Below are 56,580 nucleotides of genomic sequence, written 5' to 3'. Positions count from 1 at the left end.
GGTCAGCAGCTGCATGTGCTCCAGCTGCTCCATGTCCTGGAGGGACTCGTTGATACGAATCCCGCCCAGGGTGGTGGCCGCGACCACGGGCAGCGTGAGCAGCGCGACCAGGCGCGTGGAGATGCTCCAGTTGCGCAGGGCTATTCGCGAACCTGCTTCCGAAGGCCCCTTGGGCTTCGGCCGGTTCTTGGGTTCGGGCGCCGGAGCGCCGGCGGTGTTCCCGCGCGCCGCGGTGTCGCCCTCGTCCGCCGGACCCTGACCCGGGTTCTGAGCGTGCTGGGGCGAGGAGCCGCGGTCGGTCCCGCCGCGCGGCTCCTGTTCCGCCGCGCTGCTGCCATCCCTCTTGAAACGTCCCTGCACTAGCGTCGCAACCTCTGGACCAGGCGTCCCCCCGCGTGAACGGGACAGGACGGTGTCGGCGTCTTGGGGCACACAGTGCACCCCATGGTGGTCGTCGTCGACCGGCGCAGTTCCCCCTTCCCCGCCGCTCGCTCGGCGCTGTACAGCGCCCCCTGCGCGCCGGTCTCAAACCCGCGGCGGTGCGTGGAATTCCAGCACAGTGCCGGATCTCCAACAAGAGCCGTGTCCGTGGTGTCGAAAGGCATGACAACGCGTGAACATCATGTCACGCGATGTAGAAGATGATCACGGAGGAATCGGACTTTTGCTTACCAAGCGGCGAGTGTTGCCGAGTGTCCCAGTCGCCATGATCAGGAGCGGAATGACTGATTCACGCACGCAATGTCCGTTTCATTGGCCTTGACCAATGGGGTGTAATGCCCGGATTGCCCTGCGAGTGGTGAGCAAACTCACACGTAGATCGTTGCGTCTTCCATGCATTCGAAGGGGATCGAGTGTTTAGCCTGACGCTTTACAAACTCCGCCGCTCTGTAGAGGTCTGACGCCCGCGATGAAGACGACGATGCTCCTGCGCACCACCGCCAACCCCCGCCGCACCACGCTGGCGCACCTGGAGGACGCCGAGCTGCTGGAGCGGGGCGCCCAGCCCGAGCACACCGTCGAACTCCCCACCCAGACCGCGAACCCGCGCCGCACCGTCCTGATGGACGCGCCGGTCGCCGCCGTCGCGGAGTAACCGCCGCCGAGCCCTACCCCTTCCCGCCGGGTAATACGGCGGGCCGTCCCGCTCGCCGCGCTAGCCTGGAGCGTCAGACTCCAGCCAGCTTCAGTGAGGGGCGACAGCACTCGTGCGCATCGCCAGATTCTCCATCGACGGCAATGTCGCCTTCGGCGCCGTCGAGGGCGAGGGCCAGGACGGCCTCGTTCTCGACATCATCAAGGGCATCCCGTACACCGACTTCGAGCTCAGCGGGACGAAGGTCCCCCTCGACAAGGTACGGCTCCTGCCGCCCGTGCTCCCCAACAAGGTCGTGGCCATCGGCCGCAACTACGCGGAGCACGCCGCCGAACTCGGCAACGAGGTCCCCGAGGCGCCGATCACCTTCTTCAAGCCCACCACCTCGGTGATCGGCTCCGGTGACGCCATCGAGTACCCCTCCTTCTCCGACGAGCTGCACCACGAGGCCGAACTGGCCGTGGTCATCGGCCGCATGTGCCGCGAGGTGCCCCGCGAGCGGGTCAAGGACGTCATCTTCGGCTACACCTGTGCCAACGACGTCACCGCCCGCGACGTCCAGAAGCGCGAGAAGCAGTGGGCCCGCGCCAAGGGCTTCGACACCTCCTGCCCGCTGGGCCCCTGGGTGGAGACCGACCTCGACCCCGCCGACGTCACCATCCAGTGCACGGTCAACGGTGAGCAACGCCAGCTGGGTCGGACGAGCGACATGATCCGCTCCATCGAGGACCTGGTCGTCCACATCACCGAGGCCATGACGCTGCTCCCGGGCGACGTCATCCTCACCGGCACCCCCGCCGGGGTCGGCCCCCTCAACGTCGGCGACGAGGTCGCCGTCACCATCGAAGGCATCGGCACTCTCACCAACAAGGTGATCAAGCGTGGCTAACGCGAACATCCGCGTCCGTTTCTGTCCCTCGCCGACCGGCAACCCCCACGTGGGCCTGGTCCGCACCGCCCTGTTCAACTGGGCCTGGGCCCGGCACAACCAGGGCACCATGGTCTTCCGCATCGAGGACACCGACGCGGCCCGCGACTCCGAGGAGTCGTACAACCAGCTGCTCGACTCGCTGCGCTGGCTCGGCCTCGACTGGGACGAGGGCCCGGAGGTCGGCGGCCCGCACGCCCCGTACCGGCAGTCCCAGCGGATGGACATCTACCGGGACGTCGCCGAGAAGCTGCTCGCCGGCGGCTACGCGTACCACTGCTTCTGCACCGCGGTCGAGCTCGAGGCCCGCCGCGACGCGGCCCGCCTGGCCGGCAAGCCCTCCGGCTACGACGGCACCTGCCGCAACCTGAGCGCCGAGCGCATCGAGCGCTACCGCGCCGAGGGCCGCGAGTCGATCGTCCGCTTCAAGATGCCCGACGAGCCGATCACCTTCACCGACCTGGTCCGCGGCGAGCTCACCTTCACCCCGGACAACGTCCCGGACTACGGCATCGTGCGCGCCAACGGCGCCCCGCTGTACACCCTGGTCAACCCGGTCGACGACGCCCTGATGGAGATCACCCACGTCCTGCGCGGCGAGGACCTGCTCTCCTCCACCCCGCGGCAGATCGCGCTCTACAAGGCGCTGATCGAGCTGGGCGTCGCCAAGGAGATCCCGTCCTTCGGCCACCTGCCGTACGTGATGGGCGAGGGCAACAAGAAGCTCTCCAAGCGCGACCCGCAGGCGTCCCTCAACATCTACCGCGAGCGCGGCTTCCTGCCCGAGGGCCTGCTGAACTACCTCTCCCTCCTGGGCTGGTCCTTCTCGGCCGACCAGGACCTCTTCTCGATCGAGGAGATGGTGGCGAAGTTCGACATCGCGGACGTCAACGCCAACCCGGCCCGCTTCGACCTCAAGAAGGCCGAGTCGATCAACGCGGACCACATCCGCCGCCTCGACGTGAAGGCCTTCGCCGAGGCCTGCGAGCCCTGGCTGCAGGCCCCGCACGCGAACTGGGCCCCCGAGGACTTCGACCGCGCGGCCTGGGAGCGGATCGCCCCGTACGCCCAGACCCGCCTCACCGTCCTCTCGGACATCACGGCCAACGTCGACTTCCTCTTCCTGCAGGAGCCGGTCGAGGACGAGGCGTCCTGGCAGAAGGCCATGAAGGAGGGCTCCGACGCCCTGCTGCGCACCGCCCGCGAGAAGCTGGACGCGGCGGACTGGAACGACCCGGAGTCCCTCAAGAACGCGGTCCTGGCCGCCGGCGAGGAGCACGGCCTGAAGCTCGGCAAGGCCCAGGCCCCGGTCCGCGTCGCCGTCACCGGCCGCACCGTCGGCCTGCCGCTCTTCGAGTCCCTGGAGATCCTGGGCAAGGAGAAGACCCTGGCCCGCATCGACGCGGCGCTGGCGAAGCTCGCCGCGTAAGGGCACCCGGTACGAACCGAAGGGGCGCCGGCCATGTGGCCGGCGCCCCTTCGACGTTCCGTCGTTCCCGGGTGGCCCGCGACGGGCGCTCGGCGCGCGTGGACGCCACATCACCCTGCAGTTCCTCGCCGAGTCGGGCGCCCTCGGCGCCCTGGGCGGTCTCGTAGGCACGTCCCTGGGCGTCCTGACCGTGGTGGCGGTCGCGGTGATCCGTGACTGGACCCCGGTGATCCATCCGGCGACGGCGGCCGCGGCCACGGCGATCGGTCTGGTGACCGGTCTGGGCGCGGGCCTCTACCCGGCCTGGCGCGCCGCCCGCATCCAGCCGGCGGAGGCCCTGCGGCGCTGACCGGGTGGCGGGTACGGTCGTCCTATGGCCATCCGCGCGGTCCTGTGGGACATCGACGACACGATCTTCGACTACGCCACGGCCGACCTGACCGGCATGCGCGATCACCTCACGGCCGAGGGCCTGGTGGACGGATTCGGCTCCGTCGGCCAGGCCCTTCGTCGTTGGCAGGAGCTCACCGTGCTGCACTGGCGGCGGTACGAGGCCGAGGGCGGGGACTTCCAGGAGCAGCGGCGCGCGCGGGTGCGGGACTTCCTGGGGGAGCCGGGGATGACCGCGGACGAGGCGGACGCCTGGTTCCGGCGGTACGTCGTGCACTACGAGGCCGCCTGGGAGCTGTTCCCCGACACCGTGCCGGTCCTCGACCTGCTCGCGGGTGACTACCGTCACGCCGTCCTGTCGAACTCCAGCATCCACAACCAGGACCACAAGCTCCGCGTGCTGGGTGTACGGGACCGGTTCGAGGCCGTCCTGTGCGCCGCCGAGCTGGGGGTCGCCAAACCCGCCGCGGAAGCCTTCCACGCCGCCTGCGAGGCCCTGCGGCTGCCTCCGGAGCAGGTCGCGTACGTCGGCGACCAGCCGGACATCGACGCCCGCGGGGCGTCCGACGCGGGGCTCGCCGGCATCTGGCTGGACCGCGCGGACGCCGGCGGCCGGCCCGAGCTGACCCGCATCACCGACCTCCACCAGCTCCCCGCGGTGCTGCGCGGGGATACCCGTTTTGGAGCGCCGGACACCTTCAGGTAATGTTCTTCCTGCGCCGAGGGGAGCAAGCCGAAAGGCCGAAACCCTCCGGAGCACAACCCGAACAAGATCCCCCTCGACGGGGATCGCGTTTTGGTGGCCTATGGTGTAATTGGCAGCACGACTGATTCTGGTTCAGTTAGTCTAGGTTCGAGTCCTGGTAGGCCAGCTCGCAGAGCTCATCTGCACGTACGTGGATCTCATCCACAAAGCCCCCGTTGTGTAGCGGCCTAGCACGCTGCCCTCTCAAGGCAGTAGCGCCGGTTCGAATCCGGTCGGGGGTACAGATCCTTCCCGCGGGATCACCTGGGTCGCACCCGGTGGACCCGATGCAGGATCGCTAGGGCCCCCGTTGTGTAGCGGCCTAGCACGCCGCCCTCTCAAGGCGGTAGCGCCGGTTCGAATCCGGTCGGGGGTACCAACTGGTCTAAACCACCAGTGGCCTATGGTGTAATTGGCAGCACGACTGATTCTGGTTCAGTTAGTCTAGGTTCGAGTCCTGGTAGGCCAGCGCAGTAACATCATGCGACTCCGTCGCGTGGTCAAGATCTTGCCCCCGTTGTGTAGCGGCCTAGCACGCCGCCCTCTCAAGGCGGTAGCGCCGGTTCGAATCCGGTCGGGGGTACCAAACGAAGAAGCCCTTCCCTTCGGGGGAGGGCTTCTTCGCTGTTTGGCTCCGGACGTACAACTCCGGCCCACCGCTGCGGCGTTGGAGCGGTGGGCCGGGAACGAACAGGGGGAGAACTGAACAGCGTCAGCCGTTGCGGCGCAGGGCCTCGGAGAGGCGGGCGGCCGCGTCGATGACCGCCTGGGCGTGCATACGGCCCGGGTGGCGGGTGAGGCGCTCGATCGGCCCGGAGACCGACACGGCGGCCACCACGCGGTTCGAGGGGCCCCGTACCGGCGCCGAGACGGACGCGACGCCCGGCTCGCGCTCACCGATCGACTGGGCCCAGCCGCGGCGCCGTACGCCCGACAGGGCCGTCGCCGTGAAGCGGGCGCCCTGGAGGCCGCGGTGCAGCCGCTCGGGCTCCTCCCAGGCCATCAGGATCTGCGCCGAGGAGCCCGCCTTCATCGTCAGCGTGGAGCCGACCGGGACGGTGTCCCGAAGGCCGGACAGCCGCTCGGCCGCCGCGACGCAGATGCGCATGTCGCCCTGGCGCCGGTAGAGCTGCGCGCTCTCGCCGGTGACGTCGCGCAGATGCGTCAGCACCGGCCCGGCGGTCGCGAGCAGACGGTCCTCGCCGGCCGCGGCGGCGAGCTCCGCCAGCCGCGGTCCGAGGATGAACCGGCCCTGCATGTCACGGGCCACCATCCGGTGGTGTTCAAGTGCCACGGCCAGTCGGTGTGCCGTGGGTCGTGCGAGTCCCGTCGCCGCGACCAGACCTGCGAGGGTGGCCGGACCGGACTCCAGGGCGCTCAGGACAAGGGCTGCCTTGTCGAGAACGCCCACGCCGCTAGAGTTGTCCATGCAACGATATTCGCGTCTCACTCTGTGAAACGCAAGTTCAATTTTCCTGGGAACTTGTCACCCTGGTGAGGCGGCCGCACAACGGCCCGCGAAACGGGTCTCTAGTTGTGCCGGCGTAGACGTCGGCCGGAGGGAAAGCGATGGGTAGGACACTCGCGGAGAAGGTCTGGGACGACCACGTCGTCCGGCGCGCCGAGGGCGAGCCCGACCTCCTCTTCATCGATCTGCACCTGCTGCACGAGGTGACCAGCCCCCAGGCCTTCGACGGTCTGCGCCAGAACGGCCGCCAGGTCCGGCGCCTCGACCTCACCATCGCCACCGAGGACCACAACACCCCGACCCTCGACATCGACAAGCCGATCGCCGACCCGGTCTCCCGAGCCCAGTTGGAGACCCTGCGGAAGAACTGCGCCGAGTTCGGCGTACGGCTGCACCCGCTGGGCGACGTCGAGCAGGGCGTCGTCCACGTGGTGGGACCGCAGCTGGGTCTGACCCAGCCCGGCACCACCGTGGTCTGCGGCGACTCGCACACCTCCACGCACGGCGCGTTCGGCGCGCTGGCCTTCGGCATCGGCACCAGCCAGGTCGAGCACGTGCTGGCCACGCAGACGCTGCCGATGGCCCGGCCGAAGACCATGGCGATCACCGTCAACGGCGAGCTGCCCGAGGACGTCACCGCCAAGGACGTCATCCTCGCGATCATCGCGAAGATCGGCACCGGCGGCGGCCAGGGCTACGTCCTGGAGTACCGCGGCTCCGCCATCGAGAAGCTCTCGATGGAGGCCCGGATGACCATCTGCAACATGTCGATCGAGGCCGGCGCCCGCGCGGGCATGATCGCCCCGGACGAGACCACCTTCGCGTACCTGAAGGGCCGCGCCCACGCCCCCGAGGGCGAGGACTGGGACGCCGCCGTCGCGTACTGGAAGACCCTGAAGACCGACGAGGACGCCGTCTTCGACGCCGAGGTCGTCATCGAGGCCGCCGAGCTGGCGCCGTTCGTCACCTGGGGCACCAACCCCGGCCAGGGCGCGCCGCTTTCGGCGAACGTCCCCGACCCGGCTTCGTACGAAGACGCTTCGGAGCGCCTGGCCGCCGAAAAGGCCCTGGAGTACATGGGGTTGACCGCCGGGCAGCCGCTGCGGGACATCAAGGTCGACACCGTCTTCGTAGGCTCCTGCACCAACGGCCGCATCGAGGACCTGCGCAACGCCGCCGCCCTGCTGGAGGGCCGCCAGGTCGCCGAGGGTGTCCGCATGCTGGTCGTCCCCGGCTCGGTCCGGGTCGCCCTGCAGGCCGTCGAGGAGGGCCTGGACAAGGTCTTCAAGGAGGCCGGCGCCGAATGGCGGCACGCGGGCTGCTCGATGTGTCTGGGCATGAACCCCGACCAACTGGCCCCCGGTGAGCGCTCCGCGTCCACCTCCAACCGCAACTTCGAGGGCCGGCAGGGCAAGGGCGGCCGGACCCACCTGGTCTCGCCCCAGGTCGCCGCCGCCACCGCCGTACTGGGCCACCTGGCCTCCCCGGCCGATCTGTCCGACGTCGCCACCACCGCGGGGGTCTGAGGAACCATGGAAGCTTTCACCACGCACACCGGCCGGGCCGTCCCGCTGCGCCGCAGCAACGTCGACACCGACCAGATCATCCCGGCCCACTGGCTGAAGAAGGTCACCCGCGACGGCTTCGAGGACGGCCTGTTCGAGGCCTGGCGCAAGGACTCCGAGTTCGTCCTCAACCGCCCCGAGCGGCAGGGTGCGACCGTCCTGGTCGCCGGCCCCGACTTCGGCACCGGCTCCTCCCGTGAGCACGCCGTCTGGGCGCTGCAGAACTACGGCTTCAAGACCGTGATCTCGTCCCGGTTCGCCGACATCTTCCGCGGCAACTCGCTGAAGAACGGCCTGCTGACGGTCGTCCTGCCGCAGGAGACCGTGGACGCGCTCTGGGAGCTGACCGAAGCCGACCCGACCGCCGAGATCACCGTCGACCTGGAGCGCCGCAAGGTGCTCGCGGCCGGGATCGACGCCGACTTCGAGCTCGACGAGAACGCCCGCTGGCGTCTCCTGAACGGCCTGGACGACATCAGCCTCACCCTTCAGAACGAAGCCGACATCGCGGCCTACGAGGCCGGTCGACCGGCCTTCAAGCCCCGTACAATTACGGTCTGAGCAGCGCTTTTCCACGACTGCGCCCCCCACCTCCCGGTGGGGGGCGCAGCGCTATGTTGAGCCCCCGTCGGGCGACAACTCGCCCTAGATGGCACAATCGGTGCATGGAAGGTGACAGCCAACTCGAGCTCTACGAGGCAGTCGCCGCCCGATTGAAGGAAGCGCACACGAAAGTGCGCGAACTGCAAGTCCCGGAGGGCGTAAGGATGGCGCTGTCCCGGAAGCTGTTGGTCGTCACGGCCGCGGCGAAGCACGATCTCACGGACGCGGCAGCGCGTCTGGACCGGTTGATGAAGGACCTCGACGAGGGCCGATTCCCTGAAGGCGACTGACCACCGGAACTCCGCAACACCTGCACAGCGTTGCGGCACTAGGGTGATTAGACCGTTTCGTGTTTGATTTGCGGTATATACATGCCTAACGTGCGAAAAAGCTTGAACACTTTCGTTCTGGCAATGTCTCCGAAGGGGAAGACGTGAACAAGGCGCAGCTCGTAGAAGCGATTGCCGACAAGATGGGCGGTCGCCAGCAGGCCGCCGATGCCGTCGACCACGTGCTCGACGCCATCGTGCGTGCCGTGGTCGCCGGAGACCGGGTCTCGGTCACCGGCTTCGGCTCGTTCGAGAAGGTCGACCGTCCGGCCCGCTACGCCCGCAACCCGCAGACGGGTGAGCGCGTCCGGGTCAAGAAGACCTCGGTTCCCCGCTTCCGCGCGGGCCAGGGCTTCAAGGACCTGGTCAGCGGCTCGAAGAAGCTCCCCAAGGGCGGCGAGGTCTCCGTCAAGAAGGCCCCCAAGGGCAGCCTGACCGGCGGCGCTTCCGCCACCGTGAAGAAGGCCGCGGCCAAGAAGACCACCGCCGCCAAGAAGGCCGCCGCGAAGAAGACGGTCGCCAAGAAGGCCGCGGTGAAGAAGACCACCGCCGCCAAGAAGGCCACCGCGAAGACCACCGCGGCCGCCAAGAAGACCACGGCCAAGAAGGCCGCCCCGGCGAAGAAGACCACCGCCGCGGCCAAGAAGACCACGGCCAAGAAGACCGCCCCGGCGAAGAAGGTCGTGGCGAAGAAGGCACCCGCCAAGAAGACGACGGCGCGCAAGACCGCCGCGAAGAAGACCGCGGCCAGGAAGTAAGCGGCACAGCGGCACAGGGTCACTCACGCGCCGGGCCGGGCTCCCTCTCGGGAGCCCGGCCCGCGGCGCGTCCGCCCAGGTCGGCGCCGTTACTCAGAACGTCTGCAGCGTCACCAGCGTGATGCGCAGTCCTGCACCCTCGCCCTCGGTCTCGATCCGGACCCGCTGCCCCGGGCGCAGCAGCCGCAGGCCGCCCGCCTCGAAGGCCGCGGCGTCGAACTCCACCGGGGTGCCGTCGTCGAGCAGCACACTGCCGTTGTGGTGCTCGGAGTCGTACGTGTACGCGGTCGCCTGCATGAAACGCAGCCTAGCCGTTCGCCGTCGCCCAGCGGGCGGCCGTCCGCGGGCCGACCCCCAGGGCCAGCGCCGCCGCCAGATCGTCCCCGGTGTCCACGTCCCGGCGGACCGAATCGACCCCCACGAGCCGGATTTCCGCCGCCCCCGACGACAAATGCCGGCGGCGCGAAGCACCCCCGAAAGCGGGGCGCAATTCGAACCCGGAATCGGCCGAAAGGAAAGTCGTACCGATATCGGCGGCGTCCGCGAGAAATGCCCGCGGAAATTGTTCGGCCGCCGCGAGGACCCGGTCCAGCTCGGCCGGCCGCAGCGCCGGGAGGTCCGCGTTCAGGGTCGCCACCCGGGCCGCCGGCCGCCCCCTCCGCACCACGCGCGCCCCGTGCGCCAGCGCCGCGTTGAGCCCGGCACCGGGGGAGTCCGGCACGATCCGCGCACCGAGCGCGGCCAGTGCCACCGAGGCCACCGGGTCGTCCGTGACGAGCACCACATCCCGCACCCGCGGGCAGGTCAGCGCCGCCGCCACCGTGTCCTGCGCGAACGCCAGCGCCAGCCGGGGCCGCAGCCGCTCGCCGGCGGCCGCGGCGAGCCTGCTCTTCGCCAGCGCAAGGGGCTTCAGGGGCACGACCAGGGACCAGCCGCCGTCCGGATCGGTGTTCATCGCGGCCCATTGTGGCGCGGCGCCCCGGCGACCCGGAGGGCCGGGCCCGGAGGCGGGGCGTACGGTGTTCTCGACAGACCAGGAGCATGGGGCGACACTTGACCCCCTGCAAGCCAGTCCCACAGGAAGGTGTCCGAGTGTCCCGCCGCAGAATCGGCTTCTGGTACCGCCTGGCGGCGGTCATCGTGAAACCGCCGCTGGTGCTTCTGTTCAACCGGGACTGGCGCGGAACGGAACACATGCCGACGGACGGCGGCTTCATCACCGCGGTGAACCACAACTCGTACCTGGACCCGCTCTCCTACGCGCACTATCAGTACAACACCGGCCGGGTGCCTCGTTTCCTCGCCAAGGCGGGCGTCTTCAAGGGCTCGTTCGTCGGCATGATGCTGCGCAACACCGGCCAGATCCCCGTCTACCGCGAGACCACCAACGCGCTGGACGCCTTCCGCGCCGCCGTCGACGCCGTCGAACGCGGCGAGTGCGTCGCCTTCTACCCCGAGGGCACCCTCACCCGCGACCCCGACATGTGGCCGATGGCCGGCAAGACCGGCGCCGCCCGCGTCGCGCTGATCACCAAGGCCCCCGTGATCCCGGTCGCCCAGTGGGGCGCCAACCTCGCGATGCCGCCGTACGCCAAGGAGAACAAGTTCAACCTGTTCCCCCGCAAGACGCTGATCGTGCAGGCCGGACCGCCCGTCGACCTCTCCCGGTTCTACGACCTGGAGCCGACGCCCGAGGTCCTCCGCGAGGCGACCGAGGTCATCATGGCCTCGATCACCGCGCTCCTGGAGGACGTCCGCGGCGAGAAGGCGCCCGCGGAGCTGTACGACCACCGCCAGGCCCGGATGGAACAGCGGCGCAGGGCCGCAGGAGAGGGAAGCAAGTGACTCGTCCCGTCAAGGCGGCTGTCTTCGGTACGGGATCGTGGGGCACGGCCTTCGGCATGGTCCTCGCCGACGCCGGCTGCGAGGTGGTCCTGTGGGGCCGGCGCGCCGAGCTCGTCGACGCGATCAACACCACCCGCGTCAACCCGGACTACCTGCCCGGCATCGAACTCCCGGCGAACCTGCGCGCCACGACCGACCCCGCCGAGGCCGCCCGCGACGCCGACTTCACCGTCCTCGCCGTCCCCTCGCAGACCCTGCGCGGCAACCTCGCCGAGTGGGCTCCCAAGCTCGCCCCGGAAACCGTCCTCGTCTCCCTGATGAAGGGCGTCGAACTCGGCACCGCCGAGCGCATGAGCGAGGTCATCATGGAGGTCGCCGACGTCCCCGCCGAGCGCGTGGCCGTCCTCACCGGCCCCAACCTGGCCAAGGAGATCGCCACCCGGCAGCCCGCCGCCGCCGTCGTCGCCTGCGCCGACGAGTCCGTCGCCGAACGGTTCCAGGCCGCCTGCATGACCCCGTACTTCCGCCCGTACACCAACACCGACGTCGTCGGCTGCGAGCTCGGCGGCGCGGTCAAGAACGTCATCGGGCTCGCCGTCGGCATCGCCAACGGCATGGGACTCGGGGACAACTCCAAGGCCACGCTGATCACCCGCGGCCTCGCCGAGACGACCCGGCTCGGCCTCGCCATGGGCGCGGACCCGCTCACCTTCTCCGGCCTCGCCGGCCTCGGCGACCTGGTGGCCACCTGTTCCTCGCCGCTCTCCCGCAACAACACCTTCGGCACCAACCTGGGCCGCGGGATGACCCTGCAGGAGACCATCGCGGCCACCAAGCAGACCGCCGAGGGCGTCAAGTCCTGCGAGTCCGTGCTCGATCTGGCCCGCCGCCACGGCGTCGACATGCCGATCACCGAGACGGTCGTCTCGATCGTCCACGAGGGCAAGCCTCCGATCGTCGCGCTCAAGGAACTGATGTCCCGCAGCGCGAAGTCCGAACGCCGCTGAGCAGCTGAGCCGCCAGGGAGGGTCCTCGGCAGCGGCGGGGGCGCAGGGTACGCTCATCGCGATATGAGCGAGAACACCCAGAGCCCCCGCAAGCCGCGCGTGGCCGTCGTCTTCGGCGGACGCAGCTCGGAGCACGCCATCTCCGTCGTCACCGCAGGCGCCGTCCTGAGCGCCATCGACCGGGACAAGTACGACGTGCTGCCCATCGGCATCACCACCGACGGGCGCTGGGCGCTGACCGCCGACGCCCCCGAGCGGATGGCCATCGCCGACCGCAAGCTGCCCGACGTCGCCGAACTCGCCGAGTCCGAGCAGGGCGGCGTCGTCCTGTCCGTCGACCCGGCCAACCGCGAGGTCGTGCTCACCGAGCCCGGCGCGGTCCCGAAGGCGCTCGGCGAGGTCGACGTCGTCTTCCCGATGCTGCACGGCCCGTACGGCGAGGACGGCACCCTGCAGGGCCTCCTGGAGCTCTCCGGCGTCCCCTACGTCGGCGCGGGCGTGCTCGCCTCCGCCGTCGGCCAGGACAAGGAGTACATGAAGCGGGTGTTCGTCTCCTTCGGGCTGCCGGTCGGCCCGTACGAGGTGATCCGGCCGCGCGAGTGGGAGCAGAGCCCCGCGGCCGCCCGCAAGAAGATCGTCGAGTTCGCAGCCGAGCACGGCTGGCCGCTCTTCGTGAAGCCGGCCCGCGGCGGCTCCTCCATGGGCATCACCAAGGTCGACGACCTCTCCGGCCTCGACGAGGCGATCGAGGAGGCCCGCCGGCACGACCCGAAGATCATCGTCGAGGCGCTGCTGCGCGGCCGCGAGATCGAGTGCGGCGTCCTGGAGTTCGAGGACGGCCCGCGCGCCAGCGTGCCCGCCGAGATCCCGCCGGTCACCGACCACGACTTCTACGACTTCGAGGCCAAGTACATCGACTCGGCCTCCGGGATCGTCCCCGCGCCGATCGGCGACGAGGCCACCGCCGAGGTCCAGCGCCTCGCCGTCGCCGCGTACGAGGCCGTGTCCTGCGAGGGCCTGGTCCGCGCCGACTTCTTCCTCACCGAGGACGGCGACTTCGTCATCAACGAGATCAACACCATGCCGGGCTTCACGCCGATCTCCATGTACCCGCGCATGTGGCAGGAGAGCGGCGTCTCCTACCCGGAGCTCGTCGACCGGCTCATCCAGGCCGCGCTGACCCGCTCCACCGGCCTGCGCTGACCTTCCCGGCGCCGCGTAGCCGGTCCTCCCGGAGAGCCCTCAGAGGCTCTTCGGGACCGCCCGGGCGACCGGGCCCGCCAGACCCGTCAGCGGGCCCGTGTCGTGCGCGAACCGCTCGTCCAGCGACACCTCGACGTACGCCTTGCGGTACGTCGAGGTGAAGCGGGGTCCGTCCGAGTCCCGGACCTCCAGCATCCAGCCCACGCCGTTGACCTCCAGGCCCTGCGCCTGTGGATCGCTCATCTTTTCGGGCCGGGGGACCCCGCAGCGCAGTACGATCGCCCCGTTCCCCCACCCGGCGGTCAGATCGGACTCCGGTTCCGGATCGTTCCGGTCGAACCCCGACAGGGTCTTCGGAAGCTCCTCGTGCAGCGCACGGCAGAAGGCGGCCTCCTCGGCCGGCGGGCTCGGAACCGGGACCGGCGCGGCCGCGTCCGTGGAGGAGCAGCCCACCACGGCCAGCAGCAGCAGGGCGGCGGCGGGCAGACCGAAGGGCCGGTGGGAAGTCATCACCGGCCAAGGGTAGACGGGGGCTACAGATGCACGATCGGACAGGTCAGGGTACGGGTGATCCCCTCCACCTGCTGGACCTTGGCCACCACCATCCGGCCGAGTTCGTCGACCGTGTCCGCCTGGGCACGGACGATCACGTCGTACGGCCCCGTCACGTCCTCGGCCTGGATCACCCCCGGGATCTCGGAGATGGCTGCGGCGACGAGCGACGCCTTGCCCACCTCGGTCTGGATGAGGATGTACGCCTGTACCACGGAACCTCCAGGGCGGCCACGAGGATCGTTGCGGGGAGCAGAACCCGATGCAAAGGTTCGCCACGGTACCGCGTCGCCGAGCACTGCGGGGAGACCCGCGCGCCGGGAGGGGCCCGCGGTGTGGCGTACGCGGGACAGAAGTTGACGGTCTACTTGACGGTACCCACGGCAGTGACGGCTCGCGACCGCAGCGCGGGCCGGGCGGGCACGGACCCTGGCTCCCGCACGGACCCGGGCACACGCACCGACACGGGCACAACGACACGAGGTGAGACGCGGTGAAGGGCACAGTCGGCGAGTTGGGGGAGTTCGGGCTCATCAAGGAGCTCACCTCCCGGCTCACCGCCACCCCGGCGGTACGGATCGGACCCGGCGACGACGCCGCGGTCGTCTCCGCACCCGACCGGCGCGTGGTGGCCAGCACGGACATCCTGCTCGAAGGACGTCACTTCCGCCGCGACTGGTCGACGGCGTACGACGTGGGCCGCAAGGCCGCGGCGCAGAACCTCGCCGACATCGCCGCGATGGGCGCCGTGCCGACGGCGCTGCTGCTCGGGCTCGTCGTCCCGGCCGAACTGCCGGTGACCTGGCCGGTCGAGCTGATGGACGGGCTGCGGGACGAATGCCAGGTCGCGGGCGCGGCGGTGGTGGGCGGCGACGTCGTACGGGGCGACACGATCACCGTGTCGATCACCGCGCTCGGCGACCTGCGCAACCACGAGCCCGTCACGCGCGGCGGCGCGCAGCCCGGCGACGTCGTCGCGTACACCGGCTGGCTCGGCTGGTCCGCCGCGGGGTACGCGGTGCTCTCGCGGGGCTTCCGGTCGCCGAGGGCCTTCGTCGAGGCCCACCGTCGGCCCGAACCCCCGTACCACGCCGGCCCCGCCGCCGCCGGGCTCGGCGCGACCGCCATGTGCGACGTCAGCGACGGGCTCATCGCCGATCTCGGGCACATCGCCGAGGCCAGCAAGGTCCGGATCGATCTCCGGGCCGGACTGATCGACATCCCCACGCAGATGAACGACATCGGGCAGGCGGTGGGTGTCGACCCGCTGCAGTGGGTGCTCACCGGCGGCGAGGACCACGCCATGGTGGCCACCTTCCCGCCGGACGTGAAGCTGCCGGCGCGGTGGAAGGTGATCGGTGAGGTGCTGAACCCGTCCGCGCTGCCGCAGGTGACGGTGGACGGGGCGCCCTGGCACGCGAAGGGCGGCTGGGACCACTTCGGGGAGACGGAGTGAACGCCCTGCCCTCCCAGCCCGCCCAGGCCGCCCAGCCCTCCCGGCCCCCGCTCGTGCTCACCGTCGCCGGGTCCGACTCCGGCGGCGGGGCCGGGATCCAGGCCGACCTCAAGACCATGCTCGCCCTGGGCGTCCACGGCATGAGCGTGATCACCGCGATCACCGCCCAGAACTCGCTGGGCGTCCAGGGGGCCTGGGAACTGCCCGAGGAGGCCGTACGGGCCCAGTACCGGGCCGTCGTCGACGACATCGGCGTCCAGGCGGTCAAGACCGGCATGCTGGCCTCGGCCGCGCTCGTGGAGACCGTGGCCGAGCTGCTCACGGGCACGCCCGGCGTGCCCGTGGTCGTCGACCCGGTCGGCGTCTCCAAGCACGGCGACCCGCTGCTCGCCGCCTCCGCGCTGGACTCGGTGCGGACGAAGCTGCTGCCCCTCGCCACCGTCGCCACCCCGAACCTCGACGAGGTGACGCAGCTCACGGGGGTGGTGGTGGAGGACGAGGCCGGGATGCGGCGGGCCGCCGAGGCGGTGCTGGAGTACGGGCCGCGCTGGGCGCTGATCAAGGGCGGACATCTGCCCGGCGCGTTCGCGGAGGTCGTGGACCTGCTCACCGACGGCACCGAGGAGCACTGGCTGTACGCGCCCCGCTACGACAATCGGCACACCCACGGGACGGGCTGCACGCTCGCCTCCGCGGTCGCCTCCGGGCTCGCCAAGGGGCTGCCGGTGGTCGAGGCGGTACGGGAGGCCAAGGCATACGTGACCGGCGCCATCGCGGACGGGTTCGCGCTGGGGGCCGGGATCGGGCCGGTCGATCACGGGTGGCGGTTCCGCGGCTAGCGGGTCCGCTTCCGGTGGGTCCGCGGCCGGCGGGTCCGCCCGTCCCGTGGGCTTCCGCGTCCGGGCACGGCAAAAGGCCGGTTCACCTAGGTGAACCGGCCTTTCAAGGCAACCGCAGGGGCTGCGCTACGACGAAACGTCGGCGTTAGCGCGAGACCTTGCCGGCCTTGATGCACGAGGTGCAGACGTTGAGCCGCTTCGGCGTCCGACCGACCACGGCACGCACGCGCTGGATGTTCGGGTTCCAGCGACGAGACGTACGGCGGTGCGAGTGCGAAATGTTGTTGCCGAAGCCCGGCCCCTTGCCGCAGACGTCGCAGTTGGCAGCCACGGGTCACTCCAAAGACTTCAGATTTACAGTGAAATCCGGCGCACCGGAATCAGAGATCTGAAGTGGCTTGCCGGGGAATGGCCCGACTTCTGCCGGGCAACCGAAGCAGCATACAACGGCTGCTCCCGTGGAACGAAACTACCATGTCCACCCCGGGCCCCGCCCCCGGCCCGGGTGCCGCCCGGGGCTACCCTGCGGAACAGCCCGCCGCCCCAAGGCCGTCCAGCAGGAGGATCACCAGGTGCCGCAGACCGCGCAAACCCTCGACGCCGCAGCGGTCCGGAGCTGGTGCTCCCTGTCACTGGCGGCGCTGGGCCGGGAGCGCGAGGCGATCGACGCGATCAACGTCTACCCCGTCGCGGACGGGGACACCGGCACCAATCTGTATCTGACCGTCGAGTCCGCGGCCCGCGCGCTGGACGCGGCCTTCACCGACGGCGCCGCCCCCGATGCCCCCGAGGCGGTACGGCTCATGGCGCACGGCGCGCTGCTCGGAGCGCGCGGGAACTCCGGGACCATCCTGTCGCAGCTGCTGCGGGGTATGACGGCGGTGCTGGCCGCCGGGCGTGACGGGGATCACCTCGCCCGCGCCCTCACCACGGCCGCCGACGCGGCCCGGCAGGCCGTGGCCCATCCCGTCGAGGGCACCATCCTGAGCGTGGCCACGGCCGCGGCCGCCGCGTGCTCGGGCGGCGGGGAGCTCGTACCGGTGGCCAGGAGGGCGTACGAGGGTGCCCGGACGGCCTTGGAGGCGACGCCCGGGCAATTGGCCGTGCTCGAACGCGCGGGCGTCGTGGACGCCGGTGGGCGCGGTCTGGTGATGGTGCTCGGGGCGCTCGTGGAGGCGCTGTCCGGCGAGGCGCCGGCCCCGCTCGCGGCCGCGCACCGGCCGGTCGTGGCCGTCGATGAGGACTGCACGGCGGAGGGCGGGCCGGCCTTCGAGGTGATCTACCTCCTGGAGGCGGAGGACGCGGCGGTCGAGCCGCTCCGGGCCCGGCTCGACGCGCTCGGCGAATCGCTCGTCGTCGTCGGCGGGGACGGGCTGTGGAACGTGCACGTCCACGTCGACGACGCGGGGGCGGCCGTCGAGGCGGGCGTGGAGGCGGGGCGGCCGTACCGGATCCGGATCACGCACTTCGCGGCGGCGGCGGCCGCCGGGGAGGCGGAGCCGGCGCAGCGGGCGGTCGTCGCCGTGCTGCCCGGCGAGGGGCTCGCCGGGCTGTGCGCCGAGGCCGGCGCGACGACGGTCCTGGCGAAGCCGGGGGAGCCGCCGGCGAGCGGGGACCTCGTCGAGGCGATCCGCCGGGCGCACGCCCGCGAGGTCGTACTGCTGCCCAACGACGCCGACCTGCGGCACACGGCGGCCGCGGCGGCCGAGCAGGCCCGGGCCGAGGGCGTCCGGGTCGCGCTCATCCCTACCCGGGCCGCCGTCCAGGGCATCGCGGCGCTCGCCGTCCACGAACCCGACCGGCGGTTCGACGAGGACGTCGTCGCGATGACGGCGGCGGCGGGCGCCACCCGGTACGCCGAACTCGCCGTCGCCGAACGGCAGTCGTTCACGTCGGCGGGTGTGTGCCAGGCCGGGGACGTGCTCGGGCTCATCGAGGGGGATGTGGCCGTCATCGGCCAGGACGTGACGGAGACCGCGCGGACGGTCCTGGACCGGATGCTGTCGGCCGGTGGTGAACTCGTCACGCTGGTCGTGGGGGAGGGGGCTCCGGAGGCGCTCGCGGAGGCCCTGGAATCGCATGTGCGGCGCATGTATCTGGCCGTCGACACCACGGTGTATCCGGCCGGGCCGGGGGCGCCGGCGTTGCTGATCGGGGTCGAGTAGGCGCCGGTGGGGTGCGTGTCGGTGCCGGTCTGTGGTGTCGCGCGGGACGTTCCGGGGTCGCATTCGGGACTGCACGATCTACGGCGCGTGCGAGTTTGCTGCTCGGTGAGCGTTTCGTTCGAAGCGCCACAAATCACGCTTTACGTCCCGAACGCGACCCCCTCCACGTCCCCCGCTCCCGTCCGTGGCACCCCTTGGTTGTCGGTCCTGTGGTGTGGAATGGAACCGTGCCTGCGCTCGACGAACCCCTCAAGAAGGTCCTCGGCCCTCCCACCGCCAAGGTCATGGCCGAGGCCCTCGACCTGCATACGGTCGGGGACCTGCTGCATCACTATCCGCGGCGGTATGCCGAGCGGGGTGAGCTGACCGCCCTGTCCGAGCTGCCGCTCGACGAGCATGTGACCGTGGTCGCGCAGGTCGCCGAGGCCCGTCTGCACACCTTCAACGGGGCCCGGGGGCGGGGGCAGCGGCTCGAGGTGACGATCACGGACGGCAGCGGGCGGGTGCAGCTGGTCTTCTTCGGGAAGGGCGTGCACAAGCCGCACAAGGAGCTGCTGCCGGGGACCCGGGCCATGTTCGCCGGGAAGGTGTCGCTGTTCAACCGGAAGCTGCAGCTCGCTCATCCTGCCTATGAGCTGCTTCGGGGCGATGGTGACGAGGACGTGGACGCCTGGGCCGGGGCGCTCATTCCGATCTATCCCGCCACGACCAAGCTGGAGTCCTGGAAGATCGCCAAGGCCGTCGATGCGGCGTTGCCCAGTGTCGTCGAGGCCGTCGATCCCCTGCCGACCACCTTGCGGGAGGGGCGGGGACTCGCCGAGCTGGCGGATGCGCTGCGGAAGGTTCACCGGCCTCGGACCAAGGCCGACATCGAGGAGGCTCGGGAGCGGCTCAAGTGGGACGAGGCGTTCGTCCTCCAGGTGGCGCTGGCTCGGCGGCGGCATGCGGACGGTCAACTGCCCGCCGTCGCGCGGAGACCGGCCGAGGACGGGTTGCTCTCCGCCTTCGACGCCAAGCTGCCGTTCACGTTGACGGAGGGGCAGCAGAACGTGTCCCGCGAGATCTTCGGTGATCTCGCCACTGAGCATCCGATGCATCGGCTTCTGCAGGGCGAGGTCGGTAGCGGAAAGACCATGGTCGCGCTGCGGGCCATGCTCGCTGTCGTCGATGCCGGGGGGCAGGCCGCGATGTTGGCGCCTACCGAGGTGCTCGCGCAGCAACACCATCGGTCCGTCACCGAGATGATGGGCGAGCTCGCCGAGGGCGGGATGCTCGGCGGGGTCGAGCACGCCACCAAGGTCGTGCTGCTCACCGGGTCCATGGGCGCTGCGGCGCGGCGGCAGGCGCTTCTCGATCTGGTCACCGGTGAGGCCGGGATCGTCATCGGCACTCACGCGCTCATCGAGGACAAGGTCCAGTTCCACGATCTGGGGCTCGTTGTCGTCGATGAGCAGCATCGGTTCGGGGTGGAGCAGCGGGACGCGCTGCGGGGGAAGGGGAAGCAGCCGCCGCATCTGTTGGTGATGACCGCCACTCCCATTCCTCGGACCGTCGCCATGACGGTGTTCGGGGATCTGGAGACGTCCGTTCTCGATCAGTTGCCGGCCGGGCGGTCGCCCATCGCCAGTCATGTGGTGCCCGCGGCGGACAAGCCGCATTTCCTCGCCCGGGCCTGGGAGCGGGTGCGGGAGGAGGTCGAGAGCGGGCATCAGGCCTATGTCGTATGTCCTCGGATCGGTGACGAGGAGGAGCCGAAGCGGAAGCCCTCGGCCGAGGACGAGGCCGAGAAGCGGCCGCCGCTCGCCGTCTTGGAGGTCGCCGAGAAGCTGGCCGCCGGGCCGCTGGCCGGGCTGCGGGTGGAGGTCCTCCACGGGCGTATGCATCCCGATGACAAGGACTCGGTGATGCGGCGGTTCGCCGGCGGCGAAGTCGATGTGCTGGTGGCCACGACGGTCATCGAGGTGGGCGTGAACGTGCCCAATGCCACCGCCATGGTGATCATGGATGCGGATCGCTTCGGGGTCTCCCAGCTTCATCAGTTGCGGGGGCGGGTCGGGCGTGGGGCCGCGGCGGGGTTGTGTCTGTTGGTGACGGAGATGCCCGAGGCCTCGCCGGCCCGGCAGCGGCTGGGTGCTGTCGCTTCGACGTTGGACGGGTTCGAGCTGTCCCGGATCGACCTGGAACAGCGGCGCGAGGGTGATGTGCTGGGGCAGGCGCAGTCGGGGGTGAAGTCCAGTCTGCGGATGCTCGCCGTCATCGACGACGAGGACGTCATCGCGGCGGCCCGCGAGGAGGCCACCGCCGTCGTCGCGGCGGATCCGGAGCTCGCGTCCCATCCGGAGCTGCGCGTCGCTCTGGACGCGCTTCTCGACAAGGAGCGGGAGGAGTTCCTGGAGAAGGGGTGACCGCGGCCTATCGTGGAGGCACAGATCCCCGCCAAGGACAGGACCTCAGATGACCCGCGTGATCGCCGGCACCGCCGGCGGACGCCGCCTCGCCGTGCCGCCGGGCACCGGCACCCGACCCACCTCCGACCGGGCGCGTGAGGGCCTGTTCTCCACCTGGGAGGCACTCCTCGGCACGCTGGAGGGCGTGCGTGTGGCCGATCTGTACGCCGGGTCCGGCGCCGTCGGCCTGGAGGCCCTTTCGCGGGGCGCTGCCCACGCGCTGCTCGTCGAGGCCGACCAGCGGGCCGCTCGGACCGTGCGGGAGAACGTCCGCTCGCTCGGGCTGCCCGGTGCCGACGCCCGTACCGGCAAAGCGGAACAGATCGTGACGGGTCCGCCGCCCGGCGCCCCTTATGACCTGGTCTTCCTCGACCCGCCGTACGCCGTCTCCGACGACGATCTTCGCGAGATACTGCTCACACTCCGCTCGGGGGGCTGGCTCACCGGCGACGCCGTCGTCACCGTGGAGCGCAGCACCAGAGGCGGGGAATTCCTCTGGCCGGCCGGTTTCGAGCCGCTGCGGGCCCGTCGCTACGGCGAGGGAACGTTTTGGTACGGTCGCGCCGCCTCTACGTGCGAAGACGCACGATGACCGGACCGGAGAGCGAGGGACCCAAGTTGCGCCGCGCCGTTTGTCCCGGGTCATTCGACCCCATCACCAACGGACATCTCGACATCATCGCCCGCGCCTCCAAGCTGTACGACGTCGTGCACGTCGCGGTGATGATCAACCAGTCCAAGCAGGGGCTGTTCACCGTCGACGAGCGGATCGAGCTCATCCGCGAGGTCACCGCCGACTTCGGCAACGTCGAGGTGGAGGCCTTCCACGGGCTCCTGGTCGACTTCTGCAAGCAGCGCGACATCCCGGCCATCGTGAAGGGCCTGCGGGCCGTCAGCGACTTCGACTACGAGCTCCAGATGGCGCAGATGAACAACGGCCTGTCCGGGGTCGAGACGCTGTTCGTGCCCACCAACCCGACGTACAGCTTCCTGTCGTCCTCCCTGGTCAAGGAGGTCGCGGCCTGGGGCGGCGACGTCTCCCACCTCGTACCGCCGGCCGTGCTGTCCCGGCTGACCGAGCGGCTCGCGGAGCGCAACGACCGCTGACAGTCCGTCACCCGGTGTCGGAGCGGCGCCGACTGCCCTTACAGTCGTCCCGTCCGTCTCCATCCAGCTGTAGAGAGTGGCGAGCACCAGGTGGACGTGCAGAAGAAGCTCGACGAGATCGTCTCGGCCGTACAGAGCGCCCGCTCCATGCCCATGTCGGCGTCCTGCGTGGTCAACCGCGCCGAACTGCTCGCCATGCTCGAAGAGGTGCGGCAGGCTCTGCCCGGCTCGCTGGCCCAGGCCCAGGAGCTGATCGGCGGCCGGGAGCAGATGGTCGAGCAGGCCCGCCTGGAGGCCGAGCGGATCATCGAGGCCGCCCATGCCGAACGCGGCTCGCTCGTCTCCGACACCCAGGTCGCCCGGCAGTCCCAGGACGAGGCCGACCGGATCCTCACCGACGCCCGCCGGGAGGCGGAAGAGATCCGCGCCGAGGCCGACGACTACGTCGACTCCAAGCTCGCCAACTTCGAGGTCGTCCTCAACAAGACCATCGGCTCCGTCGACCGCGGCCGGGAGAAGCTCCTCGGCCGCGGCCCCGGCCTGGACGAGCACGGCTACGCCGACGAGGACGCCCCGGAGTACACCGCCGACCCGCAGACCCTGATCCAGCGGGCCGACGAGTACGTGGACGCCAAGCTGGGCGCCTTCGAGGCGGTCCTCAGCAAGACCCTGGAGGCCGTCGGCCGCGGTCGGCAGAAGCTGCACGGCCGGATCGCCACCGACGAGCTCGGCGCGCACATGGCCGCCCAGGACGCGGCCGGCGCGGTGCACACCAGCGACGCGGACTACCTGGCCGGCCTCGCCGAGCTGGCCGACCCGGAGCCCCAGCCGGCGCAGATCCCCGCGCAGCAGCCCGATCCGTACGGGTACGCGGCGCAGCAGGCCCCGGCGCAGGACGCGTACTCCGTTGCAGGCAACGGCTCCACCGGAGCGGCTTACGCCGCGCCCTATGCTGCGCAGGATCCGTACGCCTACCAGCAGGCCGATCCTTACTCCGTCGCAGGCGACGGCTCCACCGGAGCGGCTTATGCCGCGCCCTATGCTGCGCAGCACCAGCAGCCCGATCCGTACGGCTACCAACAGCAGCAGCCGCAGCACCAGCCGCAGGCCGGCTCGCTGGACGAGACCAGCTTCTTCGACACCGGCATGATCGACCTGGAGCAGCTGCGCCGCTACGAACAGGGGCAGTAGGCCCGGATTGGGCCCTGAGCGAAGCGTCCAGTATCCTGGCCCTTCGGTCGCGCGTATGCCCGCGATCCGCGCTGCCCGCTTCATGCGAGCGCGGCAGCCCCCACACGATTCCGAAAGCAGGAAGAGCCCTGAGCACGCGCCTCGACCACCGCAACCCCCTCGTGTTCGACACGCACGAGCTGGGGCGGCGTCCTGGTGCCATGCAGCGGATCTCGCGTTCGGTCGAGGCGCCTCGCGACCTCGGTGTCGAAGGGGTCGTCGGGGTGCCGCAGGGCACGCCCGTCGAGCTGCAGCTCCGCCTGGAGTCGGTCATGGAAGGGGTGCTTGTCACAGGCACCGCCCGTGCATCGGCCGAGGGGGAGTGCGTAAGGTGTCTGGAGCCCGTCGAGCTCGACCTCGACGTGGACTTCCAGGAGATGTTCTCGTACCCCGACTCCGACGACCGGGGCCGCTCCAAGGCGGCCGCGGGTGACGAAGCCGAGGACGACGAGGACATGATCCCCCTCGAGGACGGCATGTTCGACCTCGAACCCGTGCTGCGGGATGCGGTGGTGCTCGCACTGCCGATGCAGCCGGTGTGCCGGGAGGACTGTGAAGGTCTGTGTTCCGAGTGCGGAATCAACCTGAACGACAACCCGGACCACCACCACGACGCCGTCGACATCCGTTGGGCGGCACTGCAGGGACTCGCCGGTTCGCTGGGAACCGATGAGAAGGACAACATGAGCGGCAAAGCCTCTGACGGGGACGTCCGAAGCGCCGCCGAGAAGCAGGAGAAGTAGCCGTGGCTGTTCCGAAGCGGAAGATGTCGCGCAGCAACACGCGCCACCGCCGGTCGCAGTGGAAGGCTGCGGTCCCCACCCTGGTTTCGTGTGAGCGTTGCCAGGAGCCGAAGCAGCAGCACATCGCGTGCCCGAGCTGCGGCACCTACAACAAGCGCCAGGTCCTCTCGGTCTGAGTGGCTGGTGAGAGGCACGATGTCTGACCACGTCAACACAGCCTCGTCCCACACGCTTCTGGAAGGGCGGCTCGGGTATCAGCTCGAGTCCGCCCTTCTGGTGCGTGCGCTGACCCACCGCTCGTACGCGTACGAGAACGGCGGCCTGCCCACCAACGAGCGGCTCGAGTTCCTCGGGGACTCCGTGCTCGGCCTGGTGGTCACGGACACGCTGTATCGCACCCACCCCGACCTGCCCGAGGGCCAGCTGGCCAAGCTGCGGGCCGCGGTGGTCAATTCGCGTGCGCTGGCGGAGGTCGGTCGCGGCCTCGAACTCGGCTCCTTCATCCGGCTCGGCCGGGGCGAAGAGGGCACCGGGGGCAGGGACAAGGCGTCCATCCTCGCCGACACCCTCGAAGCGGTGATCGGCGCGGTCTATCTCGACCAGGGTCTCGACGCGGCGTCCGAGCTGGTGCACCGGCTCTTCGACCCGCTGATCGAGAAGTCCTCGAACCTCGGCGCAGGCCTGGACTGGAAGACCAGTCTCCAGGAACTGACCGCGGCCGAGGGTCTCGGTGTCCCGGAGTACCTCGTCAGCGAGGAGGGTCCGGACCACGAGAAGACCTTCACTGCTGCCGCCCGCGTCGGTGGTGTCTCGTACGGCACCGGCACCGGCCGCAGCAAGAAGGAAGCGGAGCAGCAGGCCGCCGAGTCGGCCTGGACGGCCATCAAGGCCGCCGCGACCGAGCGGCAGGCGGCGGCGGCGAAGGCCGCGGCCGACGAGGCCGCAGGGTCCGAGCAGGACGGCGGGGCGCCGAAGCCCGCCGATCTTCCCTCGGCCTGACCCGCTCTTCCTTCGAACATCCCGCCCGTCCCGGATCCCCGGGGCGGGCGGAGCTGTTTTCCGGGGGCCCGCGGGCCGGCGGTAGGCTGCGGGCAGCGAACCCGTCACCCCTTCGGAGGAGTCCCCGTGCCCGAGCTGCCCGAGGTGGAGGTCGTACGCCGGGGTCTTGAGCGATGGGTCGCGGGACGGACCGTCGCCGAGGTCGAGGTGCTGCACCCGCGGGCCGTGCGCCGGCACCCGGCGGGCGGCGTGGACTTCGCGGCCCGGCTGACCGGGCACCGGCTCGGCACGGCGATGCGCCGGGGCAAGTACCTCTGGATCCCGCTCGCCGACACGGACAGCTCGGTCCTCGGGCACCTCGGGATGAGCGGCCAGCTGCTGGTGCAGCCGAGCGACGCGCCCGACGAGAAGCACCTGCGGATCAGGGTGCGGTTCACGGATTCCGACAGCGGCTCCGCCGCGGGCGCGGCCGGGACCGAGCTGCGCTTCGTCGACCAGCGGACCTTCGGCGGCCTGTCGCTGCACGACAACACCCCGGACGGCCTGCCGGACGTCATCGCGCACATCGCCCGCGACCCGCTGGACCCGGCGTTCGACGACGCCGCGTTCCAGGCCGCGCTGCGGCTGCGCCGCACCACCGTCAAGCGCGCGCTGCTCGACCAGTCGCTGATCAGCGGGGTCGGCAACATCTACGCGGACGAGGCGCTGTGGCGGTCCAAGCTGCACTACGAGCGGCCGACCGCGACCCTCACCCGCCCGCGCTCGGCCGAACTCCTCGGCCATGTACGGGACGTGATGAACGCGGCGCTCGCCGCCGGCGGCACCAGCTTCGACAGCCTCTACGTCAACGTGAACGGCGAGTCCGGCTACTTCGACCGGTCCCTGGACGCGTACGGGCGCGAGGACGAGCCCTGCCGCAGGTGCGGGACCCCGATGCGGCGCCGGCCGTGGATGAACCGGTCGAGCTACTTCTGCCCGCGCTGCCAGCGGCCGCCCCGCGCGAGCGCCTAGTCCGCGTGGGCCTCGTCGTAGGTCCGCCTGGCCGCGAGGACCTCCGGCATACGGCCCTCGACCAGCCCGATCAGCGCCGTCAGCCGCTCCGCGACATCCTCGCCGAGCGGCGTCAGCCGGTAGTCGACCCGCGGCGGATTCACCGGCTGCGCCTCCCGGTGCACCAGGCCGTCGCGCTCCAGGGCGTGCAGGGTCTGCGCGAGCATCTTCTCGCTGACGCCGTCGACCCGGCGGCGCAGCTCGTTGAACCGGAACGAGCCCTCGTGCAGCGCGGCCAGCGTGAGCGCCCCCCACCGCCCGGTCGCATGCTCCAGCGTCTCGCGCGAGGTGCACCCCCGCGCGAACACGTCGAATACGAGAGCGTCCGTCATGCTCCCCAGCTTACGACCGCACAGCGCTCACCAGGAGTGAGCGTCCGTTTGGGGATCCGCCCCGGGGACGGCTCCGCGACGCCCGTCGGCTCTCGGGGCCCTTCACCTGCGATTTAGGGGAGTTCGCTACTTTTGTCACAATCGCCCCGAATGGCTTGACATTGCACAGCCGACCTGAGAAGGCTTGATCTTGATCGATGCGACAGTCCGGATCGCTCTGCCGCAAAGCGAGAAACTCCGGAGGCTGAGTCCGTCATGACCGGGATGACATCGAAGAGGGTTGGCGCGGCGATAGCCGCGACGGCCGCAGCGTTCGCACTCGGGGTGGGCGGAGCAAACGTCGCCCAGGCCAAGATCACTCCTACCGACATTTCCTGTACCAACAACGGTGGCCAGCAACCAGGTGGCCAGCAGCCCAGCTGCACCGGTGGCGGTCTGACGCAGGACACCGAGAACCAGAACCCCGCAGGCCACGCCCCTCGCGGACACAACTGACACCCGACCCGAACTCACCGACAAGCGAAAGCCCCCTGGCCTGCATGCACAGGCAGGGGGCTCACGTGCGTCCGGGGTGCCTCGGGGCCGCCCGGCACTGACCTGCGGAAATCTCAGAAGCCGAAGTCCTGGGTCCACCAGGGGCCGCCGTCGGCGAAATGGACGCCGACGCCGAGGGAGGTGTAGTCGCAGTTCAGGATGTTGGCGCGGTGACCGTCGCTGTTCATCCAGGCCTTCATCACCGCGGCCGCGTCGACCTGGCCGCGGGCGATGTTCTCGCCGCCCAGGCCGGTGATGCCCGCCTGCTCGGCGCGGTCCCAGGGGGTGTCGCCGTCGGGGTCGGTGTGGTCGAAGAACGCGCGGTTCGCCATGTCGGCGCTGAACGCGCCCGCCAGCCGGGACAGCGAGGCGCTCGCCTGGACCGGGGTGCAGCCCACCTTGGCGCGCTCGGCGTTGACCAGGCGCAGCACCTCGGCCTCGGCGGCGACGTCGCGGGCCGCCTGGACCGGGACGGTGCGCTCGACGGGCTTCTGCGTCTCCCGCGTCTGCTCGGGCTTCGGCTGAGGCTTCGGCGTCGCGGTCCTCGTCGGCTTCGGGGCCGGCTTGGTCGGCGTCGCGGACGGGGTCGGCTTTGTCGGGGTGGGGGTCGGGGTCGGGGTCGGCTTGGGCTTCGCGCTGGGGGACGTGCTTCCCGCGCCCCGCGTGGCCTGGCTCTCCTGCGACGGCGTCGCGCTCGTGCCGCCCTGCTGGGTCAGCAGCTCCGCCGTGTCCCGCCGCTGTGCCTGAGCCGTGTTGTCCGCGCTGCCCACGTCGAACGTGTCGCCGCCGGGCAGCAGGCCCGAGGCGACCGCGACGGCGCCGACCGCCACCGCGGCGGAGGCGCCGAGCAGCCCGGTGCGCACGGGTATCCCGCGCTTCCGTCGATGGCGTCCCATCCGCTCTGCCTTCCTGTTCTGCCTACCTCGTGATCGCTTGTGTGCGACTGTCAATCGGACACGCCCGAACGGGTGAGCTCCAATGCGTGGGGACTGTACGCCATGACGCGTGGGGGCGGGGTGCTCCGTGTGGAATTGGACGGTTAGCGTGCAGCCATGAACGAAGATGTGCGGCTCACCGCCTGGGTACGCGGCCGAGTACAGGGAGTGGGCTTCCGATGGTTCACCAGGGCAAACGCTCTGGAGATCGGCGGCCTCGTCGGCTTCGCGCTGAACCTCGACGACGGGCGGGTGCAGGTCGTGGCCGAGGGCCCGAGTGAGAATTGCCACCGTCTGCTGGAGTGGCTGCGCTCCGACGACACGCCCGGCCGCGTCGACGGGGTCACTGAGATCTGGGACACCCCGCGCGGCGGCTACGACGGCTTCGCCGTGCGCTGACGATCTTGACGGACGTACTCCGCCCGGCGGGTCCACCACGGCCCTCGGGCGGGTTCGTGCGCCTCCCCGCGCGCCCGCCGCGTGCGCCCCCTGGGACGGAAACGACCTGGTGATTGCCAAGAAACACTTGCCGTGCCAGGCTGCGCGAGGAAGGATGATCTCCACGCCCCCCGGGCACCGAGTTGCGAGGCGCCGCCGCATGTAGTTGCGGCCGCGGACCCCCCGGTCGCCCGTTGATACGGGGCGTGATCGTGTTGACCGTCAAACTTTTTGGTGAGACTCTGGAAGCCCCGCGCACCTTAGCTGTTTGGCAGTAAGAACCGGCACGACAAGATGTACTGCCGAGCACCGCGGGTGCGAATCCCTCACGACCCACACCGCTTCGGTCGGTCACTCAGTGTGGAGGACCATCCATCATGGCAAAGGCGCTTCTCGGTTACGTCGGCGGCTCCGACCCGCGACTCCTCGCCGAGATGCGACGGCTCCAGCAGCGCGTCCAGGACCTCGAATCCGAGCTCGTTCGGATCCAGTCCGAGAACGACGCGCTCAACGCTGCCGCCGCTCAGCTCGACCTCGACGTACCCAAGGCGGAGCCTGCGCTCACCTGATGTACCAGCTGCCCCCTCACCTGGGCGCAGGTGAGAAACACTCACGCTCATCGCATCGCGAGAATATGCAAGGGACGCCCCGGCGTCCCTTCTTTCTTGTCCGAGCCCCCCGACACCCCCGTTCACCGGACGTTCGCCCGGGCTTACCGACTGATCTGCCCTGCACCTTCATGGGTGAAACGCGAGGTGCCAGGTAGAGTCCGGGGGCGTGCATCTCAAGGCCCTGACCCTGCGCGGGTTCAAGTCGTTCGCCTCGGCCACCACGCTGAGGTTCGAACCCGGCATCACGTGCGTCGTCGGGCCGAACGGATCCGGCAAGTCCAACGTGGTGGACGCGCTGTCCTGGGTCATGGGCGAGCAGGGCGCGAAGTCGCTGCGCGGCGGGAAGATGGAGGACGTCATCTTCGCCGGCACGACCGGCCGGCCGCCGCTCGGCCGCGCCGAGGTCTCGCTGACGATCGACAATTCCGACGGCGCGCTGCCCATCGACTACGCCGAGGTCACCATCACCCGGATCATGTTCCGGGGCGGCAGCAGCGAGTACCAGATCAACGGCGACACCTGCCGGCTGCTCGACATCCAGGACCTCCTCTCCGACTCCGGCATCGGCCGCGAGATGCACGTCATCGTCGGCCAGGGCCAGCTGGACTCCGTCCTGCACGCCGACCCGACCGGCCGGCGCGCCTTCATCGAGGAGGCGGCCGGCGTCCTCAAGCACCGCAAGCGGAAAGAGAAGGCGCTGAGGAAGCTCGACGCGATGCAGGCGAACCTCGCGCGCGTCCAGGACCTCACCGACGAACTGCGCCGGCAGCTCAAGCCGCTCGGCCGGCAGGCGGCCGTCGCCCGCCGCGCCGCCGTCATCCAGGCCGACCTGCGCGACGCGCGGCTGCGGCTGCTCGCCGACGACCTCGTCCGGCTCCGCGAGGCGCTCAGCGCCGAGGTCGCCGACGAGGCAGCGCTGCTCGCCCGCAAGGAGAGCGTCGAGGCGGAGCTGCGGGCCGCGCAGTCCCGCGAGGCCGAACTCGAGGACGAGGTGCGGCGGCTCGCGCCTCGTCTCCAGCGCGCCCAGCAGACCTGGTACGAACTCTCCCAGCTCGCCGAGCGGGTACGCGGCACGATCTCGCTGGCCGACGCGCGGGTGAAGAGTGCCACCGCGCAGCCCGCGGAGGAGCGGCGGGGCCGCGACCCGGAGGACATGGAGCGCGAGGCCGCCCGGATCCGCGAGCAGGAGGCGGAGCTCGAGGCCGCGCTGGAGGCGGCGGAACGGGCCCTGGAGGACACCGTCGCCCACCGCGCCGAACTGGAGCGCGAACTCGCGGTCGAGGAACGCCGGCTCAAGGACGCGGCGCGGGCGATCGCCGACCGGCGCGAGGGCCTGGCCCGGCTGCACGGGCAGGTCAACGCGGCCCGTTCACGGGCCGCGTCCGCGCAGGCCGAGATCGACCGGCTCGCCGCGGCGCGCGACGAGGCGGCGGAGCGGGCGGAGGCGGCCCAGGAGGAGTACGAGCAGCTCAAGGCGGAGGTCGACGGGCTCGACGCGGACGACACCGAGCTGGGCGAGCGGCACGAGGCCGCCCGCGGCGCCCTCGCCGACGCCGAGTCCGCGCTGACCGCCGCCCGCGAGGCGACGACCGCGGCCGAACGCCGCCGCGCCGCGACCCAGGCCCGCCACGAGGCCCTCGCGCTCGGCCTGCGCCGCAAGGACGGTACGGGCGCGCTGCTCGCCGCCCGCGACACCCTGACCGGCCTGCTCGGCCCGGCCGCCGAACTCCTGACGGTGACCCCCGGCTTCGAGGTCCCGGTCGCCGCCGCCCTCGGCGCGGCCGCCGACGCCGTCGCGGTCGCGGACCCACGAGCGGCGGCGGAAGCGATCCGCCTCCTGCGCAAACAGGACGGCGGCCGAGCGGCCCTCCTGGTGACAGGCACGGAGTGGCCGGAGCCCGAGCGCGCGGACGGCGAGGCCGCCGGCCGCACGGCAGGGCCGACCGGCGGGCCGGCGCACGATGCCGCCGAGGGCGCTCGGCCCTCGGCGGCCGAGGCCGCGCCAGGATCCGACTCCGTGGCCGGCGACCCGGCCGCCGGTACGCCGGCCGGGTCGGCCGATCGCGGCGAGACCCGCGCGCCCGCGCAGGGCGGCCCGGACGCGTCGGCTGCCGTGCCGGCAGCGCCTGACGCGGCCCCGGCGGGGCAGGCGCACGCCGCCGCCGACGGCGGCCGGCCCTCCGTGGGCGCGGTCGCGCCGGGGTCCGGCTCCGTGGCCGGTGACCCGGCGGCCGGTACGCCGGCCGGATCGGTCGATCGCGGCGAGACCCGCGCGCCCGCGCAGGGCGGGCCGGACGCATCGGCTGCCGTGCCGGCGGGGTCCGGCTCCGTGGCCGGCGGAACGCCTGCCCTCGCCCCCGCGCCCGTCGCCCAGTACGTGCGGGGTCCCGGCGAACTCCTCGGTTCCGTGTGGCGGTTGCTCGATGGGATCGTTGTCGTCGGGACGCTGGAGGAGGCCGAGGAGGTCGTTTACGCGCGGCCCGGGGTCACCGCCGTCACTGCAGAGGGGGATCTGCTCGGGGCGCACTTCGCGCAGGGTGGCTCCGCCGGCGCGCCCAGTCTGCTCGAAGTGCAGGCGTCCGTGGACGAGGCCGCGGCCGAGCTGGCCGAGCTGGCCGTGCGCTGCGCGGAGCTGGCCGAGGCGCAGGAGGCCGCGGTCGAGCGGCGCCGCGCCGCCGCCGGGCTCGTCGAGGAGCTGGGGGAGCGGCGCCGTACCGCCGACCGGGAGAAGTCCGCGGTCGCCCAGCGGCTCGGCCGCCTCGCCGGGCAGGCCCGCGGCGCGGCCGGCGAGGCCGAGCGGGCCGCCGCCGCGGCGACCCGCGCGCAGGAGGCCCTGGACAAGGCCCTCATCGACGCCGAGGAACTGACGGAGCGGCTGCTCGTCGCGGAGGAGTCCCCGGCGGAGGAGGAGCCCGACACCTCCGTCCGCGACCGGCTCGCCGCCGACGGCGCCAACGCCCGCCAGACCGAGATGGAGGCCCGGCTCCAGGTCCGTACCCACGAGGAGCGGGTCAAGGGCCTGGCCGGCCGGGCAGACTCCCTCGACCGCGGCGCCCGCGCCGAGCGCGAGGCCCGGGCCCGCGCCGAACAGCGCCGCGCCCGGCTGCGCCACGAGGCCGAGGTCGCCGCCGCCGTCGCGGCCGGCACCCGTACCCTCCTCGCGCACGTCGAGGTCTCCGTGGTCCGGGCCGAGCAGGAACGGGCCCTCGCCGAGGCCGCGAAGGCGGCCCGCGAGCAGGGGCTCGCCGCCGCCCGCGCCCAGGGCCGCGACCTGAAGGCCGAACTCGACAAGCTGACCGACTCGGTCCACCGGGGCGAGGTCCTCGGCGCCGAGAAGCGGATGCGGATCGAGCAGCTGGAGACCAAGGCCCTGGAGGAACTGGGCGTCGAACCGGCCGGGCTGGTCTCCGAGTACGGCCCCGACCAGCTCGTACCGCCGGCCCCGCCCGCCGAGGGCGAGGAGCTGCCCGAGGACCCCGACCACCCGCGCAACCAGCCCCGCCCGTTCGTCCGCGCGGAGCAGGAGAAGCGGCTCAAGGCGGCCGAACGGGCGTACCAGCAGCTCGGAAAGGTGAATCCGCTCGCCCTGGAGGAGTTCGCGGCGCTGGAGGAACGCCACAAGTTCCTCTCCGAGCAGCTGGAGGACCTGAAGAAGACCCGTACCGACCTCCTTCAGGTGGTGAAGGAGGTCGACGAGCGGGTCGAGCAGGTCTTCACGGAGGCGTACCGGGACACCGCCCGCGAGTTCGAGGGCGTCTTCTCCCGGCTGTTCCCCGGCGGCGAGGGCCGGCTCGTCCTGACCGATCCGGACAACATGCTCACCACCGGTGTCGACGTCGAGGCCCGCCCGCCGGGCAAGAAGGTCAAGCGGCTGTCGCTGTTGTCCGGTGGCGAGCGCTCGCTGACCGCCGTGGCGCTGCTGGTCTCCATCTTCAAGGCCCGGCCCAGCCCGTTCTACGTGATGGACGAGGTCGAGGCGGCGCTCGACGACACCAACCTCCAGCGGCTGATCCGGATCATGCAGGAACTCCAGGAGTCCTCCCAGCTGATCGTGATCACGCACCAGAAGCGGACGATGGAGGTCGCGGACGCGCTGTACGGGGTGTCCATGCAGGGCGACGGCGTCTCGAAGGTCATCAGCCAGCGGCTGCGCTGAGCCCACACACGGCCCGCATCCGAGAGTATGTTCAAGACTTGAACATCCAGTCCCGAGGGGAACTCTGCGGCTCATTCGATCCCGGGTATTGACTTCGAAACTTGAAGGAATAGTCTCTGCAACGTTGCTTTTACCTTCAAGTGGTGGGCGGCGTGAAGTTGTGCGCCACTTGAAGGGCTCGCCCCCCACCCCCGGCGACGCCGCCCGGGCCCCAGGAGTCCATGTGACCAGTGCCGCGAAGGCCCCCACGCCGCCGCCCTCGGAGGGCCGGGCCGCCCATCCGGACCATCTCGGACACGTCATCTTCATCACGGCCTCCGCGGCCATGGGCGGTTTCCTCTTCGGTTACGACAGCTCCGTCATCAACGGCGCCGTCGAGGCGATCCGCGACCGGTACGACATCGGCTCCGGCACCCTCGCGCAGGTCATCGCCATCGCCCTGATCGGCTGTGCCATCGGCGCCGCGACCGCCGGCCGGATGGCCGACCGCATCGGCCGCATCCGCTGCATGCAGATCTCCGCCGTGCTGTTCTCCATCAGCGCCGTCGGCTCCGCGCTCCCGTTCGCGCTGTGGGACCTCGCCTTCTGGCGGATCATCGGCGGCTTCGCCATCGGCATGGCCTCGGTGATCGGCCCCGCGTACATCGCCGAGGTCGCCCCCGCCGCCTACCGCGGCCGGCTCGGCTCCTTCCAGCAGGCCGCCATCGTCATCGGCATCGCCGTCTCCCAGCTCGTCAACTACGGGATCCTGCAGCTCGCCGACGGCGACCAGCGTGGCGAGATCGGCGGCCTGGAGGCCTGGCAGTGGATGCTCGGCGTCATGGTCGTGCCCGCCCTGCTCTACGGCCTGCTCTCCTTCGCGATCCCCGAGTCGCCGCGCTTCCTGATCTCCGTAGGGAAGACCGACCGGGCCAAGGAGGTGCTCGCCGAGGTCGAGGGCCACGGCGTCGACCTCGACCACCGCGTCGCCGAGATCGAGCTGGCGATGCGCAGCGAGCACAAGTCCACCTTCAAGGACCTGCTGGTCGCCGGCAGCCGCTTCAAGCTGCTGCCCATCGTCTGGGTCGGCATCGGACTCTCGGTCTTCCAGCAGCTGGTCGGCATCAACGTCGCCTTCTACTACTCCTCGACGCTCTGGCAGTCCGTCGGCATCGACCCGTCGAGCTCGTTCTTCTACTCGTTCACCACGTCGATCATCAACATCGTCGGCACCGTGATCGCGATGGTCCTGGTCGACCGGGTGGGCCGCAAGCCGCTGGCGCTCGTCGGCTCCGTCGGCATGGCGATCGCGCTCGCCTTCGAGGCCTGGGCGTTCTCGGCCGATCTCGTCGACGGCAAGCTGCCCACCGCGCAGGGCGTCGTGGCGCTCGTCGCCGCCCACGTCTTCGTGCTCTTCTTCGCCCTCTCCTGGGGCGTGGTGGTCTGGGTCTTCCTCGGCGAGATGTTCCCCAACCGGATCCGCGCCGCCGCGCTCGGCGTCGCCGCGTCCGCGCAGTGGATCGCCAACTGGGCCATCACGGCCAGCTTCCCGTCGCTCGCCGACTGGAACCTGTCCGGCACCTACGTGATCTACACGGTCTTCGCCGTGCTCTCGATCCCCTTCGTGCTGCGGTACGTCAAGGAGACGAAGGGCAAGGCGTTGGAGGAGATGGGCTAATCCCCGCTGCCCCTCTCCTCTACGTCACTGCCCCGGTTCCTGGCCCGATGCCTTGAGCCGGGGCAGTGCGCTCTCGCAGAGCAGTCGCATGCTGCGCCAGCCCTCCTCCACCGGCATCCCGCCGCACAGCGGATGGAAGACCAGGCTCTCCAGGCGCTGCCCGAGCGCCACGCACTCGTCCGGCGTGACGATCCGGTACACGCCCTCGGCCCGCAGCTCCGCCACGGTCGACGCCCCCGACCTCACGGCCGAGGTGATGTCCTTCGACTGCCAGGACGCGTACGTCCGTGCCTCGTGCAGGAAGTGCTCGCCGTACTCGGCCCAGGTCCTGTCCGGGTCCTCCGACAGGTGCAGCAGCGGGGTCTCCTCGCCGGGCATCATCGTCCAGCCCTCGGTCCCGTACTCCGCGCAGCGCTCCGTGTAGTACGTCGCCAGCTCCGGCAGGTGCGCGCTGGGGAAGAGCGGCAGCCCGAGCCGCGCTGCGCGCCGGGCCGCGGCCCTCGACGAGCCGCCGACCAGCAGCAGCGGGTGCGGGCGGGTGTACGGGCGCGGGGTCACCCGCACCGTACGGCCCTGGTACGTGAACGGCTCGCCGGTCCAGGCCCGCAGCAGCGTCTCCAGGAGCAGGTCCTGCAGCTTGCCGCGCCGCCCCCAGTCGACGCCGAGCGCCTCGTACTCCTCCGGCCGGTACCCGATGCCCGCGACGGTGACCAGGCGGCCCCGGCTCATCAGGTCCAGGACGGCGATCTCCTCCGCGAGCCGCAGCGGGTCGTGCAGCGGCCCGATGATCGCGGAGACGGTGACCGCGATGCGCCTGGTGGCCCCGAAGACACCGGCGGCGAAGGCGAAGGGGGAGGGCAGCCAGTTGTTCTCGGCGCCGTGGTGCTCCTCCGTCTGCACGGTGTCGACACCCTGCTCGTCCAGGTACGCGGCCATGTCCAGGGCGGCGCGGTAGCGCTCCGCGAGGGACTCGGGGGTGGCGTGCGGATCGACGAGATTGAACCGGACGACGGTGAACGGCATGGGTTCCCCTCCGCGGTGGGCGGCCGGTGCGCTTCGTGGAGGGGGACCTTAGCTGACGTGGCGTCAGATGGAAACGGCTGTCGCACGCCGCGTTCCGTCCGCCCGTGGCTGATACTGGTCGGGTTATGGAAATCATCCTTGCTGTAGTCATCGCTCTGGTCGTCGCGGTCGCCGTGACCAGCGGGCTCGTGATCAGCGGTCGCAAGAAGAAGCAGCTGCCGCCGGCCGAGCCGCCGTCCGCCACGCCGACCATCACCGCCCCGCCCGCCGAACCGCACGTCGGCGAAGAGGCGGAGGCGCCGCGGGAAGAACCACGCCGCACCATCGAGGAGGTCGGCCTCCCGGCCGCCGAGGCCGAGGCCCCGGTCGTCGAGGAGCCGCTCGCCGAGGCCGCGCCCGAGATCGAGGTGCCCGAGCCGACCGCCGGGCGTCTCGTCCGGCTCCGCGCCCGGCTCGCCCGCTCGCAGAACTCGCTCGGCAAGGGGCTGCTCACGCTGCTGTCCCGCGAGCACCTCGACGAGGACACGTGGGAGGAGATCGAGGAGACCCTCCTCACCGCCGACGTCGGCGTCGCCCCCACCACCGAGCTGGTCGACCGGCTCCGCGAGCGCGTGAAGGTCCTCGGCACCCGCACCCCCGAGGAGCTGCGCACCCTGCTCCGCGAGGAGCTGGTCGCCCTCGTCGGCACCGACTTCGACCGCTCGGTGAAGACCGAGAGCGACCCGGGCACCCCGGGCGTCGTGATGGTCGTCGGCGTCAACGGCACCGGCAAGACCACCACCACCGGCAAGCTCGCCCGGGTCCTCGTCGCCGACGGCAAGTCCGTCGTCCTCGGCGCCGCCGACACCTTCCGTGCGGCCGCCGCAGACCAGCTCCAGACCTGGGGCGAGCGCGTCGGCGCCCGGACCGTGCGCGGTCCCGAGGGCGGCGACCCGGCGTCGATCGCGTACGACGCGGTCAAGGAGGGCATCGCCGAGAACGCCGACGTCGTCCTCATCGACACCGCCGGCCGGCTGCACACCAAGACCGGTCTCATGGACGAGCTCGGCAAGGTCAAGCGGGTCGTCGAGAAGCACGGTCCGCTGGACGAGGTGCTTCTCGTCCTCGACGCCACCACCGGCCAGAACGGCCTGATCCAGGCCCGCGTCTTCGCCGAGGTCGTCGACATCACCGGCATCGTGCTCACCAAGCTCGACGGCACCGCCAAGGGTGGCATCGTCGTCGCGGTCCAGCGCGAACTCGGCGTCCCGGTCAAGCTGATCGGCCTGGGTGAGGGTCCGGACGACCTGGCCCCGTTCGAGCCCGGCGCCTTCGTCGACGCCCTGATCGGCGACTGACGCCCGCGGACGAGACAGGAGAAGGGCCCCGCCACAACGGCGGGGCCCTTCGCGTCTCTCCGTGTTCTATGCGTGGCTGCGGTGGCAGATGTACGCCAGCGTGCCCACCAGCAGCCGCGCCTGCGGCGGCGTGCCCGCCGTGTCCAGGGCGGGCGGTCGCAGCCAGCGCACCGGACCGAGGCCGCCCAGGTCCGACGGCGGCGCCGTGATGTGCGTGCCCCCGCCGAGGCCGTGCAGGTCCAGGCCGGCGTCGTCCCAGCCCATTCGGTACAGCAGCTGCGGCAGCTCCACCGCGGCGCCCGGCGCGACGAAGAACTGCGCCCGCCCGGTCGGCGTCACACAGACCGGCCCCAGCGGGAGACCCATCCGCTCCAGCCGGACCAGAGCCCGGCGGCCGGCCGCCTCGGCCACCTCGATCACGTCGAAGGACCGTCCCACCGGCAGCAGCAGCGCCGCCCCGGGATACTCCGACCATGCCTTGGTCGCGTCGTCCAGGCCCGCGCCCGCCGGGACCGCCGGTGCGTACGGGAGCGGATGCGCCCCCGGCGCCGTACATGTGGGATCGCCGCAGGAGCACCTGCCGGACGCGGCCCGCGCCCCCGGGACGACGTCCCATCCCCACAGTCCGGTGTACTCGGCCACCGCTGTGCACTCTGTGGTGCGGCCGCGCCGCCGTGAGCCGGACCGCATCTCACGAATGCCGCCGATCGTGAAGCCCATGCCCCCTCCAACGGGTCGAACTCGCCGGTGGTTACGAGCCGGAGTGCCCCTGTGACGCTCCGTCGCGTCCGGGCCCGGACTCGTCCGGGTGACGTGGCGCGCGGAAACGGGAGGGGTGGTGCGATGCCTGGCGCACGCCGCCGTGCGCAACCGTGCATCGACCCCGGATCGTCGCATGTCAAGTGAATCGCGTTCCGTGGGCGGCGGGTTCCCCCGTAGGGGTGGCGAATGGTGGCGTTTCTTGAATCGCCATGGCCGAGGGGGTGATCGTAGGATTACTTTCGGTACACGAACTCAGGGATTGGTCGCTCTCGTGGGTATGCCGGAGGCAAGCCGGTTTCCTGTTCGAAGGGGTACGACCCCCGGACGGGAGCTGTGATTCACGGCATCCTGTGGGGAGTTCACGCGACAAGGGCACCAAGGGCATGAATATGGATGGGGGCGTTCCAGTGGGCGGCAACGGCGCAGACGGTACGACTGCCGGCAAGCGCCCCAACGAGCAGCTGAGCTCGTGGTTCGTGCGCAGCGGCTGGTCGAAGGGCGAGCTGGCGCGGCAGGTGAACCGCAGGGCACGCCAGATGGGCGCGCACCACATCAGCACCGACACCTCCCGGGTCCGCCGCTGGCTGGACGGGGAGCAGCCGCGCGAGCCGATCCCGCGGATCCTGTCCGAGCTGTTCTCCGAGCGCTTCGGTTCCGTCGTCGCCGTCGAGGACCTCGGGCTGCGCACCGCCCACCAGTCGCCCTCCGTCTCCGGTGTCGACCTCCCGTGGGCCGGCCCGCAGACCGTCTCCCTGCTCAGCGAGTTCTCCCGCAGCGACCTGATGCTCGCCCGGCGCGGCTTCCTCGGCAGCTCCCTCACCCTGGCCGCCGGCCCCGCGCTCATCGAACCCATGCAGCGCTGGCTGGTGCCCACCCCCACCGGCGAACTCGGCCCCGCCGAACCGGCCGCCTCCTCCGGCCGGCCCTCCCGGCTCTCCCAGCCCGAACTCGACCTGCTGGAATCCACCACGGTCATGTTCCGCCAGTGGGACGCCCAGTGCGGCGGCGGACTGCGCCGCAAGGCGGTCGTCGGCCAGCTCCACGAGGTCACCGACCTGCTCCAGGAGCCGCAACCCAGCGCCACGTCCCGCCGCCTCTTCCGCTGCGCGGCCGAACTCGCCGAACTCGCCGGGTGGATGAGCTACGACGTGGGCCTCCAGCCCACCGCCCAGAAGTACTTCGTGCTCGCCCTGCACGCCGCCAAGGAGGCCGGCGACAAGCCCCTCGGCTCGTACATCCTCTCCTCCATGAGCCGCCAGATGATCCACCTCGGCCGGGCCGACGACGCCCTGGAGCTCATCCACCTCGCCCAGTACGGCAGTCGCGACTGCGCCACCCCGCGCACCCAGGCCATGCTGTATGCGATGGAGGCCCGGGCCTACGCCAACATGGGCCAGCCCAGCAAGTGCAAGCGCGCGGTCCGCATGGCCGAGGACACCTTCGCCGACGTCGGCCTCGACGGCGAGCCCGAGCCCGACTGGATCCGCTTCTTCTCCGAGGCCGAACTCAACGGCGAGAACTCGCACTCGTACCGCGACCTCGCCTACGTCGCCGGCCGCTCCCCGACGTACGCCTCCCTCGCCGAACCCGTCATGCAGCGGGCCGTCGAACTCTTCGAGAAGGACCCCGAGCACCAGCGGTCGTACGCACTCAACCTCGTCGGCATGGCGACCGTGCACCTCCTCAAGCGCGAGCCGGAACAGTCCGTCGCCCTCGCCGAGAAGGCCCTGCGGGTCGCCCGCAGCGTCCGCTCCGAGCGCGTCAACACCCGACTCCGAAAGACGGTCGACACGGCTGCCCGCGACTTCGGCGACGTCGCCGAGGTCGTCCAGCTCACCGACCGGCTCACCCAGCTCCTGCCCGAGACCGCCGAAGCGGTCTGACGTCCCCCGTACGGGGGACACCCCAGGCTCCGGCCGCGCCGTACGACCCTCATTGCCCGACTCGGCTCCCCCGCCGCCAGGTATCAGGGTTCCCGGCGCGGCCGGATTGCTTTCCGGCACCCCCGCGCCCCTGCGCGGAGGAGAAGTCCGTTACATCTCCGTGACCCGGACGTTCACAGTCGCGTAACACGCCCCACCCCTTCGTCACTGCGGCGAAACATCGTGCGGCATCACGTGAAACGGCGCTGCGCGAATCTCTGGCGCATAACCGGCCACCCCTCACTGGCCGAGCCGCTCCCGGCCACCGCCCCGCACAGGCCGTACGACGACGAGGAGACGCCGATGGCACCAGCCATCACGACCCTGGCCGCAGACGCCCCCGAGCTGTCTGCCGCCAACACCGGGTTCATGCTCATCTGCTCCGCCCTGGTCATGCTGATGACCCCGGCACTCGCCTTCTTCTACGGAGGCATGGTCCGCGTCAAGTCCACCCTCAACATGCTGATGATGAGCTTCATCAGCCTCGGGATCGTCACGATCCTGTGGGTGCTCTACGGCTTCAGCATCGCCTTCGGCACCGACTCGGCCTCGCTCTTCGGCTGGTCCTCCGAGTACGTCGGCCTCAGCGGCATCGGCATCACGGAACTGTGGCCCGGCTACACCATCCCGGTGTACGTCTTCGCCGTCTTCCAGCTGATGTTCGCGATCATCACCCCGGCCCTGATCAGCGGCGCCCTCGCCGACCGCGTCAAGTTCACCGCCTGGGCCCTGTTCATCGCCCTCTGGGTCACGATCGTCTACTTCCCCGTCGCCCACTGGGTCTGGGGCACCGGCGGCTGGCTCTTCGACATGGGCGTCATCGACTTCGCCGGCGGCACCGCCGTCCACATCAACGCCGGTGCCGCGGCCCTCGGCGTGATCCTCGTCATCGGCAAGCGCGTCGGCTTCAAGAAGGACCCGATGCGCCCGCACAGCCTCCCGCTGGTCATGCTCGGCGCCGGCCTGCTCTGGTTCGGCTGGTTCGGCTTCAACGCCGGCTCGTGGCTCGGCAACGACGACGGCGTCGGCGCGGTCATGTTCGTCAACACCCAGGTCGCCACCGCCGCCGCCATGCTCGCCTGGCTCGGCTACGAGAAGATCCGGCACGGCTCCTTCACCACCCTCGGTGCCGCCTCCGGCGCGGTCGCCGGCCTGGTCGCCATCACCCCGTCCGGCGGCTCCTGCTCCCCGCTCGGCGCGATCGCCATCGGCGCCATCGCCGGCCTGCTGTGCGCCATGGCCGTCGGCCTCAAGTACAAGTTCGGCTACGACGACTCCCTCGACGTCGTCGGCGTCCACCTCGTCGGCGGTGTCGTGGGCTCCCTGCTCGTCGGCTTCTTCGCCACCGGCGGCGTCCAGTCCGAGGCCAAGGGTCTCTTCTACGGCGGCAACGCGGACCAGCTCGTCAAGCAGGCCATCGGAGTCTTCTCCGTCCTCGCCTACTCTCTGATCGCCTCCGCGATCCTCGCCCTGATCATCGACAAGACGATGGGGATGCGGGTCAGCGAGGACGACGAGGTCTCCGGCATCGACCAGGTCGAGCACGCCGAGACCGCGTACGACTTCAGCGGAGCCGGCGGCGGCGCGTCCTCGCGCAGCACCGCCGTCGCCGCCCCGGCCGCACAGGAGACCAAGAAGGTGGACGCATGAAGCTCATCACCGCAGTCGTGAAGCCGCACCGGCTGGACGAGATCAAGGAGGCCCTGCAGGCCTTCGGCGTCCACGGCCTCACGGTCACCGAGGCCAGCGGCTACGGCCGCCAGCGCGGCCACACCGAGGTCTACCGCGGTGCCGAGTACACCGTCGACCTCGTCCCCAAGATCCGCATCGAGGTGCTGGTGGAGGACGAGGACGCCGAACAGCTCATCGAAGTCGTCGTCAAGGCCGCCCGTACCGGCAAGATCGGAGACGGCAAGGTGTGGAGCGTCCCGGTGGAGACGGCGGTGCGGGTCCGCACCGGCGAGCGCGGCCCGGACGCGCTGTAAGCACGAGCAAAGGAGCCGCAGGGTGACGAGCCTCGAAGTGAGTACGCAAGCGGACGACTCGGGACCCAGCAGTTACGCGGCGGCCCGGCTGCGCCTTCTCGGTGAGAAGGCGCGGTCCGGGCCGCCGCGCCGTTCCGCCCTGGCCAGGCTCACCGACGACTGGCTGGCCGCCCTGTTCGCCGCCGCCGGACCGCCGCGCGGGGCGGCGCTCGTCGCCGTCGGCGGCTACGGACGCGGGGAACTCTCCCCGCGCAGCGACCTCGACCTGCTCCTCCTGCACGACGGCAGCGCCGACCCGGGCGCGATCGCCGCCCTCGCCGACCGGATCTGGTACCCGGTCTGGGACCTCGGCCTCGCCCTCGACCACTCCGTCCGCACCCCCGCCGAGGCCCGGAAGACCGCCGGCGAGGACCTGAAGGTCCAGCTCGGCCTCCTCGACGCCCGGCCCGTCGCCGGCGACCTCGCCCTGGCCGGCGGACTGCGCACCGCCGTGCTCGCCGACTGGCGCAACCAGGCCCCCAAGCGGCTCCCCGAACTCGACGCGCTCTGCCGCGAGCGGGCCGAACGGATGGGCGAGCTCCAGTTCCTCCTGGAACCCGACCTCAAGGAGGCCCGCGGCGGCCTGCGGGACGCCACCGCGCTGCGCGCCGTCGCCGCCTCCTGGCTCGCCGACGCCCCCCGCGAAGGCCTCGACCCGGCCCGCCGCCGCCTCCTCGACGCCCGCGACGCCCTGCACCTGGCCACCGGCCGGGCCACCGACCGGCTCGCCCTCCAGGAACAGGACGCCGTCGCCGAGGAACTCGGCCTGCTCGACGCCGACACCCTGCTGCGCGAGGTGTACGAGGCCGCCCGCGTCGTCTCGTACGCCTCCGACGTCACCTGGCGCGAGGTCAACCGGGTCCTCAAGGCCCGCTCCGCCCGGCCCCGGTTCCGCGGCCTCCTCGGCCGCGGCGGCGCCGGGAAACCGCCCGTCGAGCGGACTCCGCTCGCCGAGGGCGTCGTCGAGATGGACGGCGAGGCCGTCCTCGCCCGCACCGCCAAACCCGAACGCGACCCGGTGCTGCCGCTGCGCGCCGCCGCCGCGGCGGCCCAGTCCGGGCTGCCGGTCTCGCTGCACGCCGTCCGCCGGCTCGCCGCCGCGGCCCAGCCGCTGCCGGTGCCCTGGCCCGCCGAGGCCCGCGAGGAACTCGTCACCCTGCTCGGCGCCGGCGAGTCCACCGTGCCCGTCTGGGAGGCCCTGGAGGCCGAGGGCCTGATCACCCGGCTGCTGCCCGACTGGGAACGCGTCCGCTGCCGGCCCCAGCGCAACCCCGTCCACACCTGGACCGTCGACCGCCACCTCGTCGAGACCGCCGTCCGCGCCTCCTCCCTGACCCGCCGCGTCGGCCGCCCCGACCTGCTGCTGGTCGCCGCCCTGCTGCACGACATCGGCAAGGGCTGGCCCGGCGACCACTCCGTCGCCGGCGAGACCATCGCCCGCGACGTCGCCGCCCGGATCGGCTTCGACCGCGCCGACGTGGGCGTCATCGCCACCGTCGTACGGCACCACCTGCTGCTCATCGAGACCGCCACCCGGCGCGACCTGGACGACCCCGCCACCGTCGCGTCCGTCGCCCGGGCCGTCGGTACCCTCCCCACGCTGGAACTCCTGCACGCCCTCACCGAGGCCGACGCGCTGGCCACCGGGCCCGCCGCCTGGTCCTCCTGGCGGGGCTCGCTCGTCGCCGACCTGGTCAAACGGGTCGCCGGCGTGCTGGCCGGCGAACCGGCCCCGGAACCCGAGCCGGCCGCGCCCAGCGCCGAGCAGGAACGCCTCGCCATCGAGGCGCTGCGCACGGGGGAGCCGGTGCTCGCCCTGCACACCCAGCCGGAACCGGCCGCCGAGAAGTCCGACGAACCCGAGCCGGTCGGCGTCGAACTGCTGATCGCCCTGCCCGACCAGCCCGGCGTGCTGCCCGCCGCCGCGGGCGTCCTCGCCCTGCACCGGCTGACCGTCCGCGCCGCGGACCTGCGCTCCGTGGAGCTGCCGACCGAGCTGGGCGGCGACGCCACGGCCGTCCTGGTGCTCAGCTGGCGGGTCGCGGCCGAGTACGGCTCCCTGCCGCAGGCCGCCCGGCTCCGCGCCGACCTGCTCCGCGCCCTGGACGGCTCCCTGGACGTCCCCGCCCGGCTCGCCGAGCGCGAGGCCGCCTACCCGAGGCGGCGCGGCCTCCAGGCCCCGCCGCCGAGGGTCACGGTGGCCCCCGCCGCCTCCCACCACGCCACGGTCATCGAGGTCCGTGCCCAGGACGCCCCCGGCCTGCTGCACCGCATCGGCCGCGCGCTGGAGGGCGCGGGCGTACGGGTGCGCAGCGCGCACGTCTCCACGCTGGGCGCGAACGCGGTCGACACCCTGTACGTGACGCGGGCGGACGGCTCGCGGCTCGCGGACGAGGAGGCGGTGGATCTGGCGAAGGCCGTGGAGACGGCACTGCGCTGACGCAGGACCCGCACCCGGCGCCCGTACCCGTGAAGTGCCGCCCTTCCGGTCGAATACGACCGGCAAGGGCGGCTCCGTCTCCGGGCCGGATACCCTGGGTGGCGACCATCCGCCCCGACCCGAGGATCGCGACCACCGTGTTCGATACGCTTTCCGACCGCCTCAGCGCGACTTTCCAGTCCCTCCGGGGCAAAGGCCGCCTCTCCGAGCAGGACATCGACAGCGCGGCCCGGGAAATCCGTATCGCCCTCCTCGAGGCCGACGTCGCCCTTCCCGTCGTCCGCTCCTTCATCTCGCGCGTCAAGGAGCGGGCCCTCGGTGCCGAGGTCTCCAAGGCGCTGAACCCCAGCCAGCAGGTCGTCAAGATCGTCAACGAGGAGCTCATCGGCATCCTCGGCGGCGAGACCCGCCGGCTCCGGTTCGCCAAGTCCGGGCCGACCGTGATCATGCTCGCCGGTCTCCAGGGTGCCGGTAAGACCACCCTCGCCGGAAAGCTCGGTCTCTGGCTCAAGGGCCAGGGTCACACCCCGCTGCTCGTCGCCTGTGACCTCCAGCGCCCCAACGCCGTCACCCAGCTCGGCGTCGTCGCCGAGCGCGCGGGCGTCGGCTTCTACGGCCCGCAGCCGGGCAACGGCGTCGGCGACCCGGTCCAGGTCGCGAAGGACTCCATCGAGTACGCGCGCACCAAGATGTTCGACGTCGTGATCGTCGACACCGCCGGCCGCCTCGGCATCGACGCCGAGATGATGCAGCAGGCCGCGGACATCCGTGACGTGGTCAGCCCCGACGAGGTCCTCTTCGTCGTCGACGCCATGATCGGTCAGGACGCGGTCAACACCGCCGAGGCCTTCCGCGACGGCGTCGGCTTCGACGGCGTCGTGCTGTCGAAGCTCGACGGCGACGCCCGTGGTGGTGCCGCGCTCTCCATCGCGCACGTCACCGGCAAGCAGATCATGTTCGCCTCGAACGGCGAGAAGCTCGACGACTTCGACGCGTTCCACCCGGACCGCATGGCGTCGCGCATCCTCGGCATGGGCGACATCCTGTCCCTCATCGAGAAGGCCGAGCAGACCTTCAGCCAGGAGGAGGCCGCCAAGGTCGCCTCGAAGCTGGCCTCGAAGAAGGGCCAGGACTTCACGCTCGACGACTTCCTCGCCCAGATGGAGCAGGTCCGCAAGATGGGCAGCATCTCCAAGCTGCTCGGGATGCTGCCCGGCATGGCGCAGATGAAGGAACAGATCAACAACATCGACGAGCGTGAGGTCGACCGCGTCGGCGCCATCATCAAGTCGATGACCCCGGCCGAGCGCCAGGACCCGACGATCATCAACGGCTCGCGCCGCGCCCGTATCGCCCGCGGTTCGGGTGTCGAGGTCAGCGCGGTCAAGGGCCTGGTCGAGCGGTTCTTCGAGGCCCGCAAGATGATGTCCCGCATGGCCCAGGGCGGCGGCATGCCCGGCATGCCGGGGATGCCGGGCATGGGCGGCGGCCCCGGCAGGCAGAAGAAGCAGGTCAAGCAGGCCAAGGGCAAGCGCAAGAGCGGTAACCCGATGAAGCGGAAGGCCGAGGAGCAGGCCGCGGCGGCGAAGCGCGAGCATGCCCAGCAGGGCGGCGCCTTCGGCCTGCCGGCGGGCCAGGAGGCTCAGGACTTCGAGCTGCCGGACGAGTTCAAGAAGTTCATGGGCTGACCCGGCCGGTCCCACGGACCGGAGGGGAGGGCCCGGGAGCGTCGCGTACGCACCCGGGCCCTCTTTTCATGTCCCCGAGCCGCTTTCACACCCCTGCCCCACCCGCAATGCCCCGTATGTCCTGCTCTTCGATAATGGGCCTGTCGTCGCCCCGAGGAGAGCAGCGTGGCCAATCCCGTACCCCCGCGCGACCGCACCGACCAGCCGTGGCGCTCGGAGGGAGCCCCACCGTCCCCGCCGACGAAGAAGAAGATGCCCGGCGGCTGGGGCGGACTCATCCTCACCGCGCTGATCGTCTACCTCATCGCCAACATCGCCCTGTCGTTCTTCAACCGGGGCGACGAGCCGACGATCTCGTACACCGAGTTCGACAAGCAGGTCACCGCCGGGAACGTCACCAAGATCTACTCCAAGGGCGACGCGATCCAGGGCGAGCTGAAGAGCAAGCAGCCCAAGCCCGACGGCGAGAAGGGCGACTACACGAAGTTCCGGACGCAGCGGCCGGCCTTCGCCGACGACGACCTCTGGGCCCAGCTGACCAAGCAGGGCGTCACCGTCACCGCCAAGCCGGTCGTCGAGGAGCGCAGCTTCCTCGCCAACCTGCTGATCTCGCTCGCCCCGATGCTCCTGCTGATCCTGCTGTGGGTGTTCATCGCCCGCCGGATGAGCGCCGGGATGGGCGGCGCGGGCGGCATGCTCGGCCGCAAGGCGCCGCCCAAACCCGTCGAACTGGAGGGCGGCAAGCGGACCACCTTCGAGGACGTGGCCGGCATCGACGAGGTCGAGGGCGAGCTCAACGACGTCGTCGACTTCCTCAAGAACCCCGCCGCGTACCGGGCGATGGGCGCGAAGATGCCCCGTGGCGTGCTGCTCGCCGGCCCGCCCGGGACCGGCAAGACGCTCCTCGCGCGGGCGGTGGCGGGGGAGGCCGGGGTGCCGTTCTTCTCCGCGTCGGCGTCCGAGTTCATCGAGATGATCGTGGGTGTGGGCGCGTCCCGGGTGCGTGAGCTGTTCGCCGAGGCGCGGAAGGTCGCCCCGGCGATCATCTTCATCGACGAGATCGACACCATCGGCCGGGCCCGCGGCGCCGGTGCGGGGATGGGCGGCCACGACGAGCGGGAGCAGACGCTCAACCAGATCCTCACCGAGATGGACGGCTTCACCGGCTCCGAGGGCGTCATCGTCCTCGCGGCCACCAACCGCGCCGATGTCCTCGACCCGGCGCTGACCCGGCCCGGCCGCTTCGACCGGGTGGTGCACGTGCACTCGCCGGACCGCGAGGGCCGCGAGGCCATCCTCAGGATCCACACCCGCCAGATCCCGCTCGCCGAGAGCGTCGACCTGACACAGGTGGCCCGCACCACCCCCGGCATGACCGGTGCCGAGCTGGCCAACCTCGCCAACGAGGCCGCGCTGCTCGCGGTCAAGCGCCGCCAGAACACGGTCACCCAGACGGACCTCTCCGAGGCGCTGGAGAAGGTCCAGCTGGGTGCGGAGCGCCCGCTCGTCATGCCGGAGGAGGAGCGGCGCCGCACCGCGTACCACGAGAGCGGGCACGCGCTCCTCGGCATGCTCCAGCCCGGCGCGGACCCGGTCCGCAAGGTGACGATCGTGCCGCGCGGCCGCGCGCTGGGCGTGACCCTGTCGACCCCCGACGTCGACAAGTACGCGCACACGGAGGAGTACCTGCGCGGCCGGATCATCGGCGCGCTGGGCGGGATGGCGGCGGAGCACGTCGTCTTCGGGATGGTCACGACGGGCGCGGAGAGCGACCTGGAGCAGGTCACCAACATCGCCCGGGGCATGGTCGGCCGGTGGGGGATGAGCGACCGGATCGGGCGGCTCACCGCCATCCCGAGCGACGCGCAGCAGGCGTACGGCCTGTCGGCGGCCCCGGCGACCCTGGACGCGGTCGAGCACGAGATGCGCCGCATCGTCGACGAGTGCTACGAGAGCGCCGTCCGCCAGCTCCGCGAGAACCGCGGCAGGCTCGACGCGCTGGCCGTGGCACTGCTGGAGAACGAGACCCTGGAGGAGGCGGACGCGTACCGGGCGGCGGGCATCCCGCGCCTGGCGAAGGAGGACTGAGGCCGCCGGTCCTCCGGCGGTTCCCGCCCCCTACGGCACCCGGGCGATCACGTAACGGAAGACGTTCGGCATCCAGACCGTGCCGTCGCCGCGGACGTACGGGTGCAGCGCCTCGGCCAGCTCCTTCTCGACCTGGGACGTGTCCGTCGCCGCCGCGGCCGGGTCGAACACCCCCGTCGACAGCAGCCCGCGCACCGCGCTGTCCAGATCCGCGTACCCGAACGGGCAGGCCACCCGGCCCGAGCCGTCCGGCCACAGCCCCGCGCGCGCCACCCGCTCGTCCAGGTCGTCACGGGGCACCGGAGGACCGGCGGACCCGTCCGCAGCCGCCTCCGACAGCCGGGCCGCCAGGCCCAGGACCGGCGCCGAGGCGCAGCGCTCCGGAGGCCCCCAGCCGGCCAGCACCACCGCCGCGCCGCGTACCGCCGAACGGGTGACCGCCGCCGCCAGCGCCCCCGGGGTGCGGGTCCCGCGGCCCGTCGGGTGGAAGGCGGTGATCACGTCGTACGGCCCCGGCGCGGCCGGGCTCCCGGCGAGGTCCGCGTCGTACGCCGCCAGGCGCTGCCGGGCCTGCTCCAGGCGCGTCCCGTCCGGATCCGTGCCGGCCACCCGCGCGCCCCGGGCCGCCGCCATCAGCAGCGCGAGACCCGAACCGCAGTCCAGGCCGAGCAGCCGCGTGCCGGCGCCCACGCCGAGGCGCTCGTACACCGCTTCGTAGAGCGGCGCGAGCATCCTCTCCTGGATCTCGACCCAGTCCCGGACGGGGTCGTGCCGGACGAGGGTAGGTGTCATCGAAGGGGCCCCAATCCGCGAAGGTCCGTATGTGCCCGAGCGTGTTCCTGCGTGCGCGGCGCGCACACCCCCCGTATGTCAGGGAACTCCCCATCCGTCCCCGCGTCCAGTGGTCGCGCCGCCTTGCATCCTGGCGGGGGTGGTGCTCCACGCCTCCGGCGGAGCCGCTAGTGTCACTCCCGACGACCGGGCGCCCCGGCGCTCGCCCGCCGCCTACGCGCCGGGGCGTACGCGCCACTACGTACCACCTTGGTGCGAGCTGTGTGACTTCTCCACAGATCGGCGCACTGGCCCTCGTCGGGACACATCAAGGGCAACTGACGGGTACGTGCAAAATATTTGGGATGCCCCGGAATGGAACCCGGGGGCACTTCGGCTCGTTGTAAGCGACGTGAGCACGACACCACCTGTTCTCGCCGCAGAGCTGGCACAGGCGTGGGCCGACATTCAGCGGCACCACCCCGAACTGCCGGACCTTGCCGCGCCCGAGTCCCTGATCGGAGAGTCCTCGTCCGCCTGCGGCGCCGAGCTCTCCTTCGAGCGACTGCTCCACGAGGCAGTCCACGGCATCGCCGCCGCCCGAGGTGTCCGCGACACCTCCCGCGCCGGCCGCTACCACAACCGACGCTTCCTCGCGATCGCCGAGGAGATGGGCCTGGACCATCCCGAGGAGCCGCACGCCAGCAGCGGCTTCTCCCTGGTCACGCTCAACCCCGAGGCGAGGCGACGCTACCGGCCGACGATCGAGAGACTGCAGCGCGCTCTCAAGGCGCACACGGTCGCGACCGCCGCCGACACCAAGCGCTCCTTCCGCGGGCCGGCCGCGCGGCACGGCTCGTCCGGCGGCGGCGTGCGCGTGAAGGCGGTCTGCGACTGCGGGCGCAACGTGCGCGTGGTGCCGTCCGTCCTCGCCCAGGCGCCGATCGTGTGCGGCGGCTGCGGCAAGCCGTTCCGTATCCCGGAGACGGTGGGCGCGGCGAGCTGAGCCGCTACGGGACCGCCCCCGGGGGCTGGGGCGTCCCGCGGTGCAGGCGTATGGCACAATGGCTAGCTGTACTCGACAGTCGCACAGGACCCCTCTCTCCTCCGGCTGACGCGTCCATCGGGCACCCGAGTACCGCAACCCCACGTGGCATCTCATGTGCCCAACCACGTCAAGACCAGGAGACACCACTCCCGTGGCAGTCAAGATCAAGCTGAAGCGTCTCGGCAAGATTCGCCAGCCCCACTACCGCATCGTCGTCGCCGACTCCCGTACCCGCCGTGACGGCCGGGCCATCGAGGAGATCGGTCTGTACCACCCGACGTACAACCCGTCGCGCATCGAGGTCGACTCGGAGCGTGCGCAGTACTGGCTGTCCGTCGGCGCCCAGCCGACCGAGCCGGTTCTCGCGATCCTGAAGCTCACCGGCGACTGGCAGAAGCACAAGGGCCTGCCGGCCCCGGCGCCGCTGCTGCAGCCGGCGACCAAGGAGGACAAGCGCGCCTCCTTCGACGCGTTCGCGAAGGCCCTCGAGGGCGACGACGCCAAGGGTGAGGCCATCACCCCGAAGGCGAAGAAGGCCGACAAGAAGGCGGACGAGGCTGCGGCCGAGTCCACCGAGTCGACCGAGGCCTGAGCATGCTCGAGGAGGCTCTCGAGCACCTCGTGAAGGGCATCGTCGACAACCCCGACGACGTGCAGGTCGCCTCGCGCAACCTGCGTCGCGGTCGCGTCCTGGAGGTTCGGGTCCACCCCGACGACCTCGGCAAGGTGATCGGCCGCAACGGCCGCACCGCGCGTGCGCTCCGTACCGTCGTGGGCGCCATCGGCGGCCGTGGCATCCGTGTCGACCTCGTCGACGTGGACCAGGTCCGCTGAGAAGTTGAAGCACCGGCACGGGCCGGGGAGGGCTTTCGGGCCCGCCCCGGCCCGTCGTCGTATCGCAGGTCGTAGGACAGGGAGAATGCGGTAATGCAGTTGGTAGTCGCGCGGATCGGCCGCGCCCACGGCATCAAGGGCGAGGTCACCGTCGAGGTGCGGACCGACGAGCCGGAGCTGCGGCTCGGCCCGGGCGCCGTGCTGCTCACCGACCCGGCCTCCGCCGGGCCGCTGACCATCGAGACCGGCCGGGTGCACAGCGGCCGGCTGCTGCTGCGCTTCGAGGGCGTCCGGGACCGCAACGGTGCCGAGGCGCTGCGCAACATCCTGCTGATCGCCGAGGTCGACCCCTCCGAACTGCCGGAGGAGGACGACGAGTACTACGACCACCAGCTCATGGACCTCGACGTGGTCACCGCCGACGGCATCGAGGTCGGCCGGATCACCGAGATCTCCCACCTGCCCTCGCAGGACCTGTTCATCGTGGAGCGCGAGGACGGCAGCGAGGTGATGATCCCCTTCGTCGAGGAGATCGTCGCCGAGATCGACCTGGAGAACCAGCGGGCCGTCATCACCCCGCCGCCCGGCCTGATCGACGACCGCGCGGAGATCGTCTCCACCCGCGACGACGGGGCCGAGTCCTGATGCGGCTCGACGTCGTCACGATCTTCCCCGAGTACCTGGAACCGCTGAACGTATCCCTGGTCGGCAAGGCCCGGGCCCGCGGCCAGCTCGACGTACACGTCCACGACCTGCGGAACTGGACCCACGACCGGCACCACACCGTCGACGACACCCCGTACGGCGGCGGCCCCGGCATGGTCATGAAGACCGACCCGTGGGGCGAGGCGCTGGACGAGGCCCTCGCCGACGGCTACGAGGCGGGCGCGCACGGCCCCGTCATGGTCGTCCCCACCCCCAGCGGTCGCCCGTTCACCCAGGAACTCGCCGTCGAGCTCTCCGAGCGCCCCTGGCTGATCTTCACCCCCGCCCGGTACGAGGGCATCGACCGCCGGGTCATGGACGAGTACGCCACCCGGATGCCGGTCTACGAGGTCTCCATCGGCGACTACGTGCTGGCCGGCGGCGAGGCCGCCGTCCTCGTCGTCACCGAGGCCGTCGCCCGGCTGCTGCCCGGCGTGCTCGGCAACGCCGAGTCGCACCGCGACGACTCCTTCGCGCCCGGGGCCATGGCGAACCTGCTGGAAGGGCCCGTCTACACCAAGCCGCCCGAGTGGCGCGGCCGCGCCATCCCGGACGTGCTGCTCAGCGGCCACCACGGCAAGATCGCCCGCTGGCGCCGTGACGAGGCGTTCCGGCGTACCGCGCTCAACCGGCCCGACCTGATCGAACGCTGCGACCCCGCCGCCTTCGACAAGAAGGACCGGGAACTGCTGTCCGGCCTGGGCTGGGCGCCCGAGCCCGGCGGCCGATTTTGGCGCAGGCCCCAGGCCGTGGAAGAATAGGCCGCTGTCGTACGCCCGTATCGCGCCCCTGCCACAGGGGGATCGTCGCGAAGGGGCGGCACGGCTCCCGAACTATCGACGAACTCCCGCGCGGCGACCTGTGGCGTCGTGCGAAGAAAGCAGACGAAGAACATGTCTTCTCTCCTCGACGGTGTGAACGCCGCCTCCCTGCGCTCGGACGTCCCGGCCTTCCGCCCGGGTGACACGGTCAACGTGCACGTCCGCGTCATCGAGGGCAACCGCTCTCGTATCCAGCAGTTCAAGGGTGCCGTCATCCGCCGCCAGGGCTCGGGCGTCTCCGAGACCTTCACGGTCCGCAAGGTCTCCTTCTCCGTCGGCGTCGAGCGCACCTTCCCGGTGCACTCCCCGATCTTCGAGAAGATCGAGCTCGTCTCCCGCGGTGACGTCCGTCGCGCCAAGCTCTACTACCTGCGTGAGCTGCGCGGCAAGGCTGCCAAGATCAAGGAGAAGCGCGACAACTGAGCCACCGGCTCACCGTCGCGCGCTCGGGTCCACAGGCAGGCCGGATAGGCTCTGGCCCCGATGGACACCGAAGCACACCACACGGAGCGCGACCGCTCCTCCACGCCGGAGGAGCGGTCGCGCTCCGCGCGCGTTTCCGGGGGCGTTTCCGAAGCCGTTCCGGAGGACGATGCCCTGGTCGATTCCGCGGCCGATTCCACGGACGGGGCGGCTCGCGGGCGGCTCTCCTGGCGCAGCGCCGGAGTTGTCGGCCTCGCCTGCACGGTCTTCCTGCTGCTCCTCAGCCACTTCGTGCTCCAGCCCTTCCTCATCCCCAGCGGCTCCATGGAGCCCACCCTCCAGGTCGGGGACCGGGTCCTGGTGAACAAGCTGGCGTACCGTTTCGGCGACCAGCCGCGGCGCGGTGACGTCCTCGTCTTCGACGGCACCGACTCCTTCGTGCGCGAACCGGCCGAGGAGAACCCGGTCGCCGGCCTGCTGCACGGCGCCGCGGCCGCGCTGGGCCTCGCGGAGCCGGACGAGACCCACTTCGTGAAGCGGGTGGTGGGCGTCGGCGGCGACCGCGTCGTCTGCTGCGACAAGGAGGGCCGGATCCGGGTGAACGGCACGCAGATCGAGGAGCGGTACGTGTTCCTCGGCGACGCGCCCTCCAAGGCGCCCTTCGACATCGTCGTCCCCCAGGGCACCCTGTGGGGCATGGGCGACCACCGCAGCCGGTCCAGCGACTCCCGCGACCACCTGGGGTCGCCGGGCGGCGGCATGGTCCCCGTCGACAAGGTCATCGGCCGTGTGGACTGGATCGGCTGGCCGTTCGCCCACTGGACCACCATCGCCGGGACCGACGCCTTCGCCGGCGTGCCGGCGCCCGGGAGCGTGCCCGCCGGGGCGGGCGGCCATGGGTAACCGGGGGCGGCGCGCCGCGGGCCACCGCACCGACACGCCGCTGCCCACCGGCTCGCGGCCCACGGACGGCGAACGACCGCTCCCCGGGCGCGCCGAGCGGCGCAGGCTCGCCCGCCGGGTCAAGCGACGGCGGCAGCGCTCCGCGGCCAAGGAGATCCCGCTCCTGATCACCGTCTCGGTGCTGATAGCGCTGGTCCTGAAGACGTTCCTGGTGCAGGCCTTCGTCATCCCGTCCGGGTCCATGGAGCAGACCATCCGGATCCAGGACCGGGTCGTCGTCGACAAGCTGACGCCGTGGTTCGGCAGCCGGCCGCAGCGCGGCGACGTCGTGGTCTTCAAGGACCCCGGCGGCTGGCTCAGCCAGGAGGTCTCGCCGGCCGGCGAGGACCCGGTCGGCGTCAAGCAGATCAAGCAGTTCTTCACGTTCATCGGCCTGCTGCCCTCCTCCGACGAGCAGGATCTGATCAAGCGGGTCGTGGCGGTCGGCGGCGACACGGTGAAGTGCTGCGGCAAGGACGGCCGGATCACCGTCAACGGCGTCCCCCTGAACGAGCCGTACCTGCATCCCGGGAACGAGCCCTCGGAGATCAAGTTCGAGGTGAAGGTGCCGGCCGGCCGGATCTTCGTCCTGGGCGATCACCGCTCCGACTCGGCCGATTCCCGTTTCCACCTGGGTGAACCGGGGCAGGGAACCGTCTCGGAGGACCAGGTCGTCGGACGCGCGATCTCCATCGTCTGGCCGGTGTCGCACTGGCGGACCCTGGAGGAGCGCGAGACCTTCGCGGCCGTACCCGACGCACGGCGCGGATCTACGTCCGCGCACGGTGTGTCGCATAGTGTGTCCTCGCGAAATCTGAACGGATTGCCCTGGCTCCCGACCCCTGCGGAACTCCCGCTCGTTATGGGAGTGGTGGGCCTGTCCCTGTTCTGGGACAGGCGATTGCACGGAGTGAGGAGTGGATGTGGGGGATTTGGCCGTCGGGGCACGATCCGGACACGACGAGCCCGAGAAGAGGCCTGAGCAGCTCGGCGAGTCGCCCGCGGCCATGACCGACGACGGAACGGGGCGCCCGGACGGGGAACCCGCGACCGGCGACGGCGCGGGGCGCGACGAGACGGGCGACGACCAGCCGGGCAACAAGCCGCGTTCCTTCTGGAAGGAACTGCCGCTGCTGATCGGCATCGCGCTGCTCCTGGCGCTGCTGATCAAGACGTTCCTGGTGCAGGCGTTCTCCATTCCGTCGGAATCGATGATGGACACGCTCAAGCGCGGCGACCGGGTCCTCGTAGACAAGCTCACCCCGTGGTTCGGCTCGGAGCCGGAGCGCGGCGAGGTCGTCGTCTTCCACGACCCGGGCGGCTGGCTGGAGGGCGAACCGACCCCCGACCCGAACGCGCTGCAGAAGTTCCTGAGCTTCATCGGGCTGATGCCGTCCGCCGAGGAGAAGGACCTGATCAAGCGGGTCATCGCGGTCGGCGGGGACACCGTGTCGTGCAAGGAGGGCGGCAAGGTCATCCTGAACGGCAAGGCGCTCGACGAGACCGCGTACATCAAGCCCGGCTCGACGCCGTGCGGCGACAAGCCGTTCGGGCCGATCACCATCCCCGAGGGCCGTATCTGGGTGATGGGCGACAACCGGCAGAACTCGATGGACTCGCGCTGGCACCAGGAGCTGCCCGGTGGCGGCACGGTCGCCAACGAGGACGTCGTGGGTCGCGCGGTCGTCGTCGCCTGGCCGGTCACCCGCTGGGCCACGCTGCCGGTCCCGGACACCTTCGACCAGCCCGGCCTGAACAAGGCCCTGGCCGTCGCCCCGGGCGCGGCCGGCCTCGCCGGAGCGGTACCGCTGGTGCTGTGGCGGCGGAAGAAGCTGACCGCCGGCGCCGAGGCCTGAGACCCCGTCCGACGCGCGCTTTCCGGACCCCGTACCGCCTGCCGGTACGGGGTCCGCTGCGTGCGCGGGGAGTGCGCGGCGCGTGTGCGGTGCCTGCCGGGCGTTCATCGGCGCAGACGAGCCCTTTCACGTGCGCATACCGCCGAGTAAGGTGCCGAACTCAGATGGCACGGAGATGCCACGGACCAGCGGATCGGATGCGGGGCTGCGGTGAGCGAAACGGTACGGACCCGGGCCGGTGGCGACCGGGGCGACGCCCGCGGTGGCGGCGGCCGGGTCGGCGGTGTGCTGTCCGGGCTGGCGGTGGCCCTCGGCTGTCTGCTCTTCCTCGGCGGATTCGTCTGGGGCGCGGTGCTCTACCAGCCGTACACCGTGCCCACCGACTCGATGTCGCCCACGGTCGAGGCCGGCGCGCGGGTGCTCGCCCAGCGCATCGACGGCAGCGAGGTGAAGCGCGGTGACGTCGTCGTCTTCAAGGAAGCCCTCTGGGGCGACATGCCCATGGTCAAGCGGGTCGTCGGCATCGGCGGCGACAAGGTCGCGGGGGCGGGCGGCCGGCTGACGGTCAACGGAAGGCCGATCGACGAGCCGTACCTGCGGTCGAAGGACGCCGGCATGGGGCAGGAATTCAGTGTGACGGTGCCCGACGGCAAGCTCTTCCTGCTCGGCGACGAGCGGCGCAACTCGATGGACTCCCGCGTCCACCTCCAGGAGGCCGGACAGGGCTCCGTGCCGCGCTCGGCGGTCACCGGCAGGGTCGACGCGATCGCCTGGCCCATGGACGGCGTCCTGGAGCGGCCGACCGGCTTCGCCGCGCTGCCCGGCGGGATCTCCGAGCCGGGACCGGTCCGGCTCGTCGTTGCCGCGATCGTCGGCGGCGCGGCGCTGATCCTCGTCGGTGCCGCGTACGGGCCGCTGGCCCGGCTGGCGGGCCGGCGCGGCAGCGGCGGCCGGTCGCGGCGCGAGGAAGAGGCGGTGGCGGCATGACGGGGACGGCGAACGTGGACGGGATTGCGGACGGGACCGCGGACGGGACGGCGGACGGGATCGCAGACGGGACGGCGGACGGGGCGGAGGTGCGGCAGGTGGCCCGGGTCGTGCTGCTCGACCCGGACGACCGCATCCTGCTCATGCACGGCTTCGAGCCCGACGACCCGGCGCAGACCTGGTGGTTCACACCGGGCGGCGGCCTGGAGGGCGAGGAGAGCCGGGAGGCGGCGGCACTGCGGGAGCTGGCCGAGGAGACCGGCATCACCGACGTCGACCTGGGACCCGTGCT

55 protein-coding genes, 5 tRNA genes and 2 pseudogenes (2 of these 62 running past the window's edge) are annotated in these 56,580 nt (G+C 71.3%); 50 read left to right on the top strand and 12 right to left on the bottom strand.

What is annotated here, in order from left to right; all coding sequences use genetic code 11:
• Positions 1-360, bottom strand: partial view of a nitrate- and nitrite sensing domain-containing protein gene (locus tag R2D22_RS10935; protein WP_318102896.1) — the 5' portion only. It extends 3,267 nt beyond the left edge of the window; the window shows 360 of its 3,627 coding nt (coding positions 1-360); the start codon lies at positions 358-360; its stop codon lies off the left edge, out of view.
• A gap of 550 nt (positions 361-910) precedes the next feature.
• On the opposite strand from R2D22_RS10935, the gene R2D22_RS10930 reads away from it, so the two are divergent.
• From R2D22_RS10930 to R2D22_RS10885, 10 genes and pseudogenes are all read left to right on the top strand, one after another.
• Positions 911-1,096 carry a hypothetical protein gene (locus R2D22_RS10930; protein WP_318102895.1) on the top strand — a complete coding sequence of 62 codons (186 nt, stop codon included), beginning with the start codon at positions 911-913 and terminating at the stop codon, positions 1,094-1,096.
• Positions 1,097-1,208: 112 nt separating this feature from the next.
• Positions 1,209-1,985, top strand: a complete 777-nt coding sequence (locus R2D22_RS10925; RefSeq protein WP_318102894.1) for a fumarylacetoacetate hydrolase family protein — start codon at positions 1,209-1,211, stop codon at positions 1,983-1,985.
• On the top strand, positions 1,978-3,453 hold the full coding sequence (gltX, locus tag R2D22_RS10920) for a glutamate--tRNA ligase (protein WP_318102893.1): 1,476 nt from the start codon (positions 1,978-1,980) through the stop codon (positions 3,451-3,453). Before R2D22_RS10925 ends, gltX begins: the two co-directional genes overlap by 8 nt.
• A gap of 73 nt (positions 3,454-3,526) precedes the next feature.
• Positions 3,527-3,802: pseudogene (locus R2D22_RS10915) on the top strand (ABC transporter permease); the annotation flags it as partial.
• A 24-nt stretch (positions 3,803-3,826) separates the two neighbouring features.
• A complete protein-coding gene (locus R2D22_RS10910) occupies positions 3,827-4,549 on the top strand; it encodes an HAD family hydrolase (protein ID WP_318102892.1) in 723 nt (240 codons plus the stop codon).
• A 94-nt stretch (positions 4,550-4,643) separates the two neighbouring features.
• A tRNA-Gln gene (locus R2D22_RS10905) sits at positions 4,644-4,715 on the top strand.
• Between the two features lie 42 nt (positions 4,716-4,757).
• A tRNA-Glu gene (locus R2D22_RS10900) sits at positions 4,758-4,830 on the top strand.
• A 61-nt stretch (positions 4,831-4,891) separates the two neighbouring features.
• Positions 4,892-4,967 (top strand) — tRNA-Glu (locus R2D22_RS10895).
• Positions 4,968-4,985: 18 nt separating this feature from the next.
• Positions 4,986-5,057 (top strand) — tRNA-Gln (locus R2D22_RS10890).
• Between the two features lie 41 nt (positions 5,058-5,098).
• Positions 5,099-5,174: transfer RNA gene (locus R2D22_RS10885), tRNA-Glu, on the top strand.
• A 126-nt stretch (positions 5,175-5,300) separates the two neighbouring features.
• Here the strand turns inward: R2D22_RS10885 and ndgR are convergent.
• Positions 5,301-6,017: an IclR family transcriptional regulator NdgR gene (ndgR, locus tag R2D22_RS10880; protein WP_005311436.1), complete on the bottom strand. Its 717-nt coding sequence runs from the start codon at positions 6,015-6,017 to the stop codon at positions 5,301-5,303.
• A gap of 140 nt (positions 6,018-6,157) precedes the next feature.
• On the opposite strand from ndgR, the gene leuC reads away from it, so the two are divergent.
• From leuC to R2D22_RS10860, 4 genes are all read left to right on the top strand, one after another.
• Complete coding sequence (gene leuC / locus R2D22_RS10875; RefSeq protein WP_318102891.1) at positions 6,158-7,582, top strand: 3-isopropylmalate dehydratase large subunit; 1,425 nt, start codon at positions 6,158-6,160, stop codon at positions 7,580-7,582.
• 6 nt (positions 7,583-7,588) lie between these two features.
• Positions 7,589-8,182: a 3-isopropylmalate dehydratase small subunit gene (leuD, locus tag R2D22_RS10870; RefSeq protein WP_318102890.1), complete on the top strand. Its 594-nt coding sequence runs from the start codon at positions 7,589-7,591 to the stop codon at positions 8,180-8,182.
• A 104-nt stretch (positions 8,183-8,286) separates the two neighbouring features.
• Entirely contained in the window at positions 8,287-8,514 is a 228-nt protein-coding gene (locus tag R2D22_RS10865; protein WP_318102889.1) for an SCO5555 family protein, read from the top strand.
• Positions 8,515-8,657: 143 nt separating this feature from the next.
• Positions 8,658-9,311 carry an HU family DNA-binding protein gene (locus tag R2D22_RS10860; RefSeq protein ID WP_318102888.1) on the top strand — a complete coding sequence of 218 codons (654 nt, stop codon included), beginning with the start codon at positions 8,658-8,660 and terminating at the stop codon, positions 9,309-9,311.
• 93 nt (positions 9,312-9,404) lie between these two features.
• On the opposite strand, the gene R2D22_RS10855 is transcribed toward R2D22_RS10860, so the two are convergent.
• Positions 9,405-9,608, bottom strand: coding sequence for a hypothetical protein (locus R2D22_RS10855; RefSeq protein ID WP_318102887.1), 204 nt, complete (start codon positions 9,606-9,608; stop codon positions 9,405-9,407).
• Between the two features lie 10 nt (positions 9,609-9,618).
• Positions 9,619-10,266 (bottom strand): 2-phospho-L-lactate guanylyltransferase, encoded by a 648-nt coding sequence (cofC, locus tag R2D22_RS10850; RefSeq protein ID WP_318102886.1) that lies wholly within the window; start codon positions 10,264-10,266, stop codon positions 9,619-9,621.
• A 137-nt stretch (positions 10,267-10,403) separates the two neighbouring features.
• On the opposite strand from cofC, the gene R2D22_RS10845 reads away from it, so the two are divergent.
• The 3 genes from R2D22_RS10845 (at position 10,404) to R2D22_RS10835 (ending at position 13,366) form a co-directional block, all read left to right on the top strand.
• Complete coding sequence (locus tag R2D22_RS10845) at positions 10,404-11,156, top strand: lysophospholipid acyltransferase family protein (RefSeq protein WP_318102885.1); 753 nt, start codon at positions 10,404-10,406, stop codon at positions 11,154-11,156.
• Positions 11,153-12,163, top strand: coding sequence for an NAD(P)H-dependent glycerol-3-phosphate dehydrogenase (locus R2D22_RS10840; RefSeq protein ID WP_318102884.1), 1,011 nt, complete (start codon positions 11,153-11,155; stop codon positions 12,161-12,163). Before R2D22_RS10845 ends, R2D22_RS10840 begins: the two co-directional genes overlap by 4 nt.
• A gap of 63 nt (positions 12,164-12,226) precedes the next feature.
• Positions 12,227-13,366 carry a D-alanine--D-alanine ligase family protein gene (locus R2D22_RS10835; protein ID WP_318102883.1) on the top strand — a complete coding sequence of 380 codons (1,140 nt, stop codon included), beginning with the start codon at positions 12,227-12,229 and terminating at the stop codon, positions 13,364-13,366.
• Positions 13,367-13,405: 39 nt separating this feature from the next.
• Here the strand turns inward: R2D22_RS10835 and R2D22_RS10830 are convergent, their stop codons facing one another.
• Both R2D22_RS10830 and R2D22_RS10825 read right to left on the bottom strand, forming a co-directional pair.
• Positions 13,406-13,876, bottom strand: coding sequence for a DUF3515 domain-containing protein (locus R2D22_RS10830; protein WP_318109697.1), 471 nt, complete (start codon positions 13,874-13,876; stop codon positions 13,406-13,408).
• Between the two features lie 23 nt (positions 13,877-13,899).
• Positions 13,900-14,133: an Lrp/AsnC family transcriptional regulator gene (locus R2D22_RS10825; protein WP_318102882.1), complete on the bottom strand. Its 234-nt coding sequence runs from the start codon at positions 14,131-14,133 to the stop codon at positions 13,900-13,902.
• A gap of 278 nt (positions 14,134-14,411) precedes the next feature.
• Here R2D22_RS10825 and R2D22_RS10820 point away from each other — a divergent pair, with 278 nt between their 5' ends.
• Together R2D22_RS10820 and thiD are read left to right on the top strand one after the other, a co-directional pair.
• A complete protein-coding gene (locus tag R2D22_RS10820; RefSeq protein WP_318102881.1) occupies positions 14,412-15,374 on the top strand; it encodes a thiamine-phosphate kinase in 963 nt (320 codons plus the stop codon).
• Positions 15,371-16,213 carry a bifunctional hydroxymethylpyrimidine kinase/phosphomethylpyrimidine kinase gene (thiD, locus tag R2D22_RS10815; protein WP_318102880.1) on the top strand — a complete coding sequence of 281 codons (843 nt, stop codon included), beginning with the start codon at positions 15,371-15,373 and terminating at the stop codon, positions 16,211-16,213. The genes R2D22_RS10820 and thiD overlap by 4 nt, the downstream gene beginning before the upstream one ends.
• A gap of 145 nt (positions 16,214-16,358) precedes the next feature.
• Here the strand turns inward: thiD and rpmB are convergent, their stop codons facing one another.
• Complete coding sequence (gene rpmB, locus R2D22_RS10810; protein ID WP_003957616.1) at positions 16,359-16,544, bottom strand: 50S ribosomal protein L28; 186 nt, start codon at positions 16,542-16,544, stop codon at positions 16,359-16,361.
• Positions 16,545-16,785: 241 nt separating this feature from the next.
• On the opposite strand from rpmB, the gene R2D22_RS10805 reads away from it, so the two are divergent.
• The 9 genes from R2D22_RS10805 (at position 16,786) to mutM (ending at position 25,915) form a co-directional block, all read left to right on the top strand.
• On the top strand, positions 16,786-18,378 hold the full coding sequence (locus tag R2D22_RS10805) for a DAK2 domain-containing protein (protein ID WP_318102879.1): 1,593 nt from the start codon (positions 16,786-16,788) through the stop codon (positions 18,376-18,378).
• A 284-nt stretch (positions 18,379-18,662) separates the two neighbouring features.
• A complete protein-coding gene (recG, locus tag R2D22_RS10800; protein WP_318109696.1) occupies positions 18,663-20,783 on the top strand; it encodes an ATP-dependent DNA helicase RecG in 2,121 nt (706 codons plus the stop codon).
• Between the two features lie 49 nt (positions 20,784-20,832).
• Positions 20,833-21,417 carry a 16S rRNA (guanine(966)-N(2))-methyltransferase RsmD gene (gene rsmD / locus R2D22_RS10795; protein WP_318102878.1) on the top strand — a complete coding sequence of 195 codons (585 nt, stop codon included), beginning with the start codon at positions 20,833-20,835 and terminating at the stop codon, positions 21,415-21,417.
• A gap of 26 nt (positions 21,418-21,443) precedes the next feature.
• Positions 21,444-21,932 (top strand): pantetheine-phosphate adenylyltransferase, encoded by a 489-nt coding sequence (gene coaD, locus R2D22_RS10790; protein WP_318109694.1) that lies wholly within the window; start codon positions 21,444-21,446, stop codon positions 21,930-21,932.
• Between the two features lie 90 nt (positions 21,933-22,022).
• Positions 22,023-23,123: an ATP synthase F0 subunit B gene (locus tag R2D22_RS10785; RefSeq protein WP_318102877.1), complete on the top strand. Its 1,101-nt coding sequence runs from the start codon at positions 22,023-22,025 to the stop codon at positions 23,121-23,123.
• A gap of 128 nt (positions 23,124-23,251) precedes the next feature.
• Positions 23,252-23,905, top strand: coding sequence for a YceD family protein (locus R2D22_RS10780; protein ID WP_318109692.1), 654 nt, complete (start codon positions 23,252-23,254; stop codon positions 23,903-23,905).
• A 2-nt stretch (positions 23,906-23,907) separates the two neighbouring features.
• Complete coding sequence (rpmF, locus tag R2D22_RS10775) at positions 23,908-24,081, top strand: 50S ribosomal protein L32 (RefSeq protein WP_030496967.1); 174 nt, start codon at positions 23,908-23,910, stop codon at positions 24,079-24,081.
• A gap of 19 nt (positions 24,082-24,100) precedes the next feature.
• On the top strand, positions 24,101-24,904 hold the full coding sequence (gene rnc / locus R2D22_RS10770; protein WP_318102876.1) for a ribonuclease III: 804 nt from the start codon (positions 24,101-24,103) through the stop codon (positions 24,902-24,904).
• A gap of 126 nt (positions 24,905-25,030) precedes the next feature.
• Positions 25,031-25,915 carry a bifunctional DNA-formamidopyrimidine glycosylase/DNA-(apurinic or apyrimidinic site) lyase gene (gene mutM / locus R2D22_RS10765; RefSeq protein ID WP_318102875.1) on the top strand — a complete coding sequence of 295 codons (885 nt, stop codon included), beginning with the start codon at positions 25,031-25,033 and terminating at the stop codon, positions 25,913-25,915.
• On the opposite strand, the gene R2D22_RS10760 is transcribed toward mutM, so the two are convergent.
• The gene (locus R2D22_RS10760) at positions 25,912-26,286 is read right to left on the bottom strand and encodes a winged helix-turn-helix transcriptional regulator (protein WP_318102874.1); all 375 of its coding nucleotides are present in this window, start codon (positions 26,284-26,286) and stop codon (positions 25,912-25,914) included. The genes mutM and R2D22_RS10760 overlap by 4 nt on opposite strands.
• 608 nt (positions 26,287-26,894) lie before the next feature.
• Positions 26,895-27,716 (bottom strand): CAP domain-containing protein, encoded by an 822-nt coding sequence (locus R2D22_RS10755; RefSeq protein WP_318102873.1) that lies wholly within the window; start codon positions 27,714-27,716, stop codon positions 26,895-26,897.
• Positions 27,717-27,872: 156 nt separating this feature from the next.
• On the opposite strand from R2D22_RS10755, the gene R2D22_RS10750 reads away from it, so the two are divergent.
• From R2D22_RS10750 to R2D22_RS10735, 4 genes are all read left to right on the top strand, one after another.
• Positions 27,873-28,154, top strand: coding sequence for an acylphosphatase (locus R2D22_RS10750; protein ID WP_318102872.1), 282 nt, complete (start codon positions 27,873-27,875; stop codon positions 28,152-28,154).
• A 416-nt stretch (positions 28,155-28,570) separates the two neighbouring features.
• Entirely contained in the window at positions 28,571-28,762 is a 192-nt protein-coding gene (locus R2D22_RS10745) for a hypothetical protein (RefSeq protein WP_318102871.1), read from the top strand.
• A 208-nt stretch (positions 28,763-28,970) separates the two neighbouring features.
• On the top strand, positions 28,971-32,960 hold the full coding sequence (locus R2D22_RS10740; protein WP_318102870.1) for an AAA family ATPase: 3,990 nt from the start codon (positions 28,971-28,973) through the stop codon (positions 32,958-32,960).
• A gap of 223 nt (positions 32,961-33,183) precedes the next feature.
• Positions 33,184-34,617, top strand: coding sequence for a sugar porter family MFS transporter (locus tag R2D22_RS10735; RefSeq protein ID WP_318102869.1), 1,434 nt, complete (start codon positions 33,184-33,186; stop codon positions 34,615-34,617).
• 24 nt (positions 34,618-34,641) lie between these two features.
• Here the strand turns inward: R2D22_RS10735 and R2D22_RS10730 are convergent, their stop codons facing one another.
• Entirely contained in the window at positions 34,642-35,640 is a 999-nt protein-coding gene (locus R2D22_RS10730) for an LLM class flavin-dependent oxidoreductase (protein ID WP_318102868.1), read from the bottom strand.
• A 125-nt stretch (positions 35,641-35,765) separates the two neighbouring features.
• Here R2D22_RS10730 and ftsY point away from each other — a divergent pair, with 125 nt between their 5' ends.
• Complete coding sequence (ftsY, locus tag R2D22_RS10725) at positions 35,766-36,977, top strand: signal recognition particle-docking protein FtsY (RefSeq protein ID WP_318102867.1); 1,212 nt, start codon at positions 35,766-35,768, stop codon at positions 36,975-36,977.
• 66 nt (positions 36,978-37,043) lie between these two features.
• Here the strand turns inward: ftsY and R2D22_RS10720 are convergent, their stop codons facing one another.
• Entirely contained in the window at positions 37,044-37,697 is a 654-nt protein-coding gene (locus tag R2D22_RS10720; protein ID WP_318102866.1) for a bifunctional DNA primase/polymerase, read from the bottom strand.
• A gap of 449 nt (positions 37,698-38,146) precedes the next feature.
• On the opposite strand from R2D22_RS10720, the gene nsdA reads away from it, so the two are divergent.
• From nsdA to ftsH, 6 genes are all read left to right on the top strand, one after another.
• Positions 38,147-39,622: a transcriptional repressor NsdA gene (gene nsdA / locus R2D22_RS10715; protein WP_318109691.1), complete on the top strand. Its 1,476-nt coding sequence runs from the start codon at positions 38,147-38,149 to the stop codon at positions 39,620-39,622.
• A 342-nt stretch (positions 39,623-39,964) separates the two neighbouring features.
• Complete coding sequence (locus tag R2D22_RS10710; protein WP_318102865.1) at positions 39,965-41,311, top strand: ammonium transporter; 1,347 nt, start codon at positions 39,965-39,967, stop codon at positions 41,309-41,311.
• Positions 41,308-41,646 carry a P-II family nitrogen regulator gene (locus tag R2D22_RS10705; RefSeq protein WP_318102864.1) on the top strand — a complete coding sequence of 113 codons (339 nt, stop codon included), beginning with the start codon at positions 41,308-41,310 and terminating at the stop codon, positions 41,644-41,646. Before R2D22_RS10710 ends, R2D22_RS10705 begins: the two co-directional genes overlap by 4 nt.
• Positions 41,647-41,668: 22 nt before the next feature.
• The gene (locus tag R2D22_RS10700; RefSeq protein WP_318102863.1) at positions 41,669-44,125 is read left to right on the top strand and encodes a [protein-PII] uridylyltransferase; all 2,457 of its coding nucleotides are present in this window, start codon (positions 41,669-41,671) and stop codon (positions 44,123-44,125) included.
• Positions 44,126-44,262: 137 nt separating this feature from the next.
• Positions 44,263-45,813 carry a signal recognition particle protein gene (ffh, locus tag R2D22_RS10695; RefSeq protein ID WP_318102862.1) on the top strand — a complete coding sequence of 517 codons (1,551 nt, stop codon included), beginning with the start codon at positions 44,263-44,265 and terminating at the stop codon, positions 45,811-45,813.
• Positions 45,814-45,978: 165 nt separating this feature from the next.
• Positions 45,979-47,901: an ATP-dependent zinc metalloprotease FtsH gene (ftsH, locus tag R2D22_RS10690; RefSeq protein ID WP_318102861.1), complete on the top strand. Its 1,923-nt coding sequence runs from the start codon at positions 45,979-45,981 to the stop codon at positions 47,899-47,901.
• 30 nt (positions 47,902-47,931) lie between these two features.
• Here the strand turns inward: ftsH and R2D22_RS10685 are convergent, their stop codons facing one another.
• Positions 47,932-48,693: a class I SAM-dependent methyltransferase gene (locus R2D22_RS10685; protein ID WP_318102860.1), complete on the bottom strand. Its 762-nt coding sequence runs from the start codon at positions 48,691-48,693 to the stop codon at positions 47,932-47,934.
• 391 nt (positions 48,694-49,084) lie between these two features.
• Between R2D22_RS10685 and R2D22_RS10680 the strand changes: the two genes are divergently transcribed.
• The 11 genes and pseudogenes from R2D22_RS10680 to R2D22_RS10630 all read left to right on the top strand — a co-directional run.
• Positions 49,085-49,678, top strand: a complete 594-nt coding sequence (locus tag R2D22_RS10680; protein ID WP_024755886.1) for a hypothetical protein — start codon at positions 49,085-49,087, stop codon at positions 49,676-49,678.
• Between the two features lie 193 nt (positions 49,679-49,871).
• Complete coding sequence (gene rpsP / locus R2D22_RS10675) at positions 49,872-50,312, top strand: 30S ribosomal protein S16 (protein ID WP_318102859.1); 441 nt, start codon at positions 49,872-49,874, stop codon at positions 50,310-50,312.
• Between the two features lie 2 nt (positions 50,313-50,314).
• A complete protein-coding gene (locus R2D22_RS10670; RefSeq protein ID WP_005311361.1) occupies positions 50,315-50,554 on the top strand; it encodes an RNA-binding protein in 240 nt (79 codons plus the stop codon).
• 93 nt (positions 50,555-50,647) lie between these two features.
• On the top strand, positions 50,648-51,199 hold the full coding sequence (gene rimM, locus R2D22_RS10665) for a ribosome maturation factor RimM (RefSeq protein ID WP_318102858.1): 552 nt from the start codon (positions 50,648-50,650) through the stop codon (positions 51,197-51,199).
• Positions 51,199-52,020: a tRNA (guanosine(37)-N1)-methyltransferase TrmD gene (gene trmD / locus R2D22_RS10660; RefSeq protein WP_318102857.1), complete on the top strand. Its 822-nt coding sequence runs from the start codon at positions 51,199-51,201 to the stop codon at positions 52,018-52,020. Before rimM ends, trmD begins: the two co-directional genes overlap by 1 nt.
• A 132-nt stretch (positions 52,021-52,152) precedes the next feature.
• Positions 52,153-52,503, top strand: coding sequence for a 50S ribosomal protein L19 (gene rplS, locus R2D22_RS10655; protein WP_318102856.1), 351 nt, complete (start codon positions 52,153-52,155; stop codon positions 52,501-52,503).
• Positions 52,504-52,563: 60 nt separating this feature from the next.
• Positions 52,564-53,406, top strand: a complete 843-nt coding sequence (lepB, locus tag R2D22_RS10650; protein ID WP_318102855.1) for a signal peptidase I — start codon at positions 52,564-52,566, stop codon at positions 53,404-53,406.
• Positions 53,399-54,424, top strand: a pseudogene (gene lepB, locus R2D22_RS10645) (signal peptidase I); the annotation flags it as partial. The gene lepB (R2D22_RS10650) and the pseudogene lepB (R2D22_RS10645), both read left to right, overlap by 8 nt.
• Positions 54,378-55,301 (top strand): signal peptidase I, encoded by a 924-nt coding sequence (gene lepB, locus R2D22_RS10640; protein WP_318109689.1) that lies wholly within the window; start codon positions 54,378-54,380, stop codon positions 55,299-55,301. The pseudogene lepB (R2D22_RS10645) and the gene lepB (R2D22_RS10640), both read left to right, overlap by 47 nt.
• A 210-nt stretch (positions 55,302-55,511) precedes the next feature.
• Positions 55,512-56,288, top strand: coding sequence for a signal peptidase I (gene lepB / locus R2D22_RS10635; RefSeq protein ID WP_318102853.1), 777 nt, complete (start codon positions 55,512-55,514; stop codon positions 56,286-56,288).
• A protein-coding gene (locus tag R2D22_RS10630) for an NUDIX hydrolase (RefSeq protein WP_318102852.1) crosses the window boundary here: on the top strand, positions 56,285-56,580 show its 5' portion. The gene runs 274 nt beyond the window's last position; the window shows 296 of its 570 coding nt (coding positions 1-296); its start codon is at positions 56,285-56,287; its stop codon lies beyond the right edge, outside the window. The genes lepB (R2D22_RS10635) and R2D22_RS10630 overlap by 4 nt, the downstream gene beginning before the upstream one ends.

Source organism: Streptomyces sp. HUAS YS2, from assembly GCF_033343995.1.
Taxonomy (GTDB): Bacteria; Actinomycetota; Actinomycetes; order Streptomycetales; family Streptomycetaceae; genus Streptomyces; species Streptomyces solicathayae.
The sequence above is the reverse complement of the archived record's forward strand: the minus strand, read 5'-3'. Positions and strand labels throughout refer to the sequence as shown.

Bases quoted from the DNA above. Each gene is read 5' to 3' on its own strand.
- rsmD (WP_318102878.1), top strand. From the start codon at position 20,833: ATGACCCGCGTGATCGCCGGCACCGCCGGCGGACGCCGCCTCGCCGTG.
- R2D22_RS10685 (WP_318102860.1), bottom strand. From the start codon at position 48,693: ATGACACCTACCCTCGTCCGGCACGACCCCGTCCGGGACTGGGTCGAG.
- R2D22_RS10710 (WP_318102865.1), top strand. From the start codon at position 39,965: ATGGCACCAGCCATCACGACCCTGGCCGCAGACGCCCCCGAGCTGTCT.
- R2D22_RS10720 (WP_318102866.1), bottom strand. From the start codon at position 37,697: ATGGGCTTCACGATCGGCGGCATTCGTGAGATGCGGTCCGGCTCACGG.
- cofC (WP_318102886.1), bottom strand. From the start codon at position 10,266: ATGAACACCGATCCGGACGGCGGCTGGTCCCTGGTCGTGCCCCTGAAG.
- R2D22_RS10930 (WP_318102895.1), top strand. From the start codon at position 911: ATGAAGACGACGATGCTCCTGCGCACCACCGCCAACCCCCGCCGCACC.
- leuD (WP_318102890.1), top strand. From the start codon at position 7,589: ATGGAAGCTTTCACCACGCACACCGGCCGGGCCGTCCCGCTGCGCCGC.
- R2D22_RS10760 (WP_318102874.1), bottom strand. From the start codon at position 26,286: ATGACGGACGCTCTCGTATTCGACGTGTTCGCGCGGGGGTGCACCTCG.
- trmD (WP_318102857.1), top strand. From the start codon at position 51,199: ATGCGGCTCGACGTCGTCACGATCTTCCCCGAGTACCTGGAACCGCTG.
- R2D22_RS10750 (WP_318102872.1), top strand. From the start codon at position 27,873: ATGAACGAAGATGTGCGGCTCACCGCCTGGGTACGCGGCCGAGTACAG.
- R2D22_RS10755 (WP_318102873.1), bottom strand. From the start codon at position 27,716: ATGGGACGCCATCGACGGAAGCGCGGGATACCCGTGCGCACCGGGCTG.
- rplS (WP_318102856.1), top strand. From the start codon at position 52,153: ATGTCTTCTCTCCTCGACGGTGTGAACGCCGCCTCCCTGCGCTCGGAC.
- R2D22_RS10670 (WP_005311361.1), top strand. From the start codon at position 50,315: ATGCTCGAGGAGGCTCTCGAGCACCTCGTGAAGGGCATCGTCGACAAC.
- R2D22_RS10865 (WP_318102889.1), top strand. From the start codon at position 8,287: ATGGAAGGTGACAGCCAACTCGAGCTCTACGAGGCAGTCGCCGCCCGA.
- lepB (WP_318102855.1), top strand. From the start codon at position 52,564: ATGGACACCGAAGCACACCACACGGAGCGCGACCGCTCCTCCACGCCG.
- R2D22_RS10910 (WP_318102892.1), top strand. From the start codon at position 3,827: ATGGCCATCCGCGCGGTCCTGTGGGACATCGACGACACGATCTTCGAC.
- R2D22_RS10855 (WP_318102887.1), bottom strand. From the start codon at position 9,608: ATGCAGGCGACCGCGTACACGTACGACTCCGAGCACCACAACGGCAGT.
- ndgR (WP_005311436.1), bottom strand. From the start codon at position 6,017: ATGGACAACTCTAGCGGCGTGGGCGTTCTCGACAAGGCAGCCCTTGTC.
- R2D22_RS10745 (WP_318102871.1), top strand. From the start codon at position 28,571: ATGGCAAAGGCGCTTCTCGGTTACGTCGGCGGCTCCGACCCGCGACTC.
- R2D22_RS10835 (WP_318102883.1), top strand. From the start codon at position 12,227: ATGAGCGAGAACACCCAGAGCCCCCGCAAGCCGCGCGTGGCCGTCGTC.
- R2D22_RS10705 (WP_318102864.1), top strand. From the start codon at position 41,308: ATGAAGCTCATCACCGCAGTCGTGAAGCCGCACCGGCTGGACGAGATC.
- ftsY (WP_318102867.1), top strand. From the start codon at position 35,766: ATGGAAATCATCCTTGCTGTAGTCATCGCTCTGGTCGTCGCGGTCGCC.
- recG (WP_318109696.1), top strand. From the start codon at position 18,663: ATGGCCGAGGCCCTCGACCTGCATACGGTCGGGGACCTGCTGCATCAC.
- leuC (WP_318102891.1), top strand. From the start codon at position 6,158: ATGGGTAGGACACTCGCGGAGAAGGTCTGGGACGACCACGTCGTCCGG.
- R2D22_RS10730 (WP_318102868.1), bottom strand. From the start codon at position 35,640: ATGCCGTTCACCGTCGTCCGGTTCAATCTCGTCGATCCGCACGCCACC.
- rnc (WP_318102876.1), top strand. From the start codon at position 24,101: ATGTCTGACCACGTCAACACAGCCTCGTCCCACACGCTTCTGGAAGGG.
- R2D22_RS10830 (WP_318109697.1), bottom strand. From the start codon at position 13,876: ATGACTTCCCACCGGCCCTTCGGTCTGCCCGCCGCCGCCCTGCTGCTG.
- rimM (WP_318102858.1), top strand. From the start codon at position 50,648: ATGCAGTTGGTAGTCGCGCGGATCGGCCGCGCCCACGGCATCAAGGGC.